The 57,671-nt window shown below is 64.3% G+C and carries 45 protein-coding genes and 1 pseudogene (1 of these 46 running past the window's edge); 20 read left to right on the top strand and 26 right to left on the bottom strand.

All coding sequences use genetic code 11. The features are described 5' to 3' along the window. From SPR01S_RS01435 to SPR01S_RS01420, 4 genes are all read left to right on the top strand, one after another. Nucleotides 1-885, top strand: the 3' portion of a protein-coding gene (locus SPR01S_RS01435) for a DUF3089 domain-containing protein (RefSeq protein ID WP_245661827.1). Its footprint begins 279 nt before the window's first position; the window shows 885 of its 1,164 coding nt (coding positions 280-1,164); its start codon lies off the left edge, out of view; the stop codon is at nt 883-885. Nucleotides 886-1,052: 167 nt separating this feature from the next. Further along, the gene (locus tag SPR01S_RS01430) at nt 1,053-1,946 is read left to right on the top strand and encodes an SDR family NAD(P)-dependent oxidoreductase (RefSeq protein ID WP_066583880.1); all 894 of its coding nucleotides are present in this window, start codon (nt 1,053-1,055) and stop codon (nt 1,944-1,946) included. Between the two features lie 254 nt (nt 1,947-2,200). Further along, nucleotides 2,201-2,833, top strand: coding sequence for a TetR/AcrR family transcriptional regulator (locus tag SPR01S_RS01425; protein WP_066584075.1), 633 nt, complete (start codon nt 2,201-2,203; stop codon nt 2,831-2,833). A gap of 379 nt (nt 2,834-3,212) precedes the next feature. Then, the gene (locus SPR01S_RS01420) at nt 3,213-6,059 is read left to right on the top strand and encodes a TonB-dependent receptor domain-containing protein (protein ID WP_066583878.1); all 2,847 of its coding nucleotides are present in this window, start codon (nt 3,213-3,215) and stop codon (nt 6,057-6,059) included. A 281-nt stretch (nt 6,060-6,340) separates the two neighbouring features. Here SPR01S_RS01420 and SPR01S_RS01415 read toward each other — a convergent pair whose 3' ends face one another. Genes SPR01S_RS01415 through SPR01S_RS01395 form a run of 5 tightly spaced genes read right to left on the bottom strand, consistent with a single transcriptional unit; the run spans nt 6,341 to nt 12,586 of the window. Then, nucleotides 6,341-8,647 carry a hybrid sensor histidine kinase/response regulator gene (locus tag SPR01S_RS01415; protein WP_169803347.1) on the bottom strand — a complete coding sequence of 769 codons (2,307 nt, stop codon included), beginning with the start codon at nt 8,645-8,647 and terminating at the stop codon, nt 6,341-6,343. A gap of 35 nt (nt 8,648-8,682) precedes the next feature. Then, nucleotides 8,683-10,122, bottom strand: coding sequence for a glycosyltransferase family 2 protein (locus SPR01S_RS01410; RefSeq protein ID WP_066583873.1), 1,440 nt, complete (start codon nt 10,120-10,122; stop codon nt 8,683-8,685). After that, on the bottom strand, nt 10,119-11,090 hold the full coding sequence (locus SPR01S_RS01405; RefSeq protein ID WP_066583872.1) for a HEAT repeat domain-containing protein: 972 nt from the start codon (nt 11,088-11,090) through the stop codon (nt 10,119-10,121). Before SPR01S_RS01405 ends, SPR01S_RS01410 begins: the two co-directional genes overlap by 4 nt. 2 nt (nt 11,091-11,092) lie before the next feature. Then, on the bottom strand, nt 11,093-12,202 hold the full coding sequence (locus SPR01S_RS01400; protein WP_084250844.1) for a YaiO family outer membrane beta-barrel protein: 1,110 nt from the start codon (nt 12,200-12,202) through the stop codon (nt 11,093-11,095). 6 nt (nt 12,203-12,208) lie between these two features. After that, entirely contained in the window at nt 12,209-12,586 is a 378-nt protein-coding gene (locus tag SPR01S_RS01395; protein ID WP_066583868.1) for a response regulator transcription factor, read from the bottom strand. A 661-nt stretch (nt 12,587-13,247) separates the two neighbouring features. Between SPR01S_RS01395 and SPR01S_RS01390 the strand changes: the two genes are divergently transcribed. Next, nucleotides 13,248-15,698 (top strand): TonB-dependent receptor, encoded by a 2,451-nt coding sequence (locus SPR01S_RS01390; protein WP_066583866.1) that lies wholly within the window; start codon nt 13,248-13,250, stop codon nt 15,696-15,698. Between the two features lie 42 nt (nt 15,699-15,740). Here the strand turns inward: SPR01S_RS01390 and SPR01S_RS01385 are convergent, their stop codons facing one another. Then, nucleotides 15,741-16,280: a rhodanese-like domain-containing protein gene (locus SPR01S_RS01385; RefSeq protein WP_245661826.1), complete on the bottom strand. Its 540-nt coding sequence runs from the start codon at nt 16,278-16,280 to the stop codon at nt 15,741-15,743. 78 nt (nt 16,281-16,358) lie between these two features. Between SPR01S_RS01385 and SPR01S_RS01380 the strand changes: the two genes are divergently transcribed. Further along, nucleotides 16,359-17,144 (top strand): quinoprotein dehydrogenase-associated SoxYZ-like carrier, encoded by a 786-nt coding sequence (locus tag SPR01S_RS01380; RefSeq protein ID WP_066583863.1) that lies wholly within the window; start codon nt 16,359-16,361, stop codon nt 17,142-17,144. A 2-nt stretch (nt 17,145-17,146) separates the two neighbouring features. Then, on the top strand, nt 17,147-18,094 hold the full coding sequence (locus SPR01S_RS01375; protein ID WP_084250843.1) for a quinoprotein relay system zinc metallohydrolase 1: 948 nt from the start codon (nt 17,147-17,149) through the stop codon (nt 18,092-18,094). Here the strand turns inward: SPR01S_RS01375 and acs are convergent. From acs to SPR01S_RS01355, 4 genes are all read right to left on the bottom strand, one after another. Then, complete coding sequence (gene acs / locus SPR01S_RS01370; RefSeq protein WP_084250842.1) at nt 18,084-20,033, bottom strand: acetate--CoA ligase; 1,950 nt, start codon at nt 20,031-20,033, stop codon at nt 18,084-18,086. The two genes, SPR01S_RS01375 and acs, sit on opposite strands and share 11 nt — an antisense overlap. Before the next feature lies 1 nt (nt 20,034). Further along, nucleotides 20,035-22,053: a TonB-dependent receptor plug domain-containing protein gene (locus tag SPR01S_RS01365; RefSeq protein ID WP_066583857.1), complete on the bottom strand. Its 2,019-nt coding sequence runs from the start codon at nt 22,051-22,053 to the stop codon at nt 20,035-20,037. A gap of 69 nt (nt 22,054-22,122) precedes the next feature. Beyond that, nucleotides 22,123-23,508, bottom strand: coding sequence for a porin family protein (locus tag SPR01S_RS01360; RefSeq protein ID WP_066584068.1), 1,386 nt, complete (start codon nt 23,506-23,508; stop codon nt 22,123-22,125). A 110-nt stretch (nt 23,509-23,618) separates the two neighbouring features. Further along, nucleotides 23,619-24,578 (bottom strand): PQQ-dependent catabolism-associated beta-propeller protein, encoded by a 960-nt coding sequence (locus tag SPR01S_RS01355; protein ID WP_066583855.1) that lies wholly within the window; start codon nt 24,576-24,578, stop codon nt 23,619-23,621. Between the two features lie 115 nt (nt 24,579-24,693). Between SPR01S_RS01355 and pedF the strand changes: the two genes are divergently transcribed. The 4 genes from pedF to SPR01S_RS01335 all read left to right on the top strand — a co-directional run bounded on the left by pedF (nt 24,694) and on the right by SPR01S_RS01335 (nt 28,656). Then, nucleotides 24,694-25,137 carry a cytochrome c-550 PedF gene (gene pedF, locus SPR01S_RS01350; protein ID WP_066583851.1) on the top strand — a complete coding sequence of 148 codons (444 nt, stop codon included), beginning with the start codon at nt 24,694-24,696 and terminating at the stop codon, nt 25,135-25,137. Then, nucleotides 25,134-25,997, top strand: coding sequence for a substrate-binding periplasmic protein (locus SPR01S_RS01345; protein WP_066583844.1), 864 nt, complete (start codon nt 25,134-25,136; stop codon nt 25,995-25,997). The genes pedF and SPR01S_RS01345 overlap by 4 nt, the downstream gene beginning before the upstream one ends. Before the next feature lie 161 nt (nt 25,998-26,158). Beyond that, a complete protein-coding gene (locus tag SPR01S_RS01340; RefSeq protein WP_157081854.1) occupies nt 26,159-27,907 on the top strand; it encodes a methanol/ethanol family PQQ-dependent dehydrogenase in 1,749 nt (582 codons plus the stop codon). A 101-nt stretch (nt 27,908-28,008) separates the two neighbouring features. Further along, entirely contained in the window at nt 28,009-28,656 is a 648-nt protein-coding gene (locus SPR01S_RS01335; RefSeq protein ID WP_066583842.1) for a response regulator, read from the top strand. A gap of 155 nt (nt 28,657-28,811) precedes the next feature. Here SPR01S_RS01335 and SPR01S_RS01330 read toward each other — a convergent pair whose 3' ends face one another. From SPR01S_RS01330 to adh, 4 genes are all read right to left on the bottom strand, one after another. Next, the gene (locus SPR01S_RS01330; RefSeq protein ID WP_066583840.1) at nt 28,812-31,067 is read right to left on the bottom strand and encodes a hybrid sensor histidine kinase/response regulator; all 2,256 of its coding nucleotides are present in this window, start codon (nt 31,065-31,067) and stop codon (nt 28,812-28,814) included. Further along, the gene (locus tag SPR01S_RS01325) at nt 31,067-32,230 is read right to left on the bottom strand and encodes an FIST N-terminal domain-containing protein (protein WP_084250853.1); all 1,164 of its coding nucleotides are present in this window, start codon (nt 32,228-32,230) and stop codon (nt 31,067-31,069) included. The genes SPR01S_RS01330 and SPR01S_RS01325 overlap by 1 nt, the downstream gene beginning before the upstream one ends. A gap of 49 nt (nt 32,231-32,279) precedes the next feature. Continuing rightward, entirely contained in the window at nt 32,280-32,669 is a 390-nt protein-coding gene (locus tag SPR01S_RS01320) for a DUF779 domain-containing protein (protein WP_066583835.1), read from the bottom strand. A 108-nt stretch (nt 32,670-32,777) separates the two neighbouring features. Further along, on the bottom strand, nt 32,778-34,298 hold the full coding sequence (gene adh / locus SPR01S_RS01315; RefSeq protein WP_066583833.1) for an aldehyde dehydrogenase: 1,521 nt from the start codon (nt 34,296-34,298) through the stop codon (nt 32,778-32,780). A 184-nt stretch (nt 34,299-34,482) separates the two neighbouring features. On the opposite strand from adh, the gene SPR01S_RS01310 reads away from it, so the two are divergent. Further along, nucleotides 34,483-34,953, top strand: coding sequence for a pseudoazurin (locus SPR01S_RS01310; RefSeq protein ID WP_084250839.1), 471 nt, complete (start codon nt 34,483-34,485; stop codon nt 34,951-34,953). A 467-nt stretch (nt 34,954-35,420) separates the two neighbouring features. Here SPR01S_RS01310 and SPR01S_RS01305 read toward each other — a convergent pair whose 3' ends face one another. The 4 genes from SPR01S_RS01305 to SPR01S_RS01290 are packed head-to-tail and all read right to left on the bottom strand — an operon-like array spanning nt 35,421 to nt 40,045. Then, complete coding sequence (locus SPR01S_RS01305) at nt 35,421-36,962, bottom strand: DHA2 family efflux MFS transporter permease subunit (RefSeq protein WP_066583831.1); 1,542 nt, start codon at nt 36,960-36,962, stop codon at nt 35,421-35,423. After that, a complete protein-coding gene (locus SPR01S_RS01300) occupies nt 36,959-38,218 on the bottom strand; it encodes an HlyD family secretion protein (RefSeq protein WP_066583828.1) in 1,260 nt (419 codons plus the stop codon). Before SPR01S_RS01300 ends, SPR01S_RS01305 begins: the two co-directional genes overlap by 4 nt. Nucleotide 38,219: 1 nt before the next feature. Further along, nucleotides 38,220-39,647 (bottom strand): efflux transporter outer membrane subunit, encoded by a 1,428-nt coding sequence (locus tag SPR01S_RS01295; protein WP_066583825.1) that lies wholly within the window; start codon nt 39,645-39,647, stop codon nt 38,220-38,222. Continuing rightward, entirely contained in the window at nt 39,644-40,045 is a 402-nt protein-coding gene (locus SPR01S_RS01290) for a MarR family winged helix-turn-helix transcriptional regulator (protein ID WP_245661824.1), read from the bottom strand. The genes SPR01S_RS01295 and SPR01S_RS01290 overlap by 4 nt, the downstream gene beginning before the upstream one ends. Nucleotides 40,046-40,476: 431 nt before the next feature. On the opposite strand from SPR01S_RS01290, the gene SPR01S_RS01285 reads away from it, so the two are divergent. Beyond that, entirely contained in the window at nt 40,477-41,253 is a 777-nt protein-coding gene (locus SPR01S_RS01285) for an alpha/beta fold hydrolase (protein ID WP_066583821.1), read from the top strand. 48 nt (nt 41,254-41,301) lie between these two features. Here the strand turns inward: SPR01S_RS01285 and SPR01S_RS01280 are convergent, their stop codons facing one another. Continuing rightward, complete coding sequence (locus SPR01S_RS01280) at nt 41,302-42,126, bottom strand: aldo/keto reductase (protein WP_066583820.1); 825 nt, start codon at nt 42,124-42,126, stop codon at nt 41,302-41,304. A gap of 115 nt (nt 42,127-42,241) precedes the next feature. Beyond that, nucleotides 42,242-43,075, bottom strand: coding sequence for a GDSL-type esterase/lipase family protein (locus SPR01S_RS01275; protein WP_084250838.1), 834 nt, complete (start codon nt 43,073-43,075; stop codon nt 42,242-42,244). Between the two features lie 162 nt (nt 43,076-43,237). Here SPR01S_RS01275 and SPR01S_RS01270 point away from each other — a divergent pair, with 162 nt between their 5' ends. Continuing rightward, the gene (locus SPR01S_RS01270; protein WP_066584057.1) at nt 43,238-44,161 is read left to right on the top strand and encodes a Gfo/Idh/MocA family protein; all 924 of its coding nucleotides are present in this window, start codon (nt 43,238-43,240) and stop codon (nt 44,159-44,161) included. Nucleotides 44,162-44,199: 38 nt separating this feature from the next. Continuing rightward, nucleotides 44,200-45,045 (top strand): ThuA domain-containing protein, encoded by an 846-nt coding sequence (locus tag SPR01S_RS01265; protein ID WP_066583818.1) that lies wholly within the window; start codon nt 44,200-44,202, stop codon nt 45,043-45,045. 286 nt (nt 45,046-45,331) lie between these two features. Here SPR01S_RS01265 and SPR01S_RS01260 read toward each other — a convergent pair whose 3' ends face one another. Continuing rightward, nucleotides 45,332-46,216, bottom strand: coding sequence for a LysR family transcriptional regulator (locus SPR01S_RS01260; RefSeq protein ID WP_066584055.1), 885 nt, complete (start codon nt 46,214-46,216; stop codon nt 45,332-45,334). 102 nt (nt 46,217-46,318) lie between these two features. Here SPR01S_RS01260 and SPR01S_RS01255 point away from each other — a divergent pair, with 102 nt between their 5' ends. The 3 genes from SPR01S_RS01255 (at nt 46,319) to SPR01S_RS01245 (ending at nt 49,227) form a co-directional block, all read left to right on the top strand. Continuing rightward, complete coding sequence (locus tag SPR01S_RS01255; RefSeq protein ID WP_066583812.1) at nt 46,319-47,137, top strand: alpha/beta fold hydrolase; 819 nt, start codon at nt 46,319-46,321, stop codon at nt 47,135-47,137. 294 nt (nt 47,138-47,431) lie between these two features. Next, nucleotides 47,432-47,857: a MarR family winged helix-turn-helix transcriptional regulator gene (locus tag SPR01S_RS01250; RefSeq protein ID WP_066583809.1), complete on the top strand. Its 426-nt coding sequence runs from the start codon at nt 47,432-47,434 to the stop codon at nt 47,855-47,857. Nucleotides 47,858-47,952: 95 nt separating this feature from the next. Further along, entirely contained in the window at nt 47,953-49,227 is a 1,275-nt protein-coding gene (locus SPR01S_RS01245) for an SMP-30/gluconolactonase/LRE family protein (protein WP_157081839.1), read from the top strand. 414 nt (nt 49,228-49,641) lie between these two features. On the opposite strand, the gene SPR01S_RS01240 is transcribed toward SPR01S_RS01245, so the two are convergent. Then, nucleotides 49,642-49,836, bottom strand: coding sequence for a hypothetical protein (locus tag SPR01S_RS01240; RefSeq protein ID WP_066583803.1), 195 nt, complete (start codon nt 49,834-49,836; stop codon nt 49,642-49,644). Nucleotides 49,837-50,349: 513 nt separating this feature from the next. Between SPR01S_RS01240 and SPR01S_RS01235 the strand changes: the two are divergent. Then, nucleotides 50,350-51,264, top strand: a pseudogene (locus tag SPR01S_RS01235) (transposase); the annotation flags it as partial. A 532-nt stretch (nt 51,265-51,796) separates the two neighbouring features. Here the strand turns inward: SPR01S_RS01235 and SPR01S_RS01230 are convergent. Next, complete coding sequence (locus tag SPR01S_RS01230) at nt 51,797-53,089, bottom strand: sugar MFS transporter (RefSeq protein ID WP_066583801.1); 1,293 nt, start codon at nt 53,087-53,089, stop codon at nt 51,797-51,799. 178 nt (nt 53,090-53,267) lie between these two features. Between SPR01S_RS01230 and SPR01S_RS01225 the strand changes: the two genes are divergently transcribed. Beyond that, nucleotides 53,268-55,064: an IlvD/Edd family dehydratase gene (locus SPR01S_RS01225; RefSeq protein ID WP_066583800.1), complete on the top strand. Its 1,797-nt coding sequence runs from the start codon at nt 53,268-53,270 to the stop codon at nt 55,062-55,064. A gap of 49 nt (nt 55,065-55,113) precedes the next feature. On the opposite strand, the gene SPR01S_RS01220 is transcribed toward SPR01S_RS01225, so the two are convergent. The 3 genes from SPR01S_RS01220 to SPR01S_RS01210 all read right to left on the bottom strand — a co-directional run. Next, nucleotides 55,114-55,827, bottom strand: a complete 714-nt coding sequence (locus SPR01S_RS01220) for a FadR/GntR family transcriptional regulator (RefSeq protein WP_066583799.1) — start codon at nt 55,825-55,827, stop codon at nt 55,114-55,116. A 42-nt stretch (nt 55,828-55,869) separates the two neighbouring features. Further along, on the bottom strand, nt 55,870-56,841 hold the full coding sequence (araD1, locus tag SPR01S_RS01215) for an AraD1 family protein (RefSeq protein ID WP_066583797.1): 972 nt from the start codon (nt 56,839-56,841) through the stop codon (nt 55,870-55,872). Beyond that, nucleotides 56,838-57,671, bottom strand: an 834-nt coding sequence (locus tag SPR01S_RS01210; protein WP_500808173.1) for an aldehyde dehydrogenase family protein, incomplete at its 5' end; no start/stop codon positions are given. The genes araD1 and SPR01S_RS01210, both read right to left, overlap by 4 nt.

Genomic DNA, 57,671 nt, shown 5'->3' with positions numbered 1-57,671 from the left:
GCCGAGCAGGAAGAGATCGCCGTCATCAACCAGCAATTTGCCCGATTCGGTGCGGTCTGCCGGCGCTTCGCGCCTCTGTACCGGCAAGTGACGCTATCGGCGCTGCATGCCAATATTCGTGGCACGCCAATCCCCGCCGATCGGCAGATGGCCTATGACGACGTCAAGCGCGCCTGGGACTATTATCTTGCCCATGACAATCATGGCCGCGGCGTCGTGCTGGTCGGCCATTCGCAGGGCTCGGGCATCCTTGCCCAACTGGTCAAGAACGAGATCGACGGAAAACCCGTACAGCGTCGGTTGGTGTCGGTGATCCTCGCCGGCTATCGGTTGCAGGTCCCGGTCGGCAAGGATGTCGGCGGCGATTTCAAGGCGATCCCGCTTTGCCGTGCCGTCGGGCAGATCGGCTGCGCGATCAATTTCGCGTCGTTTCGCGCCGACAGCCCACCGCCGGCCGGCGCCAAGCTGTTCGGCGCCTCGGCCGGACCAGGTCTCGAAGCGGCGTGCGTCAATCCGGCCGCGCTGGCCGGCGGCGATGCGCCGCTCCACGCCTATCTTGGCGAAGGCGCCGAGATGGTGACCGCCAGCGGCGAACAGCAGGGCCCGTGGACCAATCCGCCGAAGACGATCGCCGAACCATTCGTCGAGGTGCCCGGCCTGCTCAGCGCCGACTGCCGCAGCGAAGCCGATCACAATTTCCTGGCCATCACCATCCACCCGACGCCGTCGGGCAAGCGCACCAATGTGATCGTCGGCGACGTGATCATCGACGGCCGCAAGCTGCCGGACTGGGGGTTGCACCGGATCGATATGAACCTTGCGATGGGCAATCTGATCGACGTCGTCAGGACCCAGGCGAAGACCTTCCTTGCCGCGAAGCATTAATCATTTCGCGTATCGATGAAGGTTTCGGAAACTCCCCACTGGGCGGGCGCCTAGCGTCCGCCCGTTTTCCTCGTCCGTGATCCTTCAGTTCTGCGGCATGATCGCCTTGTATTGCGTTCGACCGGTATTTCGTTAACTGACGAGATAGTGAATAAAGGGAGCTGAGGATGAATCTGCAGGATCGTGTCGCTATCGTCACCGGCGCGGGCGGCGGGCTGGGCAAATCCCACGCGCGGCTGTTGGCCAGCCTGGGTGCCAAGGTCGTCGTCAACGACATGGACGCGGTGGCCGCTGAGCAGGCGGCGGCCGAAATCGTCGCGCAAGGCGGCGACGCGATCGGGATCGGCGCTTCGGTGACCGACGAGCAGGCCATCGCACGGATGGTGGAAACCGTCATGGCGCGTTGGGGCCGGATCGACATCCTGATCAACAATGCCGGCATCCTGCGCGACAAGTCGTTCGCCAAGATGGACCTCGCTGACTTCCGCCTCGTCGTCGACGTCCACCTGATGGGCGCCGCCATCTGCACCAAGGCGGTCTGGGACATCATGCGCGATCAGCGTTACGGACGTATCGTGATGACGACCTCGTCGTCCGGCCTCTACGGCAATTTCGGCCAGGCCAATTACGGAGCCGCGAAAATGGCGCTGGTCGGGCTGATGCAAACGCTCGCCCTTGAGGGGGAGAAATACGGTATCCGTGTGAATTGCCTCGCACCGACCGCCGCCACGCAAATGACCCAAGGCGTATTGTCGTCCGAAGCGCTCGGCCAATTGTCCCCCGACTTGGTCAGCCCCGGCCTGTTCGCGTTGGTGAGGGAAGACGCACCCATGCGCGCCATCCTGTGCGCCGGCGCCGGGCATTTCGCACGCGCCAATGTCACGCTTACCCATGGCGCCTATGTTGGCGGCGGCGCCAAGGCGGCCGAGGGTGTGGTCGCCGCCTGGGACGATGTCAGCGATCGCGTGGGTGAGGTCGTGCCCGATTACGGATTCACGCAGGCCGAGCGTGAAATCGCCAGTGCCGGACACGATCTGCCGACGATGGCCTTACAGCACTGATCGTCGGTCGCAGACCGCCGACCGCCGACGCAACGCGGCGGAGTGCCACTGCGCGTCCGCCCCGTCCGCCCGCTTGACGTCCACCGCCCAAGCTTGAAAGGAGCATTATCCGTACAAGAGGACCGCAAGAGGTGCGCCGAGCAACAACATCGTCCCCGCCCAGCGCTCGGAATCGGCCTGCTGCCGGCGCTAGCCGGACGAGCAAGCGCAAGACCAGCACCAAGGCAGAGCAGCGCGCGGAGACGACCGAGCAGATCCTCGATGCGGCGGAGTATCTCTTTTCGCGACACGGGCTTTACGGCGTCACGTTGAAGGACGTCGCCAAGCAGGTCGGCGTGCATCACACACTGCTCAATTACTATTTCGCCGATAAGCGCGCCTTGTTCGATGCCGTCTTCGCCCGCCGCGCCGAGGTGACGAGCGAGCGCCGGATGAGGGTCCTGGAAGACTATGACACGGAGACCGGCGGCAAGCCGACGATCGAGGGCGCCCTGCACGCCTTTCTCGACACCGACCTCGACCTTTACATCGAAGGCGGGGAAGGGTGGAGGAATTATGCCGCCCTCGGCGCTCAGGTCGCCAACACGCCGGAATGGGGCGCGGAATTGATGGACAAGCATTTCGATCCGGTCGTGCTGCGCCTGATCGATCTGCTCAAGCGCGCGCTGCCCAATTGCGAAGAGGACGACATCTTCTGGGGCTATCATTTCGTAACTGGCGCGCTGATGCTGACGCTCGCGCGGACGGGGCGGATCGACAAGCTGTCGCACGGGCTGTGCCGGTCCGACGATTTTCTGGCGGTCAAGAAGCGCATGGCAACGTTCATGGCCGGCGGGTTCCGCGCCGTTTGCGCCCAGCGCAAGGCGGAGCGCGACGCGGCAGCATAGCGCTTCCGGGCGATCGATTCCCGATTTGAGTGGGCTCGCGGGTCGGAACGCGACGAGCTGCGCCGCCGAGCGGCACGCGGGTGGTCGTAGCTCGCGTCCAGATTACACGCCACGCCTAGAAGACCTACTTCTTCATCCTGCGGGGGTGCAGGGCCGTTATGCCGTTCGCGCCGGATCACCGAACTGCGGTGGCGGTTGGTGGCCGACAACTCTGACAGTGGCGGGCAATCGGGATGCCCGGCGATCACGAATGGCTCGGCAGCCAGAGCCAAAAAATACCTTCACTAGCAAGCGAAAGAAAATCATTGCGCTTATTCCAATCGGGCCTCATGATCCTGCCACGCGCCGGAGAGCGCATTCGCTAGGAGGAGGGTGTTCGATGCCAAGGGCGATTCTGTTGTGCGGTGCCGCGTTCTTCATTCTGCCGTCGGTGGCTCAAGCGCAGTCGGCGCCGACAGCGCCTTCCTCCTCGACGGCCTCCAATACGGCTGACCAGCCCGCAGCAGGGCAGGATTCCGCCGCCGCGCCGGCCACGCCTGAAGGCGATATCGTGGTGACGGGTTCGCGCATCACCGCGAATGGTTTCCAGCAGCCCACGCCGGTTACGGTTGTCGGCCAGGCCGAAATCAATCGCCAGGCCCCGACCACGATCGCGAGCTACCTCAACCAGTTGCCGTCCTTCGGCAACGCGACGTCGGCCAAGAACCCCGCGATCAACGTCGCGGGCGGCGGTGCGGAATTCGTCAACCTGCGCAATCTCGGTCCGACGCGGACGCTGGTCCTGCTCGACAACCGGCGCGTCGTCGAATCGACCACCGCTGGTGGCGTGGACACCGTCACCTTGCCCTTTGGTCTGATCAAGCGGGTGGAGGTGGTGACGGGCGGCGCCTCGGCGGCCTGGGGTTCGGACGCCGTCGCCGGCGTCGTCAATTTCGTCCTAGATCGCGATTATCAAGGCCTCGGCCTGAACGTGGAGAGCGGCGTTACCGACCGTGGCGATGCAGGCTATGTCAAAGCGAACGTGACCGCTGGTCACAGCTTCGCCGGCGGCAAGGGCCATTTCGTCGTCGAGTTCGACTATCTCAACCAGCCCAAGGGCGTCGACCTGGTCGATCGCGACTTCTTCAAGAGCAGGGCTGTGGTCAACAACCCGGCCTATACCACGACCAACGGCCAGCCGCGGCAGATCACGGTCAGCTATGCGGCGACATCGAACGTATCCCCGGGGGGCGTGTTCGTCGGATCCGTCGGAGCTGACGGAAAGACCAACACCGTGTTGCGCGGCATCCAGTTCCTGCCGGACGGCACGCTGGCGCCCTACAATTTCGGCAACCAGTCCGGCCTCGTCCAATATGGGGGCGATGTCGACAGGACAGTGGGTCTCGCCCGCTCGATCTCGACGCCGCTGAACTACGCCAACATCTTCGGGCATGTGGATTATGACGTGGTGCCCGGGGTGAAGGGCTATATCGAGGGGTTTTACGGCAGGACCAATTATAACGAGAACGGCTATCTGAATTATATGCGCCAGGGCAACATCCAGATCCGGCCGGACAATGCCTATTTGCCCGCGACGATCCGCGATCAATTGCTCGCTACGGGGCAGCAATATGCGCTGCTCGGCAAGGATACAGTCGATTTCGGTCCGCCGACGTCGCGCAACAATCGCGATGTCTGGCGAGCAACCGTCGGCGTGGATGGAGAGATAGGGGCGACGTGGAAGTGGCACGCTTATTACACGCACGGCCAGTCCCTAACCAATCTTTATGCCGACAACGACACGATCATCGGCAATTTCAACAACGCGGTTGATGCCGTCCGCGATCCAGCAACGAACAACATTGTCTGCCGCTCGACGTTGACCAACCCCAATAACGGATGCGTGCCGCTCAATCTCTTCGGGGTCGGCGTGGCGTCGCCAGCGGCAATCGCCTATACGCACGGCACCGCCTACCAACGTTCGATCGTGAAGCTCGACGTTGCGTCGGTGGACGCGTCAGGCACGCTTTTCAGACTTCCTGCGGGAGATGTGTCGGTTGCCTTTGGCGGCGACTACATCCGGAACGAAGCGTCCTCGACCCAGGATGCCCTGGCTCTTGCCCGCGCTTATGCGGTCCAGAACTTCCAGCCCTTCTACGGCAAGCGCCACGTCAAGGAAGCGTTCGTCGAGGCCGTGATCCCGATCCTGAAGGACGTTCCGCTTGCGCAGAAACTGGAACTGAACGCCGCTGGGCGCCTCACCGATTACAGCACCAGCGGTAGCGTGAAGACCTGGAAGGTCGGGATCTCGGATCAGGTCTTCAGGGATCTGCGGATCCGCGGCACGCTATCCCACGATATTCGCGCGCCGACCCTCACCGATCTATTCTCCGGCGGGGTCCTAACCCAACAGCCTGTGTTCGACTCGGTCACAAACAAGACGTATCCGCAATATACCAATGCGAAGGGCAACCCTGCGCTTCGCCCCGAGGAAGCGGACACGGCTACCGCCGGGATCATCTTCAGTCCGAGCTTCATCCCCGGACTGCAGCTGTCGGTCGACTATTACCGCATCAACCTGAAGGGAGCGATTTCCTCGGTCACCGCCGCTCAGGAGCTGGTCTTCTGCAACGGGGGGCAGACGCAATATTGCCAATATATCCACCGCGACGCGAGCCAGGCGATCCTGTCGATCGATACCGTTCCGGTCAACGTCGCGAGTCTCAAGACACAGGGCTGGGACTTCGAGGTCGATTACCGGCATCGCGTCGGGCCCGGCGAGGTCACCTTCCGCGGACTGGCGTCCTACGTACCGGTGTTCACGCAGGTCGATGCGGTCGGAAACGTGACCAACCTGGCCGGCCAGATCGGCGACCTAAATCCAGGTGAGCCGAAGTGGAAGGCGAACGCCTATCTGACCTATGAGCAGGGGCCCGTCTCGCTCACGCTCAACAGCCGCTATGTCGGCCCGGGTAAACTGCAGAGCAACTGGGTCAGCGGCATCGACGTCGACAACAATTCGGTCAAGAGCTTCCTGACCTTCGGCCTGACGGGCGTGGTCCGGCTTGACGGGAAGGGTGCCTATACGCTGACCTTCGGCATCGACAATCTGTTCGATCGCGATCCGGTCGACCTGCCGGTAATTCCCGCAACCGTGCAATATTCGGCGCCGGGGCTGGGCGGAAGGTTCGACCTGTATGATCCGATCGGTCGCAGCTTCCGCGTTGGCGTCCGGGCGAAGTTCTAGGCGGAGTTACAAGGGGGCGGGAGGGGGCGTAGCCGCCAAGCCGGCGACGCTCCCTCCCGTAATGTGCTGGGAGAGCTGCAGCCTGATTCCCCCTTCACAGCGTGCTGCGTCGCCTTGCCGCTCATGGAAATCGAGGCGGAAAATGCAGTAATATCTGATTATTGCACGTTATCGTACGACATTCTAGGGTGGCGGGCGATCTCCCAAAAGCTGACTTTGATATGCGTTTCGCATCAGAAGCGTCCGCCGATCGTACCGATGCACGATCAGCGCCCGGCGCGTCAGCCTCCGTGGCAGGCGGCCAGAAACGCGTCCAGGGTTGCGGCAGCGCCGTCGGTCAGACGATCCCGGCGGGCGCATTCGATCAGTGCCTCTTCGACCGATAATGCCGCCTCGCCCACTGCCGGCTCTCCGAACATGGCGGCATTGCCCGCCAATTTGTGAGCAAGGCTTGCCAAATTGACGAACTCGACCGGCCGTGGCGCGTCGGCAGCGCGCAAGACGCTGACCGCATCCTCTACCTCTTTCCGTCGCGCGAGATAGCGATCGCGCAGCGCGTCAATGAGGTCGCCCTCTTCCGACGCGACTGGTGCGCCGTTCGCCTTGGGGAGCCATTTCAACAGCGTCTCGCGTAGAGCGTTCAGCCGTACCGGCTTTGCGAGATGGTCCTGCATCCCTGCGGCAAGAGCGGCCGCGACGTCTTCCTCGTGGGCGTTCGCCGTGAGCGCGACGACGGCAAGGCGCTCGGGGTCGGTTCCAAGATCGCGCAGCGCCCGGGCCGCCTCCATGCCGTTCATCACCGGCATTTGGATGTCCATGAATAGCAAGTCGTAAGGCGTCCCGCCCCGCTGTGCCTCCCGAACCATATCGATCGCCCGGGCACCGTCCGGGGCAATGTCGACGGCGCAGCCCAGACGTTCCAGCATGGCGCGGATGAGTTCCTGGTTCACGTCGTGATCCTCCGCCACGAGGATTCGCGCGCCGATGAAATCCGTTCGGTCCGACACTGGCGTGGGTGCGGGCGGCGCGGCGTCGCACAACGCTTCGAGCGGCACATTGAGGGTAAAGCGGCTGCCGCTGCCAGGCGTGCTTTCCAACGACAGCGTTCCTCCCATCAGCTTGGCTAATTGCGCGCTGATCGACAGGCCAAGCCCGCTGCCTCCATAACGCCCGGCGATCCTGGCGTTGGCCTGGACGAATTTGCCGAACACCGCCGCCTGACGATCGGTCGCGATGCCCGGTCCGGTGTCCTCGACGCTTATCTCGATACGCTCCCTGGGCAACGACCGCGCAACCAGGCCGACCGACCCCGATTCGGTGAACTTGACCGCGTTGCCGAGTAGGTTGAGGACGATCTGGCGCAGGCGAAGACCGTCGCCCATCACCATGTGGGGCAAAGCGGGGTCGAACATCGCCGTGAGCGCCAGCCCCTTCTGATCGGCGGTCGGACGGACCAAGTTCAGACAGGCATTGAGGGCGTGCGCCAGTTCGAACGGCTCGCTGGCGACGTCCATCTGCCCCGCCTCGATCTTCGACAAATCGAGGATGTCGTTGATCAGGCGCAGCAGCGATCGGCCCGAATCGGCGATCATCTTGACCTGCCGCCGTTGTTCCGGCGGCAACTCACCGTCCAGCAATAGGTCGGCAAATCCGAGAATCCCGTTCATCGGCGTGCGAATTTCGTGGCTCATATTGGCCAGGAAGGTCGATTTTGCCGCGCTGGCGAGCTCGGCGGAGCGGCGCGCGGACACGTCCTCTACGATCGACACGAAGAAGTCGGGATCGCCGGCCGCGTCGCGCACCAGCGACACGGTGAGGTTGATCCAGATGATTGAGCCGTCCTTGCGAATATAGCGCTTTTCGATCGAATAGGACTCGGCCTTGCCCTCGATCAGCGCCGCGGCGCTTCGGGCATCTTCGACATAATCGTCGGGGTGCGAAATATGGCGGAAATGGAGACCGACCAGTTCTTCTTCCGAATAGCCGGCAATCGCGGCGAAGCGATGGTTCACGCTCAGCAACCGGCCATCAGGTGTGACATGCGCAATGCCGACCGCCGCCTTGTCGAACGTCGCGGCGTAGCGGCGAGCTTCTTCCGCGTGTGCGGCGTTGGCGAGCCCGGTCACGATTGGGCCCGCTATCAGGCGGGCGACGTCGAGCATTTCCGGACAGAACGCGTCCGGGAGATCCGAATAGGCTTTGAGCACCCCGACGATCGCCCCCTGAAACGACAGCGGGACCAGCATCATCGACCGCACCCCGACGCGACGGCACGCCTCCCGATCGACGCGTGGATCATACTCGCTATCGGTGCAGATCTGAGGTTCGCCCGTATTGATGCAGAGACCTGACAGGCTGCCCGACAGCTTCAACCTGAGGCCTCGCTGCAGCACGGCCGTCCCGCTCGCCGCGCGATACACCATCTCGTCGGCTTCGCGCATTTCGATGATCGCCCCCACCGCTGCGGGGATGATGTCCAGCGTGCGTTCGACGACGATGTCGATGATACGCTCGAGATCGCTCGCACGCTCGGCAACGGCTTCCTGCAACGCCAACATCGCGGGCAGCCAGGATGGATTGCCGTTCACCTGATATCCTTGAAGTTCATTGCGATCCGGGACCGTCATTGCCGCGAAAATCCCGCTCGGCCGGCGCTCGCCCACCGAGCGTCCTTTCGGAAGAAGCGCCACATGCCATATACGCGAAAGGCGAGATTGGCTTGGCGGTAACCGAGATTCTCGATCACCGCCGCCAGCCCGATGATCGCGAGGTCGCGCGCGGAGGGCGTGCGGCGCAGCTGAACTTCTTCTAGCGCCAGGGTCCCGAAGCTGATCGCGGTCCCAAACAACACCGTCAGCGAGAAGAAGGCCAGCACGACGTCCCCGCTGGCAATGCCCATGAAATAGAGGATGGGGATCAGCACATAGCCGAACAACTCGCACGGCGGGCCGAGCACGTCCTCAATGACGATCAGCGGCAGACCGACCATCCCGACGCGTCCATAGCGCGGATTGAAGATCATCCGCGCATGACGCTCGATCGTTTCGAGCGCTCCCTGTTCCCATCGCGCGCGTTGGTTGCGCAGCCCGGTCCAGGTCGTCGGTGCGTCGGTCCAGCAGACGATTTCCGGAACGAACGTGATCCGGTAAGGCTTTTTTGCCTCGCGCATCCGGCGATGCAGCCGCGTGACAACTTCCAGATCCTCCCCGACCGTATCGTGGCGATAGCCGCCGATATCGACCAGCGCCTGGCGCCGGAACATGCCGAACGCGCCGGAGATCAGCATCAGCATGTCGAGGTCGGCATTGGCCATGCGGGCAGTGAGGAAAGCGCGGAGGTATTCGAGTATCTGGAACCGTGGCAGCCATCCGCGTGGCAGCCGGATGTCGCGGACATGGCCGCCTTCGACGATAGATCCGTTGGCGATCCGGATCGCTCCGCCGACCGCGAGCAGGCTGCCATCGTCCGCCATGAAAGGCTCGGCCGCGCGCAACAGGCCATCGGGCTCGATGATCGAATCGGCGTCGATCACACAGACAAGGGGGGCCGCGGCAAAGCCCAGCCCAGCGTTGACGGCATCGGCCTTGCGGCCGTTCTCCTTGTCGATGACGATCAGATTGGCATAGCGCTCGGACCCGTACACGCCCCTGATCCGCGTCTGCTGGAGGACTGCCAGCTGCTCGCGTTCGATCGGGCGCATCTCGAACCCGTCGATCAATGCCTCCAGGGTGGCGTCGCTCGACCCGTCGTTGACGACGATGACCTCGTGATCGGGATATTCCAGCGCCAGCAACGCCCGGACGCAGTCGTTGATCGACAGCGCTTCGTTGAAACAGGGCGCGATGACGGAAACCGGAAGTGCCAGATCGGCGTAGCGAGTCCATAGATCGTAGGAACGCGTCGCCGGCCGGATGCGCGTCGCGAACACCTTCGCCGCGAGCAGCAACTGCCCGGTCGAGACGAGGTTGCGCACGGTGACCACCGCGAAGCACAGGAAGCCGATCGCCACCAGGGTCGCGGTGCCGATCGTGCCGATCAGGTCCATGACGCCGGCAATCGTCATGCCGCGCCCAGCGCCTGTTCCGCCTGTTGCGCGCGCAAGCGTACCCAGGGCGATGGATCCTGCCGGAGGCGCGCAATGGCGGGCAGGCCTGCCCTCAGCCCCATCGATTGGCACGCGCGGATGGCCCGGGCGCGGACCGGCGGCTCGGGATCGTCGAGCAGGCGGATGATCCAGCGCGCCGCGGCAGGATGGCCCAGCCGGCTGGCTGCATCGATGGCGGCGACGCGGACCGGTCCATGCGGATCGTCCGCCGCGGCCGACAGCGGTACGAGCGCGGCGAAATCCTCGGTCCAGCCAAGCGCGTCAACAACCAGCGCGCGGATTGGTGGCGGGAGGTCGGCGCCGGCAATGGTGAAGAGTTCGTCCGGGCGGCGCGCGGCCAACGTGCGGAACAGCGCACGGTGGAGGGGAGTGATGCTCCTTTCGGCCAATCCCAGCCGCGCAATAAACTCGTCCGGCGGCGGCAGGCCGTCGAGCCGTGCAAGCATGGCCGCTGCCTCCAGCCGCATATCGGCATCGTCATCTTCGCGTAGTGCGCGGGTCAACGCATCGAGTGCGCTAGGCCCGCCGATCTTGCCCAGCAGCCGAATTGCCTCCACCCGCTTGCGCCGCGATCCGCGGTTACTTTCGCGCACTGCCCGATCAAGCAGATGCTGCTCCTCGACAAAGGCGATCAGTTGCGCGCGATCCTCGCCGCGCACCAGCTGGCCGATATTGCCGATTGCAGCGAGGCGTGCATTGGGTTGTGCCCGCTCGAACGCCGGCAGCGCGCCGCTGCGATCGCTGAGCATCGCGACGATCTCGCGCGTCAGATTGCGCATCGTTTCCTGTTCGACCGCGCGCGTCCGCTCGCGGCGGTCGCGACGCATCACCAGGATCAGCAGCACCGCCGCCATAGCAAGCGCGCCGTAAAGTGAGACCAGCGTGGCGATCCAGGCAACATGATCCGCGACCGGAACGCCCACCATCGTTAGAACTTGAACTGGAGGCCCAGCGAGGCACCCTTGCGGGTGTAGCTCGCGCGCCGCCGCTCATAATCTACACCGGCGCGCAGTGTCACGCGCGTCGACAATGGAAAGGCGCCGCCGGCAAAGCCGGCGTCGACCTGGCGCGTAACCCCCGCCTCGGTGTCAGGATAGGTCGCAGCGCCGGCATAGAGCGTAACGCCGCCGGCAAACTCTTTGTCGAGCCGCCCGGTCACGCCGGTCCGATGCGTGCCGCTTTCGTCCCACAGATTGATCATCCGCGCGGTCAGGCTTGTGCCCGCAGGGGGCAGGGTGAAGCGGAATCCCGGCTCGAACGCGGTGGCCGTGGCGTCGCCGTAATCGGCATGACGCACGTCAGCGAGCAGCGTCAGCCGTGAGGTCAGCCTGGCCTCGATCCCCGCCGCTATCCCGAACCGCTCGCGAAAATCGGCATTTGGCGTTCCGGCGATCGCGACATGGCCGCTGAGGCCGCCGCCGAAGCGCTGGTCGATACGCGCTTCCAGCCGCGTGTCGATCGCGATCTGGCGGTCTTCGCGCTCTGCCTGCAGCGACAGCGTCGTGCCCGGTGCCACCTTGCCGAAGACCGACAGCGTCGTGGTTGACCAGGTGCGGTCGCCGCCACCAGCCAGATCGACTCGCGACGGCGATTCGGCTATGGCAACCCCAAGCCTGCCCGGGCGCGGCGCAGCCGCGGCGCTCTCGATCTGCGCGTCTATCTGACGGGCGTCGGCATTATCCGGGTCGCTTGCCCTGATCGCCGCGACTTCACGGCGAGCGGCCGCATGGTCCCCCGACCAGAGATACGCACGCGCCAGCGACGCCTTGATGTCGAGGTCCCCTGGCGCAAGCGCCTCGGCACGAGTCAGGGTGGCGATCGCCTCGGGGTATCGCTGGGAATAGGCATAGGCGCTGCCTAGCAGGCGGAGGATTTCCGGGTCCTGCGGTTGGGCGGCACGCGCAGATTCGAGCAAGGCGATGGCAGCAGCATAGTCTTGACGCGCGATCGCTGCATGCGCCGACGCGATCGCCGTTGCGCGATCGGCAGGCACCTCAGCCCGGGATGCCGCAATCCACACTATCACCGGTGCGGTCATAAGCACTTATTGTTCGACCGCCCGCGCGCTCTTCAGGATAGCGGTCACGCGCGCCACGAGCTCATCGGGAATGAAAGGCTTCGTCAAGTAATCGCGCGCGCCGGCATTCAATGCCGCAACGATGTCAGCTTGAGTCTTGCGCGAAGTCAGCATTAGGATGGGCAACTCCGGCTGTTCGGCAGAGAGTGACCGCAGGACCTCGGCGCCCGACAGGATCGGCATCATCGCATCGAGCACAACGAGATCGAAGCCGCCGCCACGGGCTGCTTCCAGCGCGGCGCCTCCGTTCGCCAAATTTGTGACCTGGTGACCAGCTGCCTCGAGCTTGAACCGCACCAATTCGGCAAGAAGGTCGTCATCGTCTGCGACAAGGATGTTCGCCATGAGCATCTTCTCGCAGCCACCAGAGCAACTCTCGCTAGCAGGATGTTGTGCGATCATAAACATTTATCTCCGCAACTCGTCGCCCATTCAACGCTGGCAAGCATCAGTTCAACGCTTGCGAAACGAGTTATGCCGGATAAGCCCGGTGGTCCGTTGGGGCGCACCGGAGCGGCCAATGTTCGGAAGTAACATCATGTACGCAAGGCAGCGGACGGCGCGAAGTGAAAATGGAGTGATGCCGGCTGCCGCCGCTTATAGGCCAACAGCGGTCATTCGGTTCACGGCCCAGATCGAGCCGTTCGAGTGCCCAACCCGTGAACATCCGCTTTCGCGGATCTCAATCCGAAATCTGCCGTTCCGCAACCGGACCAGTTTTGGCCATGATTTGAGCTACCAACGTGTGTCTGAGGCTAGCAAACAGAAACGAGGTACTGAACCGCAACGAAGAGGACTGCCGTTCTATGCTCCCAGGAGAACTGGGTGGCCGTCCTAAAGCTGCAACAATGTTATCGGCGAAATTCGGCGCAATAGCGGCCGTCGATGCCAGGAGTCGTCGCTCGTTCGGCGTCCACTGAGCCCCTTCCAGATTCCGTAGGCGCCCGAAGCTGTCCCTTCCCAAAGTAGAATTGTCAGCCGTTTCTGACCGTCGGACAATCTCCAAATGGCATTGTTCCTCCCTCTGATTGCCGTTGCGACGCCGCCGCCAAGCGTCCCGGAGCGAGAAGCGGCCGATATTGTCATCGTAGCGACACCGCTCAATAATCGCGACGATAGAGCGCCGACTCCCCCGGCTGAAACCGCGCTAGACGCCGATATTAAGCGAACGCACGCGCTCGACCTTACCGACTATCTTCGCCGGATGTCGGGCGGCGTATTCATCAACGACGTCCAGAACAATCCGCTGCAGCCCGACGTCAATTATCGCGGGTTCACCGCGTCACCGCTGCTGGGCACGCCGCAGGGCCTGTCGGTCTATCTCGATGGCGTGCGCCTCAACCAGCCGTTCGGCGACGTCGTCAGCTGGGACCTCATCCCCAAATCGGCCATTGCGCGGATAAGCATCGTGCCGGGATCGGACCCCCTGTTCGGGCGCAACTCGCTAGGTGGGGCGATCGCGATCGCGACCAAGAACGGTTCGGCCGATAAAGGTGTCGAGCTTGAGGCGAGCCTGGGATCGTGGAACCGTCGCACCATCGAGGCGCAGGCCGGTACATCGATCGGTGGTGGTGTCGACGTCTTCGCCAGCGGCAATTGGTTCGCGGAACGGGGCTGGCGCGACGCCTCGCCGTCGCATGCGTTCCAGGCGTTTGGCAAGCTGCGCTGGCGCGGCAGCAGCACGTCCGTGTCACTGTCGGGGAGTCACGCCGACACCGATCTCAACGGCAATGGCCTGCAGGAAATGCGGTTGCTGGCGGCCGACCGCGCCAGCATCTACAGTCAGCCTGACACGACCCGCAACCGGGCCTGGTTGGCCAATTTGTCGGCCGAGCACCGCTTTTCCGATCGGCTGTCGGTTGCCGGTACGCTGTTTTGGCGGCGCATCGACACCGACACGCTCAACGGCGACATCAACGACGATGCGCTGGGCGAGAATGTCTATCAACCCAACGCGGCCGAGCGCGCGGCGTTGGCCGCCGCCGGCTATTCGGGATTTCCCTTGGCTGGGGAAACGCAGGCGAACACGCCGTTCCCGAAATGGCGGTGCATCGCAAATATCCTGCTCGACAGCGAACCCAATGAGAAATGCAACGGCTTGGAGAACCGGTCGAAGGATCGTCAGCGCGAATGGGGCGCTTCCGGGGAACTAACCTGGGAGGGACCCCTGGCGGGCGCGCGCAGCCGAACGACATTGGGGCTGGGTTATATCCGATCGGTGGTCGATTTCGCGCAACAGTCGCAATTCGGCTATCTCACGCCCGATCGCGGCGTGGCGATCGTCGCCGGACCCGGCGCGTTCGCCGACGGCTCGCAGAATTCGGAGAATGCCTTCGACGCCCGCGTCGATCTCAATGGCCGGACGACGACGTTCAGCGCCTACGGACTGGAATCGCTGACCATCGGCAAGCTGACGGTCGACTTGTCGGCACGGTACGACCGTACGGCAATCCGCAACCGCGATCGCATTTCTCCGGGCGGCGGTGCCGGTAGCCTGGATAGCGATCAGGTATTTGCGCACGTCAACCCGTCCGCGGCCGTGCGCTGGACACCGGTGCATGGGGTGACGTTCGATGCTGCGCTCGGCCAGACCAGCCGCGCGCCTTCGGCGGTCGAGTTGGGGTGTGCGGACCCCGCCAGTCCGTGCCGGCTGCCGAATGCGCTTGCCGGCGACCCGCCGCTTAAACAAGTGATCGCGACGACGATGGAGACGGGCATCGGCCTGACAGTCGCACCGTTCGCGGTGCGGGTCGGGCTATTCCGCACGGTTAGTCGTGACGATATCCTGTTCGTCGCCAGCGAGGCTTCGGGGTTCGGCTATTTCCGCAATTTCGGCCGCACCCGGCGCCAGGGGATCGACATCGACCTGACCGGCGCGATCGGCCCGGTACGCGTGTCGGCACATTACACGCTGCTCGATGCCACCTATCGCAGCGCTGAACTGGTCGACGGGTCGGCGAACAGCAGCTCGGACGGCGTCGCGCCAGGCTTCGGTGGTACGATCGCCATCGCCAAGGGGGACCGCATTCCACTGGTCCCGCGCAACCTCTTCAAGGCAGCGATCGGATGGGACGTAGCACGCTTCCTGACGCTCGACCTCGACATGATCGCCTCGTCGGGTGTCTATGCGCGCGGCAACGAGAACAATGCGCATCGACCCGACGGTGTCTATTATCTCGGCCCGGGGCGAACCGCTGGTTATGCGGTGCTCAATGCCGGCATGGAATTGAGGCCGGGCAAGGGAGTGCGTTTCTTCGTCCAGGTCAGCAATTTGCTCGACAAGCGATATGCGACCGCCGCGCAACTCGCCGCGACAGCGTTCGACGCGCAGGGGAATTTCGTTGCCCGACCGTTCGCCGGGCCGGTGATCGGCGGCGAGCGACCGCTGCAATATTCGACCTTCAGCGCGCCGGGGGCGCCGCGATCGCTCCGCGTCGGTGCCCGGGTCCGTTTCTAGGCTTGAATGCCGCGAAGCCGAGACGGTTTCGGCAGGGGCGAGCTAACGCTCGGGCATCGCCGTAACGGTCGGCAGGTCCATGTCACGCCAGCCATCGAGCCCCTCGGCATACCAGCGCACGTCGCGGATACCGGCCCGTCGTAGCCGCAGCGCGGCGTTCCAGCTCATCCAGCAATCTGCATAGCAGAACACGACTACGGGCCTCCCGCGATGGCCCGCTTGCAGTTGGCGGACTCCCTGTGTCAGCCAGCGGTCGATTCCGTCCGCAAGCACACCGCGTCCGCTGTCCGGAAACCAGTACGCGCCGGGGATCGTGCGATGCGCCTCATAGAGCGTCCACCGTCTCGTTGCAGCCTCGCGAACGCCTGCCGCCGGGCTCGCATCGACGAAGATCGCGCGGTGCGTGCGCCACAGCGTCCGTGCCGCCCCGCCGTCGATCCGCGCTACGCCGTCGGGTGGGGCTGGCACGACCCCGCGATAATGCGTCAGGCGATACCCCTGGACGGGATCGAACAGAGGCGCCGTGCCCTGCGCCAAGCTCATCCCCAGCAGTCCCATCGCAGCGACCACGCTCCAGCTCATCCGACCCGCTCCTTGGACCAAGGTTCAATATAGCCTGGTAGGCTGGGTCGGTAACTTGGCCTTTGGGAGAAGGCTAAGATGAGCAGGTTTGCGTCCTATCTGGCGGCGGTGTTGGTGACGCTCGCGGCGGCGCCGGCCCAGGCGGCATTGCCGGCCGACCCGCTCGGCTCCCCGATGTGGCAGCGTCTCGGCAAGACGCTGTTCGGCGACGCGCCGGTGCGGTTCGACCCGCGCGTTCGGGTGATTTTCCCCGACATTGCCGAAAATCAGCGTCAGTTTCCGGTGGCGATCGACGCGCGCGGCATTGCCGGCGTGAAGCGGATCCTGCTGTTCGCCGACCTCAACCCGATCCCGCTGGCGGTGGACTATACGCTGGAAGCGGCGCAACCCTATTTCTCGACGCGCATCAAGCTCGACCAGCGTACGCCGGTACGCGGGGCCGTGCAGCTTGCCGACGGTAGCTGGCTGGTCTCCGGTGGGTGGATCGATGCGGCCGGCGGTGGGTGCTCGTTGCCGCCGATCAGTCGCGTCAAAGGCGATTGGGCGCAGCATCTGGGCGAGGTGCGGGGAGTCGCCCGGTGGGGCGCGGGCGGTATGCGTATCCGCCTGGCGTTTCGCCACCCGATGGATACCGGACTGATCGACAATATCCCGACTTACAATCTCGAGGAGGTCGCGCTGACCGGCGGAGAGGGGCGGCGGTTCGGCGATTTGCGGATCGAGGCGTCGGTCGCGGAGGATCCGGAATTTACGATGATCGTCGACGCATCGCAGAATGAAGAGGTGGTCATGGCCGGCCGCGATACCAACGGTATCGACTATGCCGCGCGCCTGACGCCGACCGCCGCTGCCGCGCCGCGATGACCATGATCGATCGCCGTGCCGCGCTCGCCATGGTCGCGGCCGGTCTGGCGAGTCCGCTTCGCGCCGCGCCGTTGCGCTACACGATCGATCCTCAGCTGGTTGCGCCGGATCTGTGGGTAGTGCGAGGCGTGGACGGCCCGATCGATGGGGCTAATGGCGGCGCGATCGCGAATATCTCGATCCTGCGCACGGAAGTAGGGGCAGTGCTCGTCGATTGCGGTCCGTCGCTGCGCTACGGCCAGCAACTTAAAACGGTGGCCGAGGCATTGACCGGCAAGCCCGTGATCCGCGTGTACCTGACGCATTTGCACCCCGACCACATCTATGGCGCGGCCGCATTCGATCGCTCGATCGTCGCGGCAACTCCTGCTTTGGCGAGATCGCTCGAAACTCTCGGCCCGAGCTTTTCCGACGGCATGTATCGTCTGCTCGGCGATTGGATGCGCGGAACCGAATTCGCAGCACCAGGGAAAGTACTCGGCGAAGATCATGAGACGTTCGGTGATCGACGCCTGGATCTCTATCCGCTCGCCGGACACAGTGAGGCCGACCTCGCCATCATGGATACCACAACCGGGATGCTGATCGCGGGGGACCTGGTATTCCACGATCGCGCACCGTCCACGCCGCACGCCGATATCGGACGATGGCTGGCCTCGCTCGATCGCTTGGGGACTATCGGCCATCGCACAGTGATACCCGGCCACGGGCCGGTCGATCCGACGTCGAGCGCGGCCATCGATCAGACGCGCGATTGGCTGTCATGGCTCCGCGAAACGCTCGATCGGGCCGTCGCCGAAGGGCTCGACCCGGTCGAGGCCGGGAATCTGCCGATCCCCGAGCGTTTCGCCGTGCTGAAAGCGGCGCGCTACGAACTACAGCGGTCGGTCGCCCATTTCTTCTCACGGATCGAGGAGCAGACGCTTCCCCGGGTCGACCTCAAGCGGTGACCGGCTGGGCGCCGACCCGGTTCGCTATCAGGTCGTCGACCACTGTCGGATCGGCCAAGGTCGAGGTGTCGCCGAGGCTCGACACGTCGCCCTCGGCGATCTTGCGGAGGATGCGGCGCATGATCTTGCCCGAGCGGGTCTTGGGCAGGCTCGGCGCGAATTGCACCGCGTCGGGCGTGGCGATCGGACCGATCTCCACCCGCACCCATTTGACCAGGTCGCGTCGAAGCTCTTCCGAGAACTCCTCGCCGACATTCAAGGTGACATAAGCGTAGATGCCCTGACCCTTGATATCGTGCGGGAAGCCGACCACCGCCGCCTCCGCGACCTTCGGATGGAGCACCAGAGCGCTTTCCACTTCGGCGGTGCCCATGCGGTGCCCGCTGACGTTGATCACGTCGTCGACGCGGCCGGTGATCCAATAATAGCCGTCCTCGTCGCGGCGCGCGCCGTCGCCGGTGAAATATTTGCCCGGAAAGGTCGAGAAATAGGTCTGGAAGAACCGCTCGTGATCCCCCCAGACGGTGCGCATCTGCCCGGGCCAGCTGCGCGCGATGACCAAAGCCCCTTCGGTTGCGCCGTCGAGCACGTGGCCATCGCCGTCGACCAACTGCGGCTCGACTCCTGGGAGAGGCCAGGTCGCCGATCCCGGCTTGAGCGGCGTAGCGCCGGGCAGGGGAGCGATCATCCCGGCGCCGGTTTCGGTCTGCCACCACATGTCGATGATCGGGCAGCGATCCTCGCCGACGACATGATGATACCAGCGCCAGGCTTCGGGATTGATCGGCTCGCCGACCGAGCCGAGCAGGCGCAGCGACTGACGGCTGGTCCGCGCGACATGCTCGTCGCCCTCACGCATCAGCGACCGCAGCACGGTGGGCGCGGTAAACAAGGTCGCGACCTTATGGCGGTCGACCACATCCCAGATCCGGCTTGGGGTCGGCCAGTTGGGCACGCCTTCGTACATCAACGTGGTCGCGCCATTCGCCAGCGGGCCATAGACGATATAGCTGTGCCCGGTGACCCAGCCGACATCGGCGGCGCACCAGAACACCTCGCCGTCGCGATAATCGAAACATTGATCGTGGGTCAGGCTGGCCCAGAGCAGATACCCGCCCGAACTGTGCACAACGCCCTTGGGCTTTCCCGTCGAGCCCGAGGTGTAGAGGATGAACAACGGATCCTCTGCGTGCATTGGTTCCGGGTCGCACGCAGCCGGCCCCGCGGCGATCGCTTCGTCATACCAAAGGTCGCGGCCTGGCTGCATCGCGACCTTTCCGCCGGTGGCGCGGACCACGACGATCTTCTCGAGGCTGGGGGTATGCGTCGCCGCCAGGTCGGCATTGGCCTTGAGCGGAACCTTCTTGCCGCCGCGCCGGCCTTCGTCGGCAGTGATCAGGATGGTCGAATCGCAATCGACGATGCGGCCAGCCAGGGCCTCGGGCGAAAAGCCGCCGAACACGATCGAATGGATCGCGCCGATCCGCGCGCAAGCCAGCATCGCCACCGCAGCCTCCGGGATCATCGGCAGATAGATGGTGATACGGCTACCGCGATGTGCACCAAGCTCCTTGAGCACATTGGCGAAGCGGCAGACCTCCGCGTGAAGTTCGGCATAGCTGATCGCTCGCGACGGCTCGGCGGGATCGTCGGGTTCCCAGAGAATCGCGGTCTGGTCGGCGCGCGTGGCCAAATGGCGATCGAGGCAATTGGCGGCGACATTCAGCACGCCGTCGGCGAACCATCGGACCTGGAAATCGGCTTCGTCGAAGCTGCTTTCGTCCGCGACCGTCGGCGCGACGATCCAATCGAGCCGCTGCGCCTGGTCGAGCCAGTAGGCGTGCGGCTGGGCAAGCGCCCGGGCAGCTTGCGCGTCGTAATCGGCGCGCTGCATCTTCGCTTCGCCCGCCCAGCCGGGAAGTGCTACGATCTGATCCATTCTATCCTCCGAAACGAACGCCGACCCACAGCGTTCGGGGCGTGCCGAGGTCGATCGATCCCGCCTGGTTGCGAGTCATGACTTGGGCATCGAACATATTCTCGGCGCGGACGACCGCGCTGAAACCGTGCGCGATCGGCAGCTTGCCGAACAGGTCGACGGTGGTCGCCGCGGCCAATTTGTCGGTCTGCAAATCGTCCTCATATTGGTCGCCGACATAGCGCAGGGTCGCGGACAGGATGGGTCCGGCCTTTGGCGACCAGGCGATCGTCGCGCTGGCCGCATGGCGCGGGCTTTGTGCCGGGGCCACGCCGTCGAACGCGTTGCCCGGCGCGCGGACCTTGCTGTCCGAATAGGCATAGGAGGCGGACATCATCATCGCGCCGCGCCGCCAGACGATATTCGCCTCGACCCCTTTGGCTTCGACGGCGTCGACGTTGCGGCGTTGGCGCAGGTTGGTGCCGATCGTCACGTTGGCGATCGCGTCGGCCAGTTTGTTGTAGAACAGGGTACCGGACACGGTCAGCCCAGGTAACGGGGTGACGTCTATTCCCGCTTCCACGCCACGCAGCCGTTCCGGTTTAAGACCGGCATTGGCTTGAGTGGTGACGGGAAAGACCGTGAAGGGCCGATAGAGTTCGTTGAGCGTCGGCAGGCGAAAACCTGTATAGGCGGCGGCGCGCAGAGCGACCACGTCGACGGGGCGGAAGAGCAGGCCTGCTCGCCCGGTGAACTCGGTCCCGCTGCGATCGGGAAATGCCTTGGTGCTGGTCGCGACGCCGGCGCCGTTGCGTTCGTGGAAGAAGCCGCGGGTCAAGGTCCAGCGATCGAGCCGCACACCGCCGGTCAGCACCAATTTGCCGAGCGTCCAGTCATCCTCGACGAACACTCCCGCGACGCTCGAATTGCCACCGGCATTGCGCCGCGCGGTTACCGCGCCGGCGCTGTTATAGGCATCCTCGAACAGTTCGCCATCGGCCAGCCTGACGTCGCCGCCGATCCTGACGACCTGGTCGTGGCCGACCGGCGGCCGCAACTCGATCTTGCCACCGATGCCGGTCGCGGGCGTGTTACGCTGGTCCAGCGTCAACTTGAAGCCGGTCGCGCTGATCACCTTGTTTGAGAAATTGCGCGCCTGGACATAAGCGAGGGCGTCGACCTGCCAACCGCCGCGATGGACCAATCGGATGCTCGCATCCTCGCCCTCCGAGCTCGAATCGGCTCCGCGGAAACGCAGCGTTCGATTGTCGCCGAACACCAGGCCGTGGAACTGCAATTCGGTTTCGGCATCGACCGGCGCTACCGCGCGTGCGGATGCCGACCAGTCGCGGTACCGCGCGGGAACGCTTGCCGCGACGCGTTGGTCGTCGGGCGTGGTGTAGAAACCGTCGCCGCGCTCGAACCTGCCCGATAATGTCGCGAAGCCATGGCCGAGGCTCGGTGACACGCTGGCCGAAAGGCTCTCTGATTCCCGGCTGCCGTACAATGCTTCCGCGCTCAGGAGCGGCAAGTCGCGGCGCCCGGCGCTGACCAGCTCGATCGTGCCGGCCACCGCGCCCGCGCCGAACGGTCCCGATCCGCCACCCCGCGTCACGCGAATACCCGCGAGGCGATCGGGCACCAGGGCGTTGAACGGCAGATAGCCGAAAAAAGGATCGGCGATCGGCACGCCGTCGAGCAGCACCAAGGTCCGGCTAGACGCATTACCGCCGAGCGCACGCAACGTCGCGCCTTGCGCCGACGGATTGGCCGAGCGGCTGTCCGAGCGGCGGAATTGTTGAAAGCCGGCGACGTCGGCCAGCACGTCCTCGACCCGGCCCGAGGCGTCGTTGGTCAGGCGGTCGCGGCCGATCGTCGTCGCGCCATAAGCCGGCGTGCCGGGCGGCAGATCGAGCCCGGTACCCAGCACCACGATATCGTCATCCGCCTTTGCCGGGACGGCGGACTGGCTCTGCGCCTGCGCGGCCATCGGCCAGGCGATCGACGCGATGAGAGCAAAGCGCGCGGTGCGTAACGACATCGGCTGACCTTTTGAGGTTGGAGCGGCGGCCGGAGCGGTGGCCCCGGACGCCGCCCTTGGCAAGCGGGACTAGAAGAACAGGATCGCCCCGGCGGCGGCCGCGTTGGACGTCGCCTGATTGATCCCCTGCGCTTCGGCCTTGGTGTGGACGTATTCGCCGAGCAGCGTCACCCAGGAGGTGAGGCCGTAGCGCGCCTGACCGACCCAGCTCGAATTCTTGCGGACTAGGATCGGATTGATCTCGCCCGGTGCGAGGTCGAGGCGGCTCTCGCCATAACTGCCGCCGAGCGTGAACTTGCCGATCGTGTAGGTCGCCTGGCCATAGAAGCCGTCGCTGTCGCGCTTGCGGCCGTTGGCGGCGGTCGAGAGCAGGAACAGGCCGGTCGTACCGACGCCGCTGCCGGTGTAATAATAACCGAGCGCAGTGAAACCGGCGACGCTGAACTTGGCGCCGACATCGATGGCATTGCCGGTGTAGCTGGGGAATCCGCCGACGCCGTCATGCTTCTGGGTGATGCCTGAGACCCAGAGGTGCCCGGCGACACCACCTGCCTTGAAGTCATAGACGAGCTTCGCCTGGAAACCCGGTGTGCCGTTGATCTCGCCCGAGCCGATCGTGGTCAGCGGCTGGAACACGCCGAACGACGCCTGGAAGCCGCCGAGCTTTGGGGTGGTATAGGTGATCTGCGGCTGGAAATCGGTGTAGATATAGCCGATGCCGATACGGCCCAGCGTCGTGTTGGACGGCGCCGCATTGCCCGCCGGCGTTCCACTCGACAGCAGGGTGATGTCGTTCAGGATGGCTTCCGATCCGAACAGGCCGATATCTCGGCCGATCTTGAATTCGCCGATATTGGGCTTGCCGAACGTCAAATAGGTCTGGCGGAAGTCGATCCCGCTGGTCCCCAATGCGGTGGGATTGCCACCCGAATTGGCCCCGCCGACGCCGGTCACGCTGTTGATGCCCGGGTACAGGCCGAAATGCGCGCCGATATCCCAACCGGCCTGCTTGGTCGTCACGTCGACCTTGAGGAAGCCCGGCAACAGGCCGTTGCGCACCGACGAACTGTTGTTGCCTACCGTCGCGAGCCCGCCGGCGACGGTGGTGTTGGCGGTCGATTTGTCGCCACTGTCATGGACATAGAACCCGTTGACCGAACCGGAGAATTTGAGCGTGACGCCGGCCATTTCGAAGCCGACGCCGCTATCGCTCATGCGCACGATCTTCTTGTCGTCCAGCGCCGCCGCCGCCGCTTGCGGCGCGGGCTGGGCGGGAGCGGCCTGCGCCTGGTCGCGCACCATCAGCTGCTGATATTCCTCATCCGACAGGATGCCCTTTTCCTTGAGCTTGAGCAGCAGATCGGCATTGGCGCTTTGCGCGAGTGCGGGCGTTGCCCCCAAGATCATGCACGCAGCCGCGGTCGCGGCGGCGAGCCGTATGGCCCGTCCCTTCATTGACATCCTCCCTCTGTGTCAGCGGCGGTGTAGGTCGCCGTCGATCGGGAAGGTGCCGGTGTCGGCGCTTGCCGGAAATTGAACTTTAGGTCCGTGCCGGCCGCTCGCGGTCATTCCGCGATGACGACTCCCCAGGGCGCCTTGTCGACCGGGATGGTGGCGACCACCTTTCGACTGGCGATATCGACGACCGAGACATCGTTGGTCAGGCCGTTGGCGGAGAAGGCGCGCTGGCCGTCGGCGCTGATCGCGAGATGCCAGACGCGGCCACCGACCGGGACGTAGCCCGTCACCTTGCGCGACGCGACGTCGACGAACGCGATGCTATTGCCGCGTCCCAACGCGACCAGCGCGGTCTTTCGGTCAGGCGTGAAGTTCACGCCCACCGGCATGATCGTGCTGCCGAGAACGCCGGGTGGAGCAAAGGTGATGCGGTCGGTTACCTTGCGGCTGGCGACGTCGATCACGGAGACATAGCCGCCGATTTCGGCGGATACCCATAATTGCTTGCCGTCGGCGGTGAATTCGGCGTGGCGTGGCCGCGCCCCGACCTCCGTGACTGCGACATCGCTGCGGCTGGCAAGATCGATCCAGTGGATCGAATTGTCGGTCTCCGAGGTGGAGATGACGGTGGTGCCGTCAGGGCTCGTCGCCATGCCTTCGGGCTCGACGCCGACGACGAGTTGGAAGGCCACGGACTTGCTCGGCACGTCTATCGCGGTAACCGCCGCATCGCGTTCATTGGCCGCGAACAGCATCCGCCCGTCGACCGACAGCGCGAATTGTTCGGGATCTTCGCCCGAGGGCAGGTCGGCGACTACCTTGCCGCTTGCCCGGTCGATAACCTGCACGGCGTTCGCGTCGCTGGCGCAGACATAGAGATACTTGCCGTCGCGCGACAGCAACAGCCCGCGAGGCCGCTTGCCGACGGGCCAGGTTGCCGTAACCTTGAGCGTCGCGCCGTCGATCACCGAGATCGTCCCCGCCTTTTCGTTGGTGACGTAGATCGTCTCCGCCCGCGCCGTTGCCGGCAACAGCGAGAAAGCGAGAAGGAGCGAGAGCCTGTGCATGGCACTATGGTATTACGTCCGGGGCGGGCGCGCTTCTCTACCAAAGTACAATATAAGCGGGACGCAGGTCCGATAGTGTGCCGCGGTCCGGAATACCGGTCTGTGGAGAGGCACGATGAACAAGGTTTTCAATCGCGTGGCGCTGGGCGTCTCGTTCGCGTTATTGGCGGGCGCGACGGCTACCCAGGTCATGGGGCACGGCCCCGTCACGCCGCAGCCGGTCGACACCAGCAAGCTGCCCGACATCAAGCCCGACAATGACACCTGGCTGACGCACAATCCGTATCGCGGCAATGCCGACGCCATCAAGATCGGCGAGTTCGCCTACGGCCAGAATTGCGCGCGCTGCCACGGTCTGGAGGCGATCAGCGGCGGCATCGCACCAGACCTGCGCTATCTCGAACTCGGCGACACCGGCGACGAATGGTTCGTCCAGCGTTACCATCATGGTTCGTCGCACGACGGCAAGGTCTACATGCCGCCGATGGGCGAGATCCTCGGGCAAAAGGCCGGCTGGGCGATCCGCGCCTGGCTCGAGACGAAGCATACCGACGAGTGAGCGCTCTCCTTTCCCGTCGCCACGTATTGGCTGCGTTGGGCGGGGCGCTCGCAGGTGCCGCCATCGGCGTCCCCGGCGCCTGGGCGAGCCCGCTCGACAAGGTGAAGGCCAAGGGCGTGCTCACTGTCGCGGTCTACAAGGATTACGAGCCCTGGTCATGGATGGCCGAGGGGCGGCTAACCGGCATCGATGTCGATCTGGCGGCGCTGCTCGCCGAAGGGATCGGCGTCAAGACGGATGTCCGCCAGTTCCTGGCCGGCGACGATCTCGGCGACGACCTGCGCAACATGGTTTGGAAGGGCACCGTCGTCGGCCAGCCACCCTGCGACCTGATGATGCACGTGCCCGTCGATCGCAAATTGCAGATCGACAATGACCGCGCGGTGATCGCCGGCCCCTATTATCGCGAGACCTTCGAAATGGCCTGCAATCGCGAAACGACCGATTGCGAAGTCCCGCCGCCGCAGCTCAAGGGCAAGCGCCTGGTGGTCGAGACCGCAAGCATCCCGGATATGTATTTGTCGGGCGCGTTCGGCGGCTCGCTGCGCGCCGACGTGCGGCATGTCTATACCGGTGCCGACGCGGTGGCGGCGGTCGCCTCCGGCGACGCCGATGCGACGGTCGCGACTCGCGCGCAGATCGAACATGGCATGAAGCCCGGGGGGCGCCTGATCGAGCGAAAGGGACTTGTTCCGCTGATCTTCAATCCCGGATGGAATGTCGGGTTCGCGGTCAGGGACGACAGCCGCGATCTTGCGGATGAACTCGAGAAACAGATGACCGCTGTCATCGCCGACGGCAGGATGAAAGCGATTTTCGCACGCTACGGGGTGGTGCACCGGGAACCGATCCTGAGCTGAGCGGCGTCTTGGGACATTCACGTAGTCCCTAGGTCCAATTGCTCCGGATACACCCGCACATAAGCATCATCCCCGACCGATCTGGATCGGTAGACAAAATGAGGGGAAGGATAATGAAGAGGCTCCACCGGCTGATAGCGACGAGCGCGCTGGCTGGCTTGATGATTTCCGGTCCGACCGGCGCGGCACTGGCGGCCGACGGCCCCGCGGAGCCCCCGAAGGCTGCCGCTCCGGCACCGGCTCAGGCTGGACCTACCGACGACGACCTGATGGCCTCGGCGACCAACACCAGCTCGGTGCTTACCTATGGCATGGGACCCAAGGCGCAGCGTTTCAGTCCGCTGACCACGATCAACGCCGACAATGTCGCGAAGATGGTACCCGCTTTTGCCTCGTCGCTGGGTGGCGAGAAACAGCGCGGGCAGGAATCGCAGCCGATCGTCTATGACGGCGTGATCTACGTCACTGGATCCTATTCGCGGCTATTCGCCTTCGACGCGCATACCGGCGAAAAGATGTGGGAATATGATGCCCGTTTGCCCGACGGCATCATGCCGTGCTGCGACGTCGTCAATCGCGGCGCCGCCATTTATGGCGACAAGATCATCTTCGGCACGCTCGACGCGCATCTGGTCGCGCTGAACCGCAAAACCGGCAAGGTGATCTGGAACAAGACGCTGGCCGATTATTCGGCAGGCTACAGCTTCACCGCCGCGCCGATGATCGTGAAAGGCAAGGTGATCTACGGTAATTCGGGCGGCGAATTCGGCATCATCGGCAAGGTCGAGGCGCGCGACGTCAATACCGGCGAGCTGGTGTGGTCACGCCCGACGGTCGAGGGCAATATGGGCATGCTCAACGGCAAGGAGAGCACCATGACCGGCAAGCTCAACGCGAGCTGGCCGGGCGACATGTACAAGAATGGCGGTGGCGCGACGTGGCTCGGCGGCACCTATGACCCCGACACCAATTCGCTCTTCTTCGGCACCGGCAACCCCGGCCCCTGGAACAGCAATCTGCGCCCGGGCGACAACCTCTATACCTCGTCGCTGCTCGCAATCGATCCCGACACCGGCGAGATCAAGTGGCACTACCAATACACGCCGCATGACGGTTGGGATTTCGACGGCGTCAACGAGTTCATTCCATTCGATGCGACGATCAACGGCAAGCCGATGAAGCTCGGCGCGCAGGCCAATCGCAACGGCTTCTTCTTCGTGCTCGACCGCACCAACGGCAAGTTCATTTCGGCGACGCCATTCGTGTCGAAGGTCACCTGGGCGACCGGTTACGACAAGAAGGGCCGGCCGATGTTCGACCCCAACAACCGGCCAGGGCCGCCGACCGGCGAGAAGGGCAATACCGTGTTCTCCGCGCCGAGTTTCCTGGGCGGCAAGAACTGGATGCCGATGGCGTTCAGTCAGCAGACCGGCATGTTCTACGTCCCCTCCAACGAATGGGGCATGGACATCTGGAACGAGCCCATCACCTATAAGAAGGGCGCGGCCTATCTCGGCGCCGGCTTCACCATCAAGCCGCTCTACGAAGACCATATCGGCGTGCTGCGCGCGATCGATCCGACCACCGGCAAGATCAAGTGGGAATATAAGAACAAGGCTCCGCTTTGGGGAGGCGTTCTGACCACGGCCGGCAACCTGGTCTTCACCGGCACGCCCGAAGGGTATCTGAAAGCGTTCGACGCCAAGACCGGCAAGGAATTGTGGAAGTTCAATACCGGTTCGGGCGTGGTCGGTTCGCCGGTCACCTGGGAACAGGATGGCGAGCAATATGTGGCCGTGATGTCGGGCTGGGGCGGCGCGGTTCCGCTCTGGGGCGGCGAGGTCGCCAAGGCGGTCAAGGAAATCAGCCAGGGCGGGGCGCTCTGGGTGTTCAAGCTGCCAAAGCAGTGACGATGACGGGATCCCTGGGGGCGGCGCTGTCAAGCGCCGCCCCAGCTTCCCCGGTCCCACCGGCTGCGGTACGCGATGCGAGCCAGGGAGGGCAGGGGTACGTGGAACGGGTCCTGATCGCAGACGATCATCCGATGGTCCGTGACGGCCTGAGAACGGTCATCGCCGTCGCCTTCGATCAATGCGAATTGTTCGAGGCCTCGTCGATCGACGAAGCGGCCGTGATCGTCGAGCGTGAAGGCGATTTCGACCTGGTGATGCTCGACCTCAACATGCCCGGCACGACCGGATTTTCGGGACTGGTCGCCATGCGCGACCGCTTCCCCTCGCTGCCGATCGTGATCGTCTCGGCCGCGCAGGAACGGGGCCTGGCGCGATCGGCGATCGCCGCCGGCGCCGCCGGTTTCATCCCCAAGTCGCTCAGGCGCAGCGCGATCGTCGACGCGTTGAAAACGATCCTGTCGGGCGACATCTTCCTCCCCGAGGTCGAGGAGGGCGACGAGGCCGCCGACGCCGAAACCGCCGACATCCTGGCCCGGATCGCCAGCCTCACGCCGCAGCAAAAAGTAGTTCTGCGGCTGATCGTCGAAGGCAAGCTCAACAAGCAGATCGCCTATGATCTCGACGTGTCGATGACCACCGTCAAGGCGCACGTCTCCGCCATCCTGAGCAAGCTACGCGTATTCAGCCGCACCCAGGCGGTGATCCTGGTGGGCAAGGTCAATTTCGCCGGCGACGGTCGTGCTTGAGGGGAACCTTTCCGTCGCCCCATAAACTTCCGTCACCCCAGCGAAAGCTGGGGTCTCTGGCGGTGGCGCGATGCCTCTTGAGATCCCAGCTTTCGCTGGGACGACAAGTTTGGAAATGGATCGCTTCAAGCACAACCGCACCGACCTCGATTGTCTCAGCCGGTCGCGAGCCGAGTCAGCAAGGCGCGCAATTGCGCCGGCTTGACCGGTTTGGTCAGCAAATGGAGTCCCCGCGCCGACAGCGTCTCGCGAAGCTCGGGTGTGCGATCGGCGGTGATGACGACCGCTGGCACTTCCGCGCCGCAATGCGCGCGCGCATCCGCGATTGCCGCGTCACCCGTCGCCCCATTGTCGAGATGGTAATCGGCGACGATCACGTCAGGACGATCCCCGCCGAGCGCAGCCATGGCCGATGCGGCGTCGGTCGCGGACCGTACCTCGCAGCCCCAGCCTTCGAGCATCGCCTCCATCCCGTCGAGGATCGACTGGTCGTTGTCGATCACCAGGATCCAGCGTCCGGCGAGCTGGCCGCGCCGGACGGGCGTGGCAAGCTGCTGCCGCGCATCGCGCGCGGTCGTCAGCGGTACTGTCACCCCGAAGCGCGAACCCTCGCCCGGTGCGGAGTCGAGCGAGACGCGATGATCGAGCATCTTGCTGGCGCGCTGGACGATCGCCAGCCCCAGGCCGATGCCGCGATCGCGCCCACTTTCGCCGACACGCTGGAATTCCTCGAAGATGCGCTGATGGTCGATCGCCGCGATGCCGATGCCGGTATCGACGACCTGGATCGTCAAGTCGCGGGCGGTCGCGACACAGGTGACTTCCACGCCGCCTTCGCTGGTATAGCGCAACGCATTGGAAATAAGATTCTGCAGCATCCGGCGCAGCAATCGCGAATCCGACCGCACCCAATGACCGCTCGGTTCGATCCTGAAGCTCAGCCCTCGGGCGCGCGCGATCGGCGCGAATTCGGCGCGCATGCTTTCGAGCAGTTCGTCGAGCGCGAGATCGACGGGCTCGGCGACGATCGACCCGGCATCGAGCCGGGATATTTCGAGCAACGCTTCCAGCAGATCCTCGACCGAATCGAGCGCCGAGCCGGTCTGTCGCACCAAGGCGCGGGTCGGTAGCGCGAGCCGGCGATCGCCTAGTGCGGCGACGAACAACCGCGCCGCATTGAGCGGCTGCAACAGGTCGTGGCTCGCGGCGGCCAGGAAGCGCGTCTTGGACAGGTTCGCCTCTTCCGCGGCGGTCTTGGCCGATCGCATCGCGGCTTCGGCCGCCTCGCGTTCGGCGACTTCACGCTGCAGCCGCGCATTGACAGCGGCGATATCGGCGGTGCGCTGGAGCACCCTCCGTTCGAGCGATTCATTGGCCTCGCGGAGCACCTCCGCCGCGCGCAGACGCTCGGTAATATCTTCGAAACTCATCACCATGCCGCCGCCCGACATCGACGATCGCCGCACTTCGACCGTGCGTCCGTCGGCATGCCGGCGTTGCGCGACGACATCAGCCGAGCCGGGCGGTAGCCAATCGAGCGGCCGGTCGGGCTGCATCGGCCCATTGATCCGCTCGCAGGCGGCAACGAGCCCGTCATGGGTCGTCACCAGCGGCATGCCATCGTCGGGCAGGCCGATCGTTGCCAGCAAGGGGCCGTTCCAGGCGATCAACCTGCGGTCGGCATCATAGACGCACACGCCCAGGCGGATATTGTCGAGCGTCGCTTGCAGGATGGCGGTCTTTTCGGCGAGTTCGAGCGTGCGTTCCCGCGCATCGTCCGCCTTGACCTGGGTGATATCGGTATAGACTCCGACGATACCGCCCTCGCTGGTGCGCAGTTCGTTGATCTGGATCCAGCGTCCGTCGGCCAGCGCATGGACATGGCCGCCTTCGGCGACGCGGTGCTGGGCGACGCGTTCCGATACCCAGCGATCGGGGGCGACGAGCGCGCCCAGCGTGGTGCCGTCCTGGCCGATCAGGCGGGCAATCTCGTCGAACCCCATGCCGGGCACGATACGATCGGCGATATTCGGCCAAAGCCCGAGATAGGTGCGATTGCACAAGACGAGCCGGTCGTCGGCGTCGAAGATCGCGAACCCCTCGTTGATGCTCTCGATGGCATCACGCAACCGGCGCTGGGCGTCGTCGGCTGCTTCCTTGGCGGTCGCCAGCGCGGCGTTGCTGCTGGCCAGCGCGTCCAGTGCCCGTTCGAGATCGAGCGTGCGCTCGCGGACCTTGCCCTCCAGGCTGATCGCGGTTTCGAACAGCGAGAAGGCGTTGCCCTGAAGATCGGTCGAGCGTTCGACGCGATCCATCAACGCGGCGTTGATCCGCTTGAGCTTGCTGATCTCGGCTTCGAGTGCGGCGATGCGCTCGGCATCGGTCGGCGGTTGCAATGCGCGGGTCGCCATCAGCGGCCACCCCCGATCGCCAGGCCGCTGAACGTCTGATTGACGTGGAGGGCGTGATATTGCTCGCCATAGGTGTTGAACCCGGTGACCCGATTGTCGACCATCAATTTGGACACTTTGCGGGTCAGCTGGCGCTGTTCGATCTCGACCTTGTTGAGCACGCAGTCGAACCCGATGATGCGATCGATTCCGCCGACCGACCGATCGAGATCGTCGAACAGGTCGGACAGTCCGCCGACGATGTCGCTGCCTTCTCCCAATGTCAGCACAACGCCCTCGTCGATCGCGCAATAGAAGGTCAGGCTGTCGTCGGGATTGGCGCTCTGGATCGACCGGACATAATATTCGCCGCCGGCCCGGACCATCGGCGGATGCGCCGCGAAGACGTTCGATCCCAATTGGTCGACGGTCACGCCGGTCAGTCGCGCATATTCCTGCGCCGCGGGTTCGGCATTGATCTCGGTCACCACGCGGCCCACCGGATCCGCCCCGGTGATGACCATCTTGGTGCTGCCGGGACGGTAATGCTGCGCGCGGAACACCTTCAGCGGCCGCGACGAAGACAGGATGGCGACCAAAGCCGCATCGCGCCGGAACTGCCCGCTTTCGAAGATGAAGGTTTCCTTGAAGGCCAGACCGTCGCCCGACGATCCGCCGATCAGGGGTATCTTGCCGAGCGCGTCCTGGACTGTGACGGTCAGCATTTCCTCGCGGTGCGACAAACCATCGACCAGGAAGATCGCGGCATGATCGACGGTCGGTCCCAAGGCCTGCGACGCCGCCACCGCCGAGCCGACCAGTTCGCGGACGACACCTTGTGCCGCGCCTTCCTCGAAGGCGTCGAGATCGTCGAACCGCGCCGCGGTCAGCGTGAAATGGCTCGCCGGAAAGCCGATCGCCGTGATGGTGCCTTCGGCGGTGCCCTCGGTCGTTATCTCTCCCGACGAGGTGCAGCCAATTACCGTGAGACCATCGGAGCACGCATTGATCTCGGCGGCGAGCTCGACGAGCGGGTAGCGGCTCGAACAGAATAGCAGCACCCCGGCCAGGCTCGGCGGGTCGAGTTCGCGGAACAATTGCTGCGCAGCATCGCGCGGGTGATCGGCGTTGGTCCAAGCAACGCGGACTGGATCGTCGCAAGGCGGAGCAGGTCGCGGAGCCATCGCCACCATGATGTCATGCCCGGGCCGCGCCGTCACCGTCATTCGCGCGTCAGCTACCTCCGCGCACCGGTTCGCCCGCCGCCTCGAGCGCTTCGGCTTCCTCATCGGTGAAGATGCGGCTGCGGATGACGAAGCGCACCCCCTCCGGCCCTTCGAGCGAGAAACCGGCACCGCGGCCCGGAACCACATCGATCGTCACCTGCGTATGGCGCCAATAGTCGAATTGGGCGGCGCCGATCCACACCGGCACATCTCCCGCCACCTGGCCGAGCAGGACGTCCTGCGTCCCCACCCGGAACTCGCCGGCCGGATAGCACATCGGCGCGGACCCGTCGCAGCATCCGCCGGATTGATGGAACATCAACTGCCCGTGCTTGGCCCGGAGCGCGGCGATCATCGCCACTGCGGCGTCGGTAGCGAGAATGCGAGGAGGGGCCATGGTTGCTCCTTGGGCGACGAAAAGAGCGGCGGGCCGCGAAGCCCGCCGCCGGAGTCCGGACGCGATCGGAGAGTGGAGTGACCGCGTCGGGGATGGATCGCCGCCGGCTCAGAAGAAACCCAGCGCCTTCGGCGAATAGCTCACGAGGAGATTCTTGGTCTGCTGATAATGGTCGAGCATCATCTTGTGCGTCTCGCGCCCGATGCCCGACTGCTTGTACCCGCCGAACGCTGCATGCGCGGGGTAGGCGTGGTAGCAATTGGTCCACACACGGCCCGCCTGGATGCCGCGACCCATCCGGTAGGCGCGGGTGCCGTCGCGAGTCCACACGCCGGCGCCGAGGCCATAAAGCGTGTCGTTGGCGATCGCGAGCGCGTCGACATCGTCCTTGAAGGTCGTGACGGCGACGACGGGCCCGAAAATCTCCTCCTGGAACACGCGCATCTTGTTGTGGCCCTGAAGGATCGTCGGCTCGACATAATAGCCGGTGTCGAGTTCGCCGCCGAGCTGCGCGCGCTTGCCGCCGGTCAGTACCTTGGCGCCTTCGTCGCGCCCGATGTCGATATAGGACAGGATCTTCTCGAGCTGGTCGTTCGATGCCTGTGCGCCGATCATCGTCGCCATCTCGAGCGGCGACCCCTGCTTGATCGCCTGCACGCGCGCGACCGCCTTTTCCATGAAGCGGTCGTAGATCGATTCGTGGATCAGTGCGCGGCTCGGGCAGGTGCAGACCTCGCCCTGGTTGAGCGCGAACATGGCGAACCCTTCGAGCGCCTTGTCGAGATAATCGTCATCCTCCGCCATCACGTCGGCGAAGAAGATGTTCGGCGACTTGCCGCCGAGTTCGAGCGTGACCGGGATCAGATTCTCGGTCGCATATTGCATGATCAGGCGGCCGGTGGTGGTCTCGCCGGTGAAGGCGATCTTGGCGATGCGCTTGTTTTGCGCGAGCGGTTTGCCCGCCTCGATACCGAAGCCGTTGACGACGTTGAGCACGCCCGGCGGCAACAGGTCGCCGACCACGTCCATCAGCACCATGATCGACATCGGGGTCTGCTCGGCGGGCTTCAGCACGACGCAATTGCCCGCGGCGAGCGCCGGCGCGAGCTTCCACGTCGCCATCAGCAGCGGGAAGTTCCACGGGATGATCTGGCCGACGACACCCAGCGGCTCGTGAAAATGGTACGCGATCGTGTCGTGGTCGATCTCCGCGATCGACCCTTCCTGCGCGCGCAGGCAGCCGGCGAAATAGCGGAAATGGTCGATCGCCAGCGGCAAATCGGCGGCGGTCGTCTCGCGGATCGGCTTGCCGTTGTCGATCGTCTCCGCAAGCGCGAGCAGAGACAGCTTCTCCTCCATCCGGTCGGCGATCTTGAGCAGGATGCCGGCGCGCTCGGCAGGACTGGTCTGGCCCCATTTCTCCTTCGCCTTGTGGGCGGCGTCGAGCGCGAGCTCGATGTCTTCCGCGGTGCCGCGCGCGACCGAGCAGACGGTCTTGCCGGTGACCGGCGAGGGGTTCTCGAAATATTGTCCCCTGACCGGGGCGACCCACTCGCCGCCGATGAAATTGTCGTACCGCGACCTGAAGGCGATCTGTCCCTTCAGCTCGTCGAGCGCCTGCTGCAACATCGAATTTCTCCTTGGCCGAACTTTGGCCCGTCACGCACGGCGGGCACCTCTTCTGATCGCATTCTGACCTTTCCGGCGGCACGCGCCATTGGACCAAGGACCAATTGTTCGCGGGAGCGGCCGCGGCATGTTTGGAGCAGGAGCGGCGGCCGCGGAGTCGTCCGTTGAATATTGGGAGAAGGACATGAAGCTCATTCTGGCCGCATGCGCTGCCACACTGGCGACCGCGGCGATCGGCGTCGCGGTCGCGCCCGCTCCAGCGGCGCCGGCACCGGCCGGCCGCATCATCACGGTTCACATGAAGGACATGGGCGCGGACGGCGCGATGGTCTTCGAACCCGGATTCGTAAAGGCGAATGTCGGCGACACGATCCGTTTCGTGCCCCAGAACGCAATGCACAATGCCGAGACGATCCCGTCGATGTTGCCGGCTGGCGTCGCGCCGAGTGCCGGGGCGATGGGCAAGCAGTTCGATCTGAAGCTGACCGCCGCCGGCCTTTATGGCATCAAGTGCAAGCCGCATTACGCGATGGGCATGGTCGCCTTGATCCAGGCCGGTAAGGGGCCCTCGCCCAACCTGGCGGCCGCCAAAGCCGTGTCGCTACCCCCTTTCGCCAAGAAGCGGATGGCGGCCTACCTCGCCAAAGCAAGCTAAACCCGCTGAGCCAACAGCTACTCTTGCGGGATTAATCCATACATACGGCTGACTATTTCGAGTGAAGTCGGCCGTAAGGATCCGGGAAAGCCGCGGGTCTTTCGATCAGTCGGCCTTTGGTCCTCGATAGGATGGATGTTGGTGGTGGGTTGAAACACCGCAGGTCACGATCACTTGACGCCCGGTATGCGTCGCCGTTTGGTTGAGGTGCAACGCGTCATTCGCAAGACCAACACGCTTTGCAACGAGAGCGGGCGTGACTGGCTCAAACGCGCATTCGCAGTGGAGTGATACTGACCTGGCGCGAGTTCCTGGAATTCAGCCAGATTTTTCCATAAAAGACTGATAAAAAAGGTAACCATCCGCAACGGTCGACGCATCGCGGGTGGTCCTGCCGCTCCAACTGGCAGGATCTGCTGAGTTTGCTCACCGCCGCAGCTTATACGCTGTACGGCTATGCCATGGCCTCAGTCGGCTGCGACGGCGTGCTGGCTCGGCGCGGGCTTTCGGGCAATCCAGATCACGGCGATCGTCACCAATGCCATCCAGCCGCAAATCCAGAACAATTCGAGCGACGAGAGCAGGTAAGACTGATTTGCGATCTGCCGCATCACCGAGCCCGCGGCCTGGAGCGGGCTCATTCCCTGCGCCTGAAGCTGGTCGAGCGTGCGGCGATAGACAGGCGAATAGTCGGTCCCGACCTCGGTCAGCCGCGTCTGGTGCAGGGCCGCGCGACGGTCCCAATAGGTGGTGATGATCGAGGCGGCAAAGCTGCCCGCGGTGATGCGCGCGAAGTTCGAGATGCCGCTGGCCGAAGGCACTCGTTCAGGCGGCAGCCGATCGAGAGAAAGGCTGACCAGCGGCACGAAGAACATGCTCATCGCCACGCCTTGGAGAAGCAGCGGCAAGGTCAGGGTGACGAAACTGGCATCGGGCGTGTAATTGGCGCGCATGAAATAGGAGGCGGCGAAGGCGAGAAAGGCGATCGTCGCCAGCCAGCGCATGTCGACCTTCAACCGCCCGACGATCGGCGTTATCAGTACCGCGACGACGCCGCTCGGCGCCGCCACGAAGCCGGCCCAGGTCGCGGTATAGCCCATCTGCTCCTGCAGCCAGAGCGGTAGCAGCAGGTTGTTGGCGAAGAACAACGCATAGCCGAGGCACAGCGCGATCGTCCCGAAGGCGAAATTGCGGCGCTTGAACAGGCTGAGGTCCACCGCCGGCGCGCGGTCGGTCAGCTCCCAAATCACCCAGGCGACAAAGCCGGTCACGGCACCGATCGCCAACGCCACGATCAGCGAATTGTGAAACCAGTCGCGGTCCTTGCCGAGATCGAGCATGGTTTGGAGGCTGAACACCCAGAAGGCGAGCAGGATCAGGCCGACCATGTCGATCGGCAGTTTGCGGGTAGGCGTCTCGCGGCTGGCGAGCTGGCGCCAGCTGATGGCGGCGGCGATGATGCCGACGGGCACGTTGATCAGAAAGATCCAGCCCCAATGATAATTGTCGGAGATATAGCCGCCCAGTACCGGGCCGAGCACGGGTGCGACCAAGGTGGTCATGGCCCAGATACTGAGTGCGGTGCCGCGCTTGTTGGGCGGGAAGATGGCGATAAGCAGCGCCTGGCTTCCAGGGATCATCGGCCCCGAGACGGCGCCCTGCAGGATGCGGAAGGCGATCAACGACTCCAGGTTCCAGGCGATGCCGCACAGGAACGAAGCGATGGTGAAGAGCACCACCGACACGGTAAAGGTACGCACCACGCCGAAGCGCTGCATGAACCATCCCGTCAATGGTACCGTCACGCCGTTCGCTACCGCGAAAGAAGTAATCACCCAGGTGCCGTTGTCGGTGGAGACGCCCAGATTGCCGGCGATGGTCGGCAGCGAGACGTTGGCGATCGTGCCGTCCAATACTTGCATGAACGTGCCGAGCGCCAATGCTACCGAGGTAATCCCCAGCGCGATGCCCGTTAGCGGCGCCGGCTGGGCGCCGGCGGCACTGCTCACCGGACGCGCCCCAGATTCTCGGCGATGATCTGGCGTATCCGCGCTTCGATTTGCGGGCCGCCGTCAAGGCTGCGCTGGACCGCGCCGGCGGGCGGCGAGCTTCCGGCGACCATCGGGCCCGAGCGGTCGCCCGTCGCCACCTTTACGTCGACCGAGAGGCCGACACGCAGCGGATTCTTCTTGAGCTCGGCGGGATCGAGCCCGATCCGCACCGGTACGCGCTGCACGATCTTGATCCAGTTGCCCGAGGCGTTTTGCGGCGGCAGCAGCGAAAAAGCGCTGCCGCTACCGGCGCCCAAACCCAGCACCTTGCCATGATAAGTGATGTCGTTGCCGTAGACGTCGGCATGGATCGTCACCGGCTGGCCGACGCGCAGATGCTGTAGCTGGGTCTCGCGGAAATTGGCGTCGATCCACAGGCTGTCGAGCGGCACCACCGCCATCAATGGCGTGCCCGCGGCGACCTTTTGGCCGAGCTGGACGGTGCGTTGCGCGATCACGCCGGACACCGGTGCGACGATGCGCATATGGCTGGAATTGATCGCGGCTTGGCGGACATCGGCGATCGCCGCGAGCACCTGGGGATTGTTGTAGATCGACGTGCCGGCGACGGTACTGGCCGCTTGCGCCTGCTTGGCGCGAGCGAGGTTGAGCGCGGCGCGCGCAGTCGTGACGGCATCGGCCGCATGGCTCACCTCTTCGCCGGACACCGCACCGTCGACAGCCGCGCCGCGCCGGCGGGCATAGTCATTCTGCGCCTTGCCAAGCTCGGCTTGGGCCTGGGCGATCTCGGCACCAGCTTCGTCGACCTCGGCCGTGTTGGATCGGACTGCGCGCACGGCGCGGCCCAGCGCCGCTTCCGCCGCGGCGAGCTGGACGTCCGTGGTGGCGGGATCGAGATCGATCAGCGGTGCGCCCTGCCTTACTTGCTGGGTATTGTCGGCATGCAGCGCGAGCACTGTGCCGCCGTCGCGTGCGGTGACCGCGACAATGTTGCCGCCGACATAAGCGTCGTCGGTTTCTTCGCTTGGTGGGGCGGTGAGAACGATCGCGGCATAGACGATGGCGCCGATCAGGACGACTGCTCCCAGGATCAGGAATCCAATCTTGCGCACGCGCGACTTGGTCGCGGACGTTGCGGGCGCCGGAGGGGCAGGGGGCGCCGCGGCCCGCGCCGCTTCGGGTTCGGCCTTCGGCTCGGCCGGGGGCAGCTTTTCGGCGCGCGCTTTCAGCGCGCCCTGGGTCATGTCGTTCATCTCAATGGGTTTCCGCTGATGCCGTAGGGACCGGCTGGGTGGGATCGAAGCCGCCGCCCAGGGCGGCGATGAGCTGGATACGGCGCGTCAGTGCGTCCGCTTGGAGCCCGGCCAACGATTGCTCGGCTTCGAGCAGCCGGAAGCCGGACTCGATGGTGTCGAGCCTTGAGCCGAGCCCGGTGGAGACCCGCACTTGATCGAGGCGTGCGGTCTCGCGCAGGCCGGCGACGATGCGTCGCTGGTCGCCCAGGTCCTTGTCGGCGGTGCGCACCAGGGTAAGCGCGTCGGAGGCGTCATGGACCGCGCCGAGCACGGCCTCGTTATAGCCGGCCACCGCCGCATCCAGATCGGCGGTGGCGCCGCGATATTGCGCCTTGAGCTTGCCGCCTTCGAAGATCGGCACGTGGATCGCCGGCCCCGCACCATAAGTCCGCGCACCGAGATTGAAGAAATTGCCCAGGCCGAGCGCGGCGAAGCCGGCGAGCGCCTGGATGTTGACGTTCGGCAGGAAGTCGGTGCGCGCGACCTGGCGTCCGGCAGCCGCCGCATCGATCCGGGCCTGGCCTGCGAGGAGATCGGGTCGGCGACCGAGCAGATCGGCTGGCAACAGCTCGGGCACCGTCGGCGGCGTATCGAGTGCCAGGGTCGGGGCAGTGACCTGCGGATAGAAGTCCGCGCCGCGCCCGGCCAATGCAGCCAGGGCATGGATCAGCAAGTCGCGCTGGCTCTCGGCGCGGCTCCGCGCCTGCTCCGCTTCGGCGAGAAGAGTCTCGGCCTGGCGGAGTTCGAACTGACTCGCGAGCTGGTGCTCGAGCCGCGATTGCACGTAACGCAACGCCTGCTGACGTGTGGTCACGAAGCCATTGGCGACGTCGATCAGCCGGTCCGCACGGGCCAGTCCGACATAGGTCTGGGCGATCGACGCCGAGATGGCGAGCCGGGCCGCCGCCATATCGAGCCGTGCCGCCTGAGCGCTGGCTCGCGCGCCGGCGACCATCGCCTTTTCGCGGCCGAACAGGTCGAGGTTCCAGCTGAGATTGGCCTGCACCTGCGTGATCGGCCAGGCCGCGCCGGCATAAGGCGGCGGGTAGATATATTTCTCGGGAAAGCGCTGATAGGTCGATTGGCCATCGACCGTGATCTGGGGCAGCTGATCGGCACGGCGAACGTCCACGCTTGCCTCGGCTGCACGAACGCGCGCCAGGGCCTTCTCCAGCGTCGGGTTGTCCGACAATCCCATTGCGATCAGCCGATCGAGCTGCGGATCGCCGAATGCGGTCCACCAATTGGCGTCGATTGCCGCACTTCCGGCATCGAGCCCAAGCGCCGCCGGTTGCAGCCGCTCCACCTGGGGCGAATCTTTCGGCACGGCCGCGCAGCCGGCCAGCAGGAGCGCCGTGAGGGCGGCGATGCCAGTCCTGCGGCTCACGCTTCGATTTCCGTATTGGCGGCGGCTGCCCGCTCGGCGGCTGCAAGTAACTTGGCCAGCAGCTGGACCATGAGTTCCGCTTCCGCCTGCGTAAAATCGGCGACAACCTCGTTCCAGGTCGACACAACGTCGCCTTGCAACTCGGCCACGGTTTCGCGACCCTTTGGCGTTACGGCGAGACGAACTACGCGCCGATCCTCAGCGCCACGGTCGCGCAGCAGCAGGCCGCGCGCCTCGAGCAGGTCGATCATCCGGGTGGTCGCGCCGGTGGTGATGCCGAGCTCGGTCGCCAACTCGCCGGCATTGCTCACGATGCCGTCGCGCACGACTTTGAGGGCGATCCATTGCTGGAAGCTCAGGTCGAACCCGTCGAATTTGGCCTCGATCTGCGCCGACATGATCTTGTCGAGCCGCCGTAGCAGTCGCCCCGGCGCACGGCTCGCAGCGCAATCTTCGATGGTGAAAACAGCCATATATCTCGCCAAGCAGTATCTGCACGGGCAGATATATAGAGCATGCCAAGTTTCAAGAGGGGAAGGAGAAAAATACGTTCAACGATACCGACTTAGCGTCCGGTTCCACGGGCTGGCACCCTGTTGAGGTCCTCCAAACAACCGATCTGACGCAAGTTCGACACCTCGTCGGAGACGTGCGAAGCAGGATGAAGTCGGGGTCCGGAATGCCATTCTGCCTCCGAACAGGTCATCGATTTACGGCCTCAGCCGAATAGCGTAGCGCCTTATGTTCGATCTTGTTCCGCTGCAGTCCGGGTGGTCTCTCGTCGCTCTCCACCGGTCCTACCGCCGCCCGCCGTGAAGGAGTAATCGAGATGATCAACAGGCGAACCTTCTCTGCCGGCCTGGCCGCCGGTGCTGCCGCTTCGGCGGTTACCGTCCGCGGCATGGCCGCCATCCCCGTCTCGACCAAGGCGCGCAATGTCGTCCTCGTCCATGGGCTATTCGCCGATGGGTCCTGCTGGTCCGAGGTGATCGCGCGCTTGCAGGCGGCGGGGCTCAACGCCACGTCCGTGCAAAATCCCCTTACGACGCTGCCTGAAGCGGTCGCATCGGCACAGCGCGTGCTGGATCGACAGGACGGACCGACCGTGCTGGTCGGGCATTCCTTCTCCGGAATGATCGTGACGGAGGCCGGCGTTCATCCGAACGTTTCGGCGCTCGTCTACGTGGCGGCGCGGGCGCCGGATGCCGGAGAGGACTATACGGCGCTGGCGAAGACGTTTCCGACGCCGCCGGCATCCGCCGGGATCGTCTATGACGGCGACGAGGGGCGCCTCAGCGAAGCGGCGTTCCTGCGCGATTTCGCGGGCGATCTGCCGAAAGAAAAGGCCCGGATCCTCTATGCCGTCCAGCAACCGTTCCAAAAAGCGCTGCTGACCGGAAAGACGACGCACGCGGCCTGGCGGTCGAAACCGAGCTTCTATGCCGTGTCGACCGAAGATCGGACGATCAACCCTGACCTCGAACGCTTCATGGCCAAACGCATGGGTGCCAAGACCATCGAAGTGAAAGCCAGTCACCTATCGCTCATCTCTCACCCGGGCGAGATTACGCGGCTCATTCTGGAAGCCGCCGGGCAAGACGCATAACTCGCCGCTTGCGCTTCGGCCTGTCTCCGTTGCGCCGCGGCAGGACGATCATTCGAATGTCAGTGGATCGGGTCCCATTCTCCCGTCTGGCTCGTCGAGCGCCGCGATCGCCGCCATATCGTCGGCGTCGAGCGTGAAAGTGAGAATATCGAGATTCTCGCGCATCCGGTTCTCGTTGACGGTCTTGGGGATGACGATCAGGTCGTTCTGCACATGCCAGCGCAGGATGATCTGCGCGACGGTGCGATCGTGCTTCTCCGCCAGCCCTTTCAGCACGGCGTTGCCGAGCAGTTCGCCTTGTCCCAACGGGCTCCAGGATTGGACGGCCACCTTTCGTTTTGCGTTCTCGGCGCGCGCCGACGCCTGCTGAAAGGCCGGGTGGCATTCGATCTGATTTACGACGGGCACGACACCCGTCGCTTCGATCAGGCGATCGATCTGGTCGGGCAGGAAATTGGAAACGCCGATGGCACGCGCCAGGCCTTCCTCGCGCAGCCGGATCAGCGTCTCCCAGGATTCGACGTAGAGATCGCGCCCGGGCACCGGCCAGTGGATCAGATACAGGTCGACATAATCGAGCTTCAGCCGATCGAGGCTGGCATTGAACGCAGCTCGCGCAGAGTCTCTGCCCTGGTCGGTGTTCCACAATTTGGTCGTGATAAAGACGTCCTCGCGCGGCAGCCCGCTGGCACGCAAGCCGTCCCCGACTCCCGCCTCGTTGCGATAGATCATCGCGGTATCGATGTGGCGGTATCCGATGCCGAGCGCCGTTTCGACCATCGCAGCCGTGCGGTCTGCGGCCGCTTGATAGGTACCGAGCCCGATCTGGGGAATTTTGCTGCCGTCGTTGAGGGTGATGTAGGGCTGGGGCATGTCCGACTCCGATAGGATGCCGCGATATAGGATCGGCCCATCGCATCGTATAGTATGATTAATTGCGATGTCTCTCCAATCGACGCGAAGCGGCCGGTCCCGTTGCTCGGGAACGTCAGCGAACGGCGCGGGCGAAGGCCTTCTCTGCCAGTGGCTCCATGATCGCATAGCCGGCGGCGGTTGGATGAATGCCGTCGGCCGAATTGTCCATCGACTGACCGTGCGCACCATCGTCGAGTGCGGCATGATAGTCGACGAAGCCGAAACCCTCGCGCGCCGCATAGGCGCGTAGCCATGCATTCAGCGATGCGATGTCCGGTGCCGGATCATATCCCGACCGGCCGCCGAGCGTGCGTGCGGGAAGAACCGTGCTCAACACGACCTTGATGTTGTGAGCACGCGCGAGCTCGGCCATCGAGGCGAGATTGCCTTCGATTTCGGACAGGCTGGTCGGGCCGGTCGCGCCGGCGAGATCGTTGATCCCGGCCAGGATGTGCACGACGGCGGGATGGAGCTCGATCACGTCGGCGCGAAATCGGCCGATCATCTGGCGCGTGGTTTGCCCTCCGATGCCGCGGTCCACGCGATCGCCGGCAAAGAAGTCCGGGCGCAGCATGATCCACCGCTCGGTGATCGAATCGCCGAAGAAGACGATGCGGCGCTTGGTCGCAGGCGGCAGTGCGGCATTGGCGGTTCTGTATCGGCAGACGCCGGGGAAATCGACCGCCCACAGCTTCTGCTGCCAGGCGGCATAAGCGGCGCTTACCGCAGGAGCGGGCAAATCCGGTTTGCGTCCGGCAGCGCGCGCGGCGTCCGCGACGACCTGATAGGCCTTCACTTCAGCGGGCGTTGCCGGCTCCGCGGCACAAACATCCGGTTCGTCGCGCGCATGAGCTGCAACCGGAGCAAGCAGAAGGACGGCCAGACAGGCGAGGACGCGGATGGGCATGGCGATTCTCCCTTGGCAGCGGACGTCACTGTCGACCGATCATCCCTCGGTACGCGCCTGTCCGGCGATCCTTCATATCGGCGTCTTGCCGATACGCGGTTGCTAGCAGCACAGCCGCTCGGTAGGAATATGTATGATTATATATTTGGGCAGGGAGCGGGCATGAAGACGTTGCGGATCGGACTGGTAGGGCTCGGCAAGATCGCGAGGGATCAGCATCTGCCGGCGCTCGCCGCAGACCCCGATTTCGATCTTGTCGCGATTGCCAGCCGCAACGCGACGCTCGACGACGTCGCCAACTTTCCCACGATCGAGGCGATGCTCGACAGCGATGTCGCGCTTGACGCCGTATCTTTATGCACGCCGCCGCGCGGCCGTTTCGATCAGGCGCGCGCCGCGATTGAGGCAGGGCTGCACGTCATGATGGAGAAGCCGCCCGCCGCGACCATTTCCGAGGCGGTTGCGCTGGCCGAACTGGCGCAAGCGAAAGGCGTGGTGCTGTTCGCCACTTGGCATTCGCGCGAAGCAGCCGGCGTCGAGCCGGCGCGCGCCTGGCTCGCCGAACGCCGGATCGATGCGGTCCGGATCGCGTGGCGAGAGGATATTCGTCGCTGGCATCCGGGGCAGGACTGGATCCTGGAGGCGGGCGGGTTCGGCGTGTTCGATCCGGGTATCAACGCCCTTTCGATCGCGACCCGAATCCTGCCCGATCCGTTGCGGGTCGATGCCGCAACGATCACTGTGCCGTCCGGCAGGCAAGGCCCGCTCAAGGCGATGCTCGAGCTGATGTCGGGCATCGTACCGGTCTCGGCCGAATTCGATTTTCTACAAACCGGCCCGCAGACCTGGGACATCGAGGTCGACACCGATGCCGGCACGATGGTGCTCTCGATGGGCGGCTCGATCCTGCGTCTGCCCGACGAGCCGCCGCGCGAGGCGGCGGACTCGGAATATCCCAGTCTCTACCGGCGCTTCGCGGAATTGGTCGCGACCGGGAAAAGCGATGTCGACTTGCGGCCGCTTCAGATCGTGGCGGACGCGTTCCTGATCGCCGAACGTGTGACCGGCGACGCGTTCGAGTGGTGATCATCCAGCGACAGCCAGAAAGCTTGAAGGAGTAAGCGATGATGTTGCGTGCTGCGCTGGCGTTCGCGATCGCGCTCCAAGCCGCAAGTCCCGCGCCCGTGGCGCCGCCGCCGCGCGATCCGCGCAACTGGCCGGCGCCGGTCATGGACACGGTCCCGCCGGCGATCCCGGCATTGCGCAAGGGGGCGGTGTTGGTGCTCTCCAAGACCAACGGCTTTCGCGATCCCGACCAGATTCCGGCCGCGAACAAGGCTGTCGGCGAGATCGTTCGGGGCCTGGGGCGCGACATATTCGTGACCGAGAATGCCGCGGTCATGAATCCCCGCGACCTCGCCAGATTTTCGGTCGTCGTGCTCAACAGCACGAGCGGAACGATCTTCGATGACAAGCAGCGCGCAGCGTTCAAGAGCTGGATCGAGCAGGGCGGCGGAGTCGTGCTGCTCCACGGCGCGGGCGGCGACCCGAGCTACGACTGGGCCTGGTATCCGCACGTGCTGATCGGCGCGCAGTTCATCGGTCATACCGGGCGCCCCAAGCAGTTCCAGCAGGGGACGATCGACGTGATCGACCGCGGCAACCCGGCGACGCGGGACCTGCCGGCCAAATGGGTGCGTACCGAGGAATGGTATTCGTTCGATCGGGTGCCGACCGGTTACGGCACGCACATCCTCGCGACGCTCGACGAGACCAGCTACGAACCTTTCCCCGAGCGCGTGCGGATGGGCAGTCCGCATCCGATCATCTGGACGCGCTGTATCGGCAAGGGAAGGATGTTCTTCTCCGCACTCGGCCATAAGGCGGAGACCTATTCGGAACCGCTCCACCAGAAGATGATCAGCGGCGCGATCCGCTGGGCCGCGCGCGCCGAGGGGACTGGCTGCTGACGTTGCTCGGCGTCGGTTAGGTCTGCGTCTTAGGTCGTGAACCCATAAACGACCGCTATCGGCGGAAGGCGTGAACGTCTGAGATCGGGTGGAAAGCAGTCATGCGATCTCATTGGAATGAGTGACCGTTATGCGCCCTAATTTCGGCCATTCCGGACAGGGCCTACTGAGTCCGAAAGCCGCCATTTTGTCTAGCTGACGTCAGAACTACCGAGTTAGAAAAATTCCAGCTGTCGATTTGCACGTGCTTGGACGTCGATCGCGGGTGTTTCCGGCGGGTCGTGAGCTAATTCGCTTTCAGTATGTGATTCGTCCGAGTCAGCAGCTTCTGCAGCAGACGCGAGCTGTTCGCCGGGCTGTAACCCAACGCAAGCTCGATTGTCGGGGGTGTGCCCGCCAGCGGCCGCGCGACTACGTTTGGGGTCAAAAGATCCTCAGCGTAGGCCGGGATGAGCGTAACTCCGCCACATGACACAACCACGGATATCGTCGCGGAAAGGCTTCCGGCATCGAATCTGGGGTTGAGGTTTATGCCGGCCCTCACAGCATATTTTTTGACGATTGCATCTACTGCTGGAGAGGCGGTCGCAGAACCAACGTAAATTTCTTCGGCAAGCTCCTGCGGTGTAATTGTCTCGCGTGTGGTCAAATGGTGGTTAGCGGGCAACATCACGATCAATGGTTCCGCGGATAGGCTTTTGAAGCATAGGTTGGCGACGTTCTCCTCTCGCCGCATGAGTGCGGCATCCAGACTGCCTCGTACCAATGCGAGGGCGAGTTCAGGCGACGACTGGCTTGAAAGTTTGAATTCAACGCCGGGGGCCTCTTCCCGGAGAATGCGCATCACGCTTGGCAGCCAGGCCTCATGGCCGGCGAGAAATCCGATAGCGAACACGGGCCGCTCTGGTCGGCCCGCGCGCTGGGCACCTTCGACCGCGGCTTCGACCTGTGCAAGCGCCAGTCTTGCGTGATCCAGAAAGACTTTCCCAGCTTCTGTGAGCGAGACGCCCCTTGCTTGCCGGTCCAGCAATTTCACACCGATCTCGGCCTCAAGATCGCGGATTTGACGGCTCAGCGACGGCTGTGAGGTGTTGAGCTGCTGTTGCGCGGCCGCGAGCACGCTCCCGCGCTCGGCGACCGCGATGAAATAGCGAAGATGGCGCAGATCCATGAACCACGTGCTATACCGCTCAGGCATAGCTTGGCCAGACAAGGTCTTTGTCGGCGTCGGAGCGAGCAGTTATCTCGCGCCTGCCTCAACAGGGAGAGCGGAATGCCTACGATCATCACCAAAGACGGCGTAAACATCTTCTACAAGGACTGGGGATCGGGTCAGCCGATCGTTTTCAGCCATGGCTGGCCGCTGTCGGCGGACGACTGGGATGCCCAGATGATGTTCTTCCTGCAGCACGGTTATCGGGTCATCGCCCACGACCGGCGTGGCCATGGCCGGTCCGACCAGCCCAGCACCGGCAATGACATGGACCATTGGGTTGCGGACCTTGCGGCACTGACCGAACATCTCGATCTGCGAGACGCGATCCATATCGGGCATTCGACCGGTGGCGGTGAGGTGGCGCGCTATGTCGCGCGTCACCAGGACCGCGTGGCCAAGGCGGTGCTGGTCGCCTCGCTCACGCCCAATATGTACCGGAGCGAGGACAATCCGTCCGGTCAGCCGCCGGAGTGGTTCGAAGCGATCCGTGCGGGCGTGCTGGGCAACCGGGCGGAGTTCTTCCGTTTCGTGCCCGAGAACCCGTTCTATGGCTACAACCTGGACGGCGCCGAGCCTTCGGAGGCGGTCATCGCCAACTGGTGGCGCCAGGGCATGGCCGGCGGCGCCCTCGCCCATTACGCGACCGTCGCCTCCTGGCTTGAGGACTATACTGACGACCTCAAGAGGATCACGGTGCCGGTGCTGGTGATGCACGGCGAGGCCGATCAGGTCGTTCCCTTCGCCAGCTCCGTACCGCGCGCGGTCGATCTGCTCGAAAAAGGGTCGCTCAAGACCTATCCCGGCTACCCCCACGGCATGCTGACCACCCATGCCGATATCCTCAACCCCGACCTGCTCGCGTTCATCAGGTCTTGATGACGTTTCTCATTTCGCCACCGGAGAGAACCCCGCGAGGCGGTCTCTTTCGCAAATGGTCGCCGCTGTTGCGTGCCGGTCGCCCAACATCGTCCGCTTAGCGCCCTACCAATCGGCCACTGGATAGCTAAGCGCCTGTCCCCGAAAGCTGCCGTCTAGCCGTTAGAAATATGCCGAGAAGCGCAGACAGTTGCGCCCAGCAGGAATGCCCGTCTTGGCGTGTCGGCGACGGTCTGCTGAAGTGCGCAACTGAACGCCATTGACATCTGAGGTTTTCGGTAGCATCCTACTGGTATGTCGCACCCCACACTCGAACTAAAGAAAGCCTATCTGGCGCTGCGACATGCGCTGGACCACACCGTGCGCCGGTTCAACCTGACCAGCGCGCAATTCGACGTGCTTCAATTGCTAATGCACCATGACGGGCTGCCGCATCGTGAACTGCAGCAACGACTGGCGATTGCCTCGCCGACGCTGACCAATATCATCGACGTGCTCGAACGCGAAGGGCATGTCGAGCGGCGGTCGAATGAGGCGGACGCACGCACCAAGACGATCCATCTGTCGCTCAAGGCACGCGCGTTGTGCGCGTCGGAAGAGTTCTGTTTGGCGGGCGAGGCGCTGGTCGGGCAGATGTTCAAGGGCTTTACCGAGGACGAGCGCGCCGGGTTCATGCAGGCACTGAAGCGTGTCGAAGTCAATCTCGACGCGCTGACCTGACCCGCCTTTTTTTGACTGAAACGATAGCTTCCTATTGAATAACGCGTTTCGCCGCAGCGCCCCGCTTCAACTGTTAGCTTCCTATCGGAGTATTTATGATGCCTTATCTGACAATCCTGCTCGAAGCGCTGGTTGGCGCTGTCTTTCTGGTGGCGGCCTTTGGCACAGCCTTACGCTGGCCGCGCGCTGTGATGCTGCTCCGGCCGCTTCCGGTCTCCGGGCTAGCCCGCATGCTGCTGGCCGCACTAACGGTGCTGCCGGGGATTGGCATGATCGTGTCGACGCTGGTGCCGTTCCTCGCATTCTTCGTCGCGGTGTTGACGATCGTTGTGACCGGGGCGCTCGCCATGGTCAGCAAGCTGGGTGGCGGACGGTCTAGCTGGGTGCTCTCGACCATCGTCGTCCTGGCCTCGACCGGGGTCGCGGTCCTGCAACCGCTGGGGCTGAAAGTGCTGAGCCTCCCCAAGGCCGATGCGCTTGACTACCGCCCGGTACCTGCGCGGGTCATCAAGACCTATGGTGAGGGTGTCGGTTTTGAGGGCATTGCCGCTGGCGCCGATGGCACGCTGTATCTCGCGGCCAGTATGGGACTGGATTTCACCAGCAGCGCGTATTTTGCGCGGGCGCATGGTCAGATCATTGCCCGCCGACCGGATGGCGCGGAGCAGGTGCTCTTGGCGACGCCTGTCGGGTCAACCGCCGGAGTGATCGCGGTCGCTCATGACGGTACCCTTTACATGACGAGCAATGGACGGCAGCCGGGGATCTGGCGCGTGACGCCCAGCGGTGCGGCGGCGAAGATCGCGACGCTCCCCAGCGGTGCCTGGCCCAATGGCCTGGATTTCGGGCCCGACGGCATGCTTTACTCTACCGACAGCAGCCTGGCGCAGGTCTGGCGGATTGATCCCGCGACCGGCAAGGCTGAGGTCGCGCTGCGCGACCAGCGCCTTGCCGCACGCCCGTTCATCGCGCTCGCGCCGGGGGCCAATGGCCTGCACTTTGCCGGCCACGACATGATCGTTACGGTATCGGACTCGACCGAAGTCTTGAAATACCCGCTGGGCAAGGACGGCCGCTTCGGTGCGCCAACACTGGTAGCGCGCGGAATCCCCGGTGACGATTTCGCGATCGGCAAGGACGGGTCGCTGTTCGTGACCACGCATCCCTACAACACACTGGTCCGCGTCACGCCTGATGGCCGGCGCACGATCATTGCCGATGCACGCCAGCACATTGTCGGCGCGACCGATGCCGTATTCGGGCGCGGCCCCGATGATCGCGACACGCTGTATGTTGCAACCGATGGCGGTGCGTTCACTGCCGGCCCAAAGGCGCGGGGACAGCTAGTCGCGCTAAGGCCGTATCACTGAGGGACGGCCAAGGCCTCGCGCGTGATCCGTGTCGAGGCCTTGGGTGATGCACCGTCGACTATAGGCTATGTCGCCGATCAACTGGTATCGCACAGCACAGTGCGGCTGAGTTGGTGATGCGGATGGTTGACCGGGCTATTTTCCAAGACGAGCGATCAGTCTGATCGGCGGTGTCAACAGCTGCGCTTGACCGACAATGCGTTGACGCTGGTTTCGATACTAACAAGCACGCATCTGGAGCAGCTGACCAAACTTCATCAGCAGTTGGCGGAAGTGGTCGGCAGGTCCCGCGAGACACTCTTCGATTGTAGCGGCGCTGAGCGGCGCGGCTCGTTCACATGCATATCCTGAACCGGACGGCAGACCCGCACACGCCATTCAGAATCGCAACGCAGACAACATTCACTCGAACCGTCACTTGGGGTTCTTACGGCGCCCGATAGCGTCGTAGACGAACATGGAGATCAGAATACCCGCGAGTGTGCCGGCAGAATCGATCCCGCTCGACGTCGGCGATGAGTGGACAGCCAGCGCCAGCGCCCGTTGCAGCCCGAAGGCGAGCGTCGTGCCAGCGAGAACCGCAGCAAACATCTGTGCAAAGCGAGTCATTTTCCTGCATCCGAGCGAAGGCACTGCGTCCAAACAATTAGCTGGTCTGCGTCGCCGAGTCGTTAACCGCGCATGTGGCAAGCATATTAGCGAAAGAGCGTGCTGGAGCCTGCATCTCCAAGATTCTTGTCTGCGAAAAAGACCCGTCCTCGTCGTCGGCGGCACGCGCACCAATGACCCTGACTGCAGGCACAGCCAGAAAAGAAAGCGTCACTGAGGGCAAGATTAGCGATCCCGAGCTTGCTCTTCCAATGGAGTTTTCAAGACGAAAGCCCGACAGATTTTGGCTGCCCACCGCTAGGGGATTGATCCCCCGACACGCGTCGCCCGCAAGATACGGCCGCTCTGCCCAGCCATGATCTTGAAAGTGGAAAGTCCGTTTTCGGCCCAAAGTCTGACAATGACATCGCTAGAATGGAACGGCCGGTTTTGGGTCGATTGTGTTGAAAAACTCGGCCTTGAAGTCGCGCGGGCAGTCTGATTCACTCTGCATAGGCTGGCGGAGATGACCCGATGATGGGCGAGCGGGCGGTGGCGCAAGAGGCGCTGTTCTACAGCTTCAACATCGAGCGGCACGTGCCGGTGGATCATCTGCTGCGCTCGATAGACCGGTTCGTGGACCTGTCGGATATCCGCGAGCATCTGCGGCCATTCTATAGCGAGACGGGCCGCCCTTCGATCGACCCGGAGTTGATGATCCGGATGCTGATCATCGGCTATTGCATGGGCATCCGCTCCGAGCGCCGGCTGTGCGACGAGGTGCATCTCAACCTCGCCTATCGCTGGTTCTGCCGGCTGGGGTTGGAAGGCGACGTGCCCGATCACTCGACCTTCTCGAAGAACCGCCATGGTCGCTTCCGCGATAGCGACCTGCTGCGCAGACTGTTCGAGGCGACCGTCGCGCGGTGCATGGCCGAAGGACTGGTCGGCGGCGTGGGCTTCGCGGTCGATGCCAGCCTGATCCGGGCCGATGTGAACCGGCAGCACGCCGTCGATCGCCCCGAGCAGTTGCCGGACCAGACCACCAGCCATGCCGTGCGCGAGTATCTGGCCGTGCTCGACGATGCCGCGTTCGGCGGCGCGACGCCGGTTCCGCCCAAGCAGTTGGCGGTGGCCGATCCCGCCGCGCGATGGACCGCCGCGACGCGCGAGCGCGCCTTCTTCGCTTACTCGACCAACTATCTGATCGACCTCGAGCATGCCGTGATCGTCGATGTCGAGGCGACGACCTCGATCCGCCAGGCCGAGGTGACGGCGCAGCGCCGGATGATCGATCGCGTCCAGACACGGTTCGGCCTTTGGCCCGAGCGGCTCGCGGCCGATACCGGATATGGCGACGCGGCCAACCTGGCATGGCTGGTCAAGGAGAAGGGCATCGCGCCGCATATCCCGGTGTTCGACAAGTCCGCCCGCTCCGATGGTACCTTCGAGCACGAGCCGAAAGCCGTTCAAGAATGCGATTCAGTCGAGCAACACCCTCGGGCTCTGAATTTCGTAGGGTGTGGCAGGAGAACCGCCCTTTCAACGGTCGCACTCCTGATGGACTTCAGTACCCCGGCTGCCGTGTATGGTCGTACGAAGATATCAGCGACGGTGGGCATAATAAAGCGTGCGCTACGGATGGTCGCGCGGGAATGTCGTCATGCCCAAAACCATCTTTCGCCAAAGTAGGTGATAATGCCGTATGCTTAGAGATGAAGTCTCGCGATCCTTGCGATCCACGATGGGATGACGGCAAGGCGGAAACCATCAAAGACTACCCGCGCGAAGCTCGAAAGGAGGATAATTCTCTTGGGGATATTCCAGACGGACTTTGGCGCGTTTATGGCCCAACCGCCACGCCGGTTCACGGCTTGAAGTGCCCCGTCGTGAAGTGAAGCTAGTTCAGATATGTCAGCTGTCGGAGGGATTGGGCTGCATTCTGACCGGCAACGTCTGGGTCGAAAGCCGACGGGCTGCTTTATGAGTATGCGGGCGTAGTCACCTTACTGCCCCACAAAGCGTAATACAGCACGTACAGTTCGCACAAAGCCGTGACGATGAAGGCGAGCTGGATGCCGAAATTGTCGGCGACGCTGCCCTGGATGAACACCAACGCGCCGCCGGCGATCGACATGATCAGCAATCCCGACCCTTCCTCGGTAAGCGGCCCGAGGCCGCGGATCGCGAGCGCGAAGATCGTCGGGAACATGATCGAGTGGAACAGGCCGACGGCGATCAGCGCGTACATCGCCATCGGGCCAGCGACGAAAGTGGCGATGAGCGCCGACACCAGGGCGCCGATCGCGAACACCGCGAGCACCTTCTCCGGCGCGAAATAGCGCATGATCCACGCGCCGGCGAAGCGGCCGACCATCATCCCGCCCCAGACGAAGGTCAGGTAGAACGCGGCCTGCTCGTGCGTGATGTTGGCGATCTGCGGCTGCGACGCGAAGTTGATGAACAAATTGCCGACGCCGATTTCGGCCAGCACGTAGAGGAAGATCGCGCCGCAGCCGAGGATCAGGTTGCGGTGCTTCCACAGCGACAGGTGCTTGCGCTCTTCGGCATTGGCGCGTTGCGTCGCGGACCCCAGCGCGGGCAGCTTGGCGCGGGCGATGACGACGGTCAGCACCGCTAGCACGATCGCGACGATCAGATACGGCAATTCGGTCGCCTGCGCGTCGGCCATGCGCTGCGCATGGCTCAGCTGAACGCCCTCGGCCGAGGTGCCGGCGGTAGTGCGGGCGAGGATCAGATATCGGCCGAACACGATCGCCAGCACGTCGCCGGCCGTGTTGAACGCCTGAACCAGGGTGAGCCGCGCCTCGGCCGTCTGGGGCGAGCCGATCACCGCGACATAGGGATTGGCCGCGACCTGGAGCAAAGCGATCCCGCACGACACGATGAACAAAGAGGCTAGGGTGACGCCGTAGGACGGCAGGCTGGCCGCCAGGATCATCCCCAGCGATCCGACCGTCATCACCGCGAGACCGACCGCCAGCGCTTTCTGATAGCCGATCCGCTCGATCAGTTTCGCCGCCGGGATCGACGCCACCAGATAGCCGACGAACCAGGTTGATTCGATCAGGGTGGTCTGCAGGTAATTGAGTTCGAAGACGCTCTTCAGGTGCGGCAGCAACGTGTTGTTGATGACCGTGATGAAACCCCACATGAAGAACAGGCTGGCGAGCAGGGCGAGCGCCGGCCCGTACCTACCTCCCGCCGGCATTTCGACCTGCTGACGCGGGGTATTTGCCGCGGGACCTGCCATATTCCTCATCCTTCGAACGACCGCAAAGCTTGTGCCTTGATTAATTGTCTGATTATATATCGCTCATGCCGCGGTCAATCCGGTCGGTATCGAAAGGAGGGGCGGCATGCATAATATCGCGAGATTCATGAGATCAGCGCCCGCCTCGAACCTCGTCCAATCTCCTCTGGAGCCCTGAATGCCCTTCGACAAAACGCCCAAGCTCCGCAGCCGCGCCTGGTTCGACAATCCCGACAATGTCGACATGACGGCGCTGTATCTCGAGCGCTACCTGAACTTCGGCCTCAGTCTCGAGGAGCTGCAATCGGGCAAGCCGATCATCGGCATCGCGCAGACGGGGTCCGACCTCAGCCCGTGCAACCGCCATCATCTCGTGCTGGCAGAACGGGTGCGCGAAGGAATTCGCGAGGCGGGCGGCATCGCGCTCGAATTCCCGGTCCATCCGATCCAGGAAACCGGCAAGCGTCCGACCGCCGGGCTCGACCGTAACCTATCCTATCTCAGCCTGGTCGAGACGCTGTACGGCTATCCGATCGACGGCGTGGTCCTGACGATCGGCTGCGACAAGACGACGCCGGCCTGCCTGATGGCGGCGGCGACGGTGAACATCCCGGCCATCGCCTTGTCGGTCGGGCCGATGCTCAACGGCTGGCACAAGGGCGAGCGTACCGGTTCGGGCACGATCGTCTGGAAAGCGCGGCAGATGCTCGCGGCCGGCGAGATCGACGATGCCGAATTCATCCGCCTCGTCGCCTCGTCGGCTCCCTCGACCGGCTATTGCAACACGATGGGCACGGCGACGACGATGAACTCGCTGGCCGAGGCGCTGGGCATGGCGCTGCCCGGATCGGCGGCGATTCCGGCCCCGTATCGCGATCGCCAAGAAGTCGCCTATCGCACCGGGAAGCGCGCCGTCGAAATGGTGGCGGAGGACCTCAAGCCATCCGACATTCTTACCAAGGAGGCGTTCCTAAATGCCATCGCGGTCAATTCGGCGATCGGCGGATCGACCAACGCGCCGATCCATCTGACCGCGATCGCGCGGCATATCGGCGTCGATGTGCCGCTCAAGACCTGGCAGGATCATGGCCACGCCGTTCCGTTGCTGGTCAATCTACAGCCCGCCGGCGAATATCTTGGGGAGGACTATTACCGCGCGGGCGGCGTCCCCGCGGTAGTCGCGCAATTGATGCAGCACGGGTTGATCGCGGAGGGCGCGATGACCGCCAACGGCCGGACCATCGGCGACAATTGCCGCGACGCCGCGATCGAGGACGAGAAGGTCATCCGCCGGTTCGACGATCCGTTGATGCAGGATGCCGGCTTCGTCGTCCTGTCGGGCAATCTGTTCGACAGCGCGATCATGAAGACCAGCGTGATCTCGCCCGAATTCCGCGACCGGTATCTCTCAAACCCTGACGATCACGACGCGTTCGAGGGGCCGGTCGTGGTGTTCGACGGGCCGGAGGATTATCACGCGCGGATCGACGATCCCAAGACCGGCATCACGTCGGGGACCCTATTGGTGATGCGCGGCGCCGGGCCGATCGGCTATCCTGGTGCCGCCGAGGTGGTGAACATGCGACCGCCCGCGCACCTGATCCTCGACGGGGTCCACGCCTTGCCGTGCATCGGCGACGGGCGCCAGTCGGGCACGAGCGGCAGCCCCTCGATCCTGAACGCGTCGCCCGAGGCGGCGGCGGGCGGTGCGCTGGCGCTGCTTCGGACTGGGGACCGCGTGCGTATCGACCTCAAGCGCGGAACCGCAGACGTGCTGATTGACGAAGCCGAAATCGCCGAGCGGCGCCGCGCCTTGGAGGCAGCGGGCGACTATCGCTATCCGGCGTCGCAAACCCCGTGGCAGGAGATCCAGCGCGCTGTGGTCGGCCAGCTCGGCAGCGGTGCCATCCTGGAAGGGGCGGAGGCCTATCAGCGCATCGCCCAGACCAAGGGCCTGCCGCGCGACAATCACTGACCTTCAGCATTCCCCTCCCTGCAAGCAGGGAGGGGAGTTGAGCGCGTGATCACTTTCGACCCGGCAATTCCATATCCGTCAGCGCCAGTCGCAGCAGGTCGGTCATCGCGCGCCGTGCGCCATCGGCGTCCTTCGCTGCGATCGCTTCATGGACGCGGTGGTGATCGGGCAGCGGGTCGCGCGGCAGGCTGCGTTGGCGCTGCTTGAATTTGGTGGTCCAACTCACCGCCGCGCCGACCGTGCTGGCTAGCGCGGTCAGCGGCTCGTTGCGCGCAGCGGTCAGGATGGCGCGATGGAAACGCTGGTCGGCGGCGCGCCCGCGCTCGTCGGCCAGGCCGAAAGCCTCCATGCCTTTCAGCGCGTCGGCCATTTCGGCGAGGTCGTGGTCGCTGCGCCGCTGCGCCGCGAATGCGGCGGCGGCGGGCTCGATCACCTCGCGCAGCTCGAACAGGTCGACGATGAACTGGTTGTCGGGCTCGCCCTCGAACGTCCAGGCCAGGATATCGGGATCGAGCAGGTTCCAGCGGTTGCGCGACGTGATTCGTGTCCCCGCTTTGGGCCGGCTTTCGACCAGCCCTTTGGCGGCCAGGATGCGGATCGCCTCGCGATAGGCAGTGCGCGAGATGCCGAGCTCCTCGCTTGCTTCGATCTCGCCATCCAATATGTCGCCGGGCTTGCGGACGCCGCCGACGATCTCGATGCCGATCTTGCGCGCGATCGTACCATGGATGCGTGGCGCGGGAGGGGGACGGTCGTCATCCATCGACCGTCCCAGCCTATGCGGTCGCGATGCGGGTGACAATGCTCACAAGCTGCGCACCGCGATCGGCACTGCCGCCGCTCGTGCGAGCGGGTTGCGGGCCGGCAGGGTGAAGGGCGGCGCTTCGACCTCGAACACATCGCCCGGCTCGGTCTTCACGCCGTCGCTGAACGACAATGTGGCTGTGCCGAAGAAGTGGACGTGCAGGTCGCCGGGGCGGCGAAAGCCGGCATATTTGAAATGATGGTGCTCGAGATTGGCGATGCTGTGCGACATGTTCGCCTCGCCAGAGACGAACGGCTTCTCCCAGATCACCGTGCCGTCGCGAAGGATGCGGCTGGTGCCGCGCACATCGTCGGGCAGCTCGCCGAGCAGCAATTCGGGGCCGAGCGCGGCGGCGCGCAGCTTCGAATGCGCCAGCCACAGATAATTGCCGCGTTCGGTGACATGATCGGAAAATTCGTTGCCGAGCGCGAAGCCGATTCGGACCGGTGCGCCGTCGGGCGCGATCAGATAGATTCCGGCGATCTCCGGTTCCTCGCCGCCGTCGAGCGCGAAATCGGGCATGGCGAGCGGCGCGCCCGGTGCGGCCAAAATTGTGCCATCGCCCTTGTAGAACCACTCCGGCTGGACGCCGATTGAGCCGGCCTCGGGCTTGCCGCCTTCGACTCCCATCAGGAACATCTTCATCGAATCGGTAGGAGCGGGATTCTCAATCGCCGCGCGGTGCATCTTGTCGCGCCCCTCGGCCGAGCCAAGATGGGTGAGGCCGGTACCGCTGACCAGCAAATGCGCCGGGTCGGCATGGTCGATTGGGCAGAGCAGGGTGACGCCGCCAAGATCGATCTTTTCCCCGAGCCGCGCGCTGGCGAGTTCCGTGAGCGAGACGCCGGTCGCGATCGCTTCCTCCGCTAGCGCAAGGATTGTCGTCGCGCCCGACACGCGCCGAGCGCCATCGTCACCCAGCGCCGCGACGCCGCGCGCACCGTCGTCGAACTGGACCAGGGACCGGATCATTTCGGCGACTCCTCGCGCTGGCCGTCGATACGGCGGGCAATTCCCCATGCGTTCGCGTCGCCGATCGCCGCGGGGATCAGCTCGGCCGGCAGATTCTGGAAGCAGACCGGACGCAGAAAGCGTTCGATCGCCTTGCTGCCGACCGACGTGGTGCGGCTGTCGCTGGTCGCGGGGAAGGGCCCGCCATGAACCATGGCATGCGCGACCTCGACTCCGGTCGGCCAGCCATTGGCCAGGATGCGGCCTACCCGCTGCGCCAGCAGCGGCAGGATTTCCGCCGCGGCGGGCTCGTCTGCCGGATCGATCTGGATCGTCGCGGTCAATTGCCCTTCGAGACCGGCGATGACGTTCGCCAGCTCGGCGGTGTCGCGGCAGCGCACGACGATCGAAGACGCGCCGAACACCTCATTGCCCAGCGCCGAATCGGCGAGGAACTGCTCGGCGCTCGTCTCGAACAGCGCGCCCACTGCCTGGTTGGCTCCGTCGCTGGTTGCACCGCGCGCGACGGTGCGCACGGCGTCATGTCCGGCGAGCGCGCCGACGCCTTTTTCAAATGCGGCGTGGATGCCGGGAGTCAGCATGGTCGCGGAATTGGTGCCCTGGAGCGCCTGACCGGCGGCCGCGACGAAGGCGTCGAGCTCCGGACCGTCGAGCCCGATGACCAATCCGGGATTGGTGCAGAATTGCCCGGCGCCCATCGTCAGCGAGGCGACGAACGCCTCGGCCAGCGCCGACCCGCGCGCGGCGAGCGCGGCGGGGAACAGGATGACGGGATTGATGCTCGACATCTCGGCATAGACCGGGATCGGCTCGGCGCGTGCCGCCGCGAT

Source organism: Sphingomonas pruni NBRC 15498, from assembly GCF_001598455.1.
GTDB classification, from domain to species: Bacteria; Pseudomonadota; Alphaproteobacteria; order Sphingomonadales; family Sphingomonadaceae; genus Sphingomonas; species Sphingomonas pruni.
The sequence above is the reverse complement of the archived record's forward strand: the minus strand, read 5'-3'. Positions and strand labels throughout refer to the sequence as shown.

What these genes read in the sequence shown, in the direction of transcription:
- SPR01S_RS01430 (WP_066583880.1), top strand. Translation starts at nt 1,053, where the DNA reads ATGAATCTGCAGGATCGTGTCGCTATCGTCACCGGCGCGGGCGGCGGG.
- SPR01S_RS01420 (WP_066583878.1), top strand. Translation starts at nt 3,213, where the DNA reads ATGCCAAGGGCGATTCTGTTGTGCGGTGCCGCGTTCTTCATTCTGCCG.
- SPR01S_RS01410 (WP_066583873.1), bottom strand. Translation starts at nt 10,122, where the DNA reads ATGACGATTGCCGGCGTCATGGACCTGATCGGCACGATCGGCACCGCG.
- SPR01S_RS01405 (WP_066583872.1), bottom strand. Translation starts at nt 11,090, where the DNA reads ATGGTGGGCGTTCCGGTCGCGGATCATGTTGCCTGGATCGCCACGCTG.
- SPR01S_RS01400 (WP_084250844.1), bottom strand. Translation starts at nt 12,202, where the DNA reads ATGACCGCACCGGTGATAGTGTGGATTGCGGCATCCCGGGCTGAGGTG.
- SPR01S_RS01395 (WP_066583868.1), bottom strand. Translation starts at nt 12,586, where the DNA reads ATGGCGAACATCCTTGTCGCAGACGATGACGACCTTCTTGCCGAATTG.
- SPR01S_RS01390 (WP_066583866.1), top strand. Translation starts at nt 13,248, where the DNA reads ATGGCATTGTTCCTCCCTCTGATTGCCGTTGCGACGCCGCCGCCAAGC.
- SPR01S_RS01385 (WP_245661826.1), bottom strand. Translation starts at nt 16,280, where the DNA reads ATGAGCTGGAGCGTGGTCGCTGCGATGGGACTGCTGGGGATGAGCTTG.
- SPR01S_RS01380 (WP_066583863.1), top strand. Translation starts at nt 16,359, where the DNA reads ATGAGCAGGTTTGCGTCCTATCTGGCGGCGGTGTTGGTGACGCTCGCG.
- SPR01S_RS01375 (WP_084250843.1), top strand. Translation starts at nt 17,147, where the DNA reads ATGATCGATCGCCGTGCCGCGCTCGCCATGGTCGCGGCCGGTCTGGCG.
- acs (WP_084250842.1), bottom strand. Translation starts at nt 20,033, where the DNA reads ATGGATCAGATCGTAGCACTTCCCGGCTGGGCGGGCGAAGCGAAGATG.
- SPR01S_RS01365 (WP_066583857.1), bottom strand. Translation starts at nt 22,053, where the DNA reads ATGTCGTTACGCACCGCGCGCTTTGCTCTCATCGCGTCGATCGCCTGG.
- SPR01S_RS01360 (WP_066584068.1), bottom strand. Translation starts at nt 23,508, where the DNA reads ATGAAGGGACGGGCCATACGGCTCGCCGCCGCGACCGCGGCTGCGTGC.
- SPR01S_RS01355 (WP_066583855.1), bottom strand. Translation starts at nt 24,578, where the DNA reads ATGCACAGGCTCTCGCTCCTTCTCGCTTTCTCGCTGTTGCCGGCAACG.
- pedF (WP_066583851.1), top strand. Translation starts at nt 24,694, where the DNA reads ATGAACAAGGTTTTCAATCGCGTGGCGCTGGGCGTCTCGTTCGCGTTA.
- SPR01S_RS01340 (WP_157081854.1), top strand. Translation starts at nt 26,159, where the DNA reads ATGATTTCCGGTCCGACCGGCGCGGCACTGGCGGCCGACGGCCCCGCG.
- SPR01S_RS01330 (WP_066583840.1), bottom strand. Translation starts at nt 31,067, where the DNA reads ATGGCGACCCGCGCATTGCAACCGCCGACCGATGCCGAGCGCATCGCC.
- SPR01S_RS01325 (WP_084250853.1), bottom strand. Translation starts at nt 32,230, where the DNA reads ATGGCTCCGCGACCTGCTCCGCCTTGCGACGATCCAGTCCGCGTTGCT.
- SPR01S_RS01320 (WP_066583835.1), bottom strand. Translation starts at nt 32,669, where the DNA reads ATGGCCCCTCCTCGCATTCTCGCTACCGACGCCGCAGTGGCGATGATC.
- adh (WP_066583833.1), bottom strand. Translation starts at nt 34,298, where the DNA reads ATGTTGCAGCAGGCGCTCGACGAGCTGAAGGGACAGATCGCCTTCAGG.
- SPR01S_RS01310 (WP_084250839.1), top strand. Translation starts at nt 34,483, where the DNA reads ATGAAGCTCATTCTGGCCGCATGCGCTGCCACACTGGCGACCGCGGCG.
- SPR01S_RS01300 (WP_066583828.1), bottom strand. Translation starts at nt 38,218, where the DNA reads ATGAACGACATGACCCAGGGCGCGCTGAAAGCGCGCGCCGAAAAGCTG.
- SPR01S_RS01290 (WP_245661824.1), bottom strand. Translation starts at nt 40,045, where the DNA reads ATGTCGGCGCAGATCGAGGCCAAATTCGACGGGTTCGACCTGAGCTTC.
- SPR01S_RS01285 (WP_066583821.1), top strand. Translation starts at nt 40,477, where the DNA reads ATGATCAACAGGCGAACCTTCTCTGCCGGCCTGGCCGCCGGTGCTGCC.
- SPR01S_RS01280 (WP_066583820.1), bottom strand. Translation starts at nt 42,126, where the DNA reads ATGCCCCAGCCCTACATCACCCTCAACGACGGCAGCAAAATTCCCCAG.
- SPR01S_RS01275 (WP_084250838.1), bottom strand. Translation starts at nt 43,075, where the DNA reads ATGCCCATCCGCGTCCTCGCCTGTCTGGCCGTCCTTCTGCTTGCTCCG.
- SPR01S_RS01270 (WP_066584057.1), top strand. Translation starts at nt 43,238, where the DNA reads ATGAAGACGTTGCGGATCGGACTGGTAGGGCTCGGCAAGATCGCGAGG.
- SPR01S_RS01265 (WP_066583818.1), top strand. Translation starts at nt 44,200, where the DNA reads ATGATGTTGCGTGCTGCGCTGGCGTTCGCGATCGCGCTCCAAGCCGCA.
- SPR01S_RS01260 (WP_066584055.1), bottom strand. Translation starts at nt 46,216, where the DNA reads ATGGATCTGCGCCATCTTCGCTATTTCATCGCGGTCGCCGAGCGCGGG.
- SPR01S_RS01255 (WP_066583812.1), top strand. Translation starts at nt 46,319, where the DNA reads ATGCCTACGATCATCACCAAAGACGGCGTAAACATCTTCTACAAGGAC.
- SPR01S_RS01250 (WP_066583809.1), top strand. Translation starts at nt 47,432, where the DNA reads ATGTCGCACCCCACACTCGAACTAAAGAAAGCCTATCTGGCGCTGCGA.
- SPR01S_RS01245 (WP_157081839.1), top strand. Translation starts at nt 47,953, where the DNA reads ATGATGCCTTATCTGACAATCCTGCTCGAAGCGCTGGTTGGCGCTGTC.
- SPR01S_RS01240 (WP_066583803.1), bottom strand. Translation starts at nt 49,836, where the DNA reads ATGACTCGCTTTGCACAGATGTTTGCTGCGGTTCTCGCTGGCACGACG.
- SPR01S_RS01230 (WP_066583801.1), bottom strand. Translation starts at nt 53,089, where the DNA reads ATGGCAGGTCCCGCGGCAAATACCCCGCGTCAGCAGGTCGAAATGCCG.
- SPR01S_RS01225 (WP_066583800.1), top strand. Translation starts at nt 53,268, where the DNA reads ATGCCCTTCGACAAAACGCCCAAGCTCCGCAGCCGCGCCTGGTTCGAC.
- SPR01S_RS01220 (WP_066583799.1), bottom strand. Translation starts at nt 55,827, where the DNA reads ATGGATGACGACCGTCCCCCTCCCGCGCCACGCATCCATGGTACGATC.
- araD1 (WP_066583797.1), bottom strand. Translation starts at nt 56,841, where the DNA reads ATGATCCGGTCCCTGGTCCAGTTCGACGACGGTGCGCGCGGCGTCGCG.